General features: G+C 61.5%; 51 protein-coding genes and 1 other RNA gene (1 of these 52 cut by a window edge). 33 read left to right on the forward strand and 19 right to left on the reverse strand.

Going from position 1 to position 50,229, the window contains the following annotated elements:
- The 7 genes from ybgF to ybgC form a co-directional block, all read right to left on the reverse strand.
- Positions 1–946, reverse strand: the 5' portion of a protein-coding gene (gene ybgF / locus CO667_RS26095; RefSeq protein ID WP_097621183.1) for a tol-pal system protein YbgF. 44 nt of this gene lie to the left of the window's left edge; only the first 946 of its 990 coding nucleotides appear in the window; its start codon is at positions 944–946; its stop codon lies beyond the left edge, outside the window.
- 160 nt (positions 947–1,106) lie between these two features.
- Entirely contained in the window at positions 1,107–1,643 is a 537-nt protein-coding gene (gene pal, locus CO667_RS26100) for a peptidoglycan-associated lipoprotein Pal (RefSeq protein WP_097621184.1), read from the reverse strand.
- A 151-nt stretch (positions 1,644–1,794) separates the two neighbouring features.
- Positions 1,795–3,105 carry a Tol-Pal system beta propeller repeat protein TolB gene (gene tolB / locus CO667_RS26105; RefSeq protein WP_097621229.1) on the reverse strand — a complete coding sequence of 437 codons (1,311 nt, stop codon included), beginning with the start codon at positions 3,103–3,105 and terminating at the stop codon, positions 1,795–1,797.
- Positions 3,106–3,255: 150 nt separating this feature from the next.
- The gene (locus CO667_RS26110; RefSeq protein ID WP_097621185.1) at positions 3,256–4,398 is read right to left on the reverse strand and encodes a hypothetical protein; all 1,143 of its coding nucleotides are present in this window, start codon (positions 4,396–4,398) and stop codon (positions 3,256–3,258) included.
- A gap of 8 nt (positions 4,399–4,406) precedes the next feature.
- A complete protein-coding gene (gene tolR, locus CO667_RS26115) occupies positions 4,407–4,862 on the reverse strand; it encodes a protein TolR (protein ID WP_097621186.1) in 456 nt (151 codons plus the stop codon).
- A gap of 18 nt (positions 4,863–4,880) precedes the next feature.
- Positions 4,881–5,600 (reverse strand): protein TolQ, encoded by a 720-nt coding sequence (gene tolQ, locus CO667_RS26120; protein WP_003582115.1) that lies wholly within the window; start codon positions 5,598–5,600, stop codon positions 4,881–4,883.
- A 372-nt stretch (positions 5,601–5,972) separates the two neighbouring features.
- Positions 5,973–6,428, reverse strand: coding sequence for a tol-pal system-associated acyl-CoA thioesterase (gene ybgC, locus CO667_RS26125; RefSeq protein ID WP_012485098.1), 456 nt, complete (start codon positions 6,426–6,428; stop codon positions 5,973–5,975).
- Positions 6,429–6,584: 156 nt separating this feature from the next.
- Between ybgC and CO667_RS26130 the strand changes: the two genes are divergently transcribed.
- From CO667_RS26130 to CO667_RS26160, 7 genes are all read left to right on the forward strand, one after another.
- Complete coding sequence (locus tag CO667_RS26130; protein ID WP_097621187.1) at positions 6,585–7,805, forward strand: NAD-dependent epimerase/dehydratase family protein; 1,221 nt, start codon at positions 6,585–6,587, stop codon at positions 7,803–7,805.
- Between the two features lie 184 nt (positions 7,806–7,989).
- A complete protein-coding gene (locus CO667_RS26135; protein WP_097621188.1) occupies positions 7,990–8,814 on the forward strand; it encodes a glycosyltransferase in 825 nt (274 codons plus the stop codon).
- Positions 8,811–9,728 carry an NAD(P)-dependent oxidoreductase gene (locus CO667_RS26140; RefSeq protein ID WP_097621189.1) on the forward strand — a complete coding sequence of 306 codons (918 nt, stop codon included), beginning with the start codon at positions 8,811–8,813 and terminating at the stop codon, positions 9,726–9,728. The genes CO667_RS26135 and CO667_RS26140 overlap by 4 nt, the downstream gene beginning before the upstream one ends.
- A gap of 55 nt (positions 9,729–9,783) precedes the next feature.
- A complete protein-coding gene (locus CO667_RS26145) occupies positions 9,784–10,491 on the forward strand; it encodes a hypothetical protein (protein WP_097621190.1) in 708 nt (235 codons plus the stop codon).
- A gap of 119 nt (positions 10,492–10,610) precedes the next feature.
- Entirely contained in the window at positions 10,611–11,198 is a 588-nt protein-coding gene (locus CO667_RS26150) for a 5-formyltetrahydrofolate cyclo-ligase (RefSeq protein WP_097621191.1), read from the forward strand.
- 3 nt (positions 11,199–11,201) lie between these two features.
- The gene (locus CO667_RS26155; RefSeq protein ID WP_097621192.1) at positions 11,202–12,026 is read left to right on the forward strand and encodes a TIGR00282 family metallophosphoesterase; all 825 of its coding nucleotides are present in this window, start codon (positions 11,202–11,204) and stop codon (positions 12,024–12,026) included.
- Between the two features lie 105 nt (positions 12,027–12,131).
- The gene (locus CO667_RS26160; RefSeq protein ID WP_097621193.1) at positions 12,132–12,977 is read left to right on the forward strand and encodes an MBL fold metallo-hydrolase; all 846 of its coding nucleotides are present in this window, start codon (positions 12,132–12,134) and stop codon (positions 12,975–12,977) included.
- A gap of 32 nt (positions 12,978–13,009) precedes the next feature.
- Here CO667_RS26160 and CO667_RS26165 read toward each other — a convergent pair whose 3' ends face one another.
- Positions 13,010–13,513: a pyridoxamine 5'-phosphate oxidase family protein gene (locus CO667_RS26165; RefSeq protein WP_097621194.1), complete on the reverse strand. Its 504-nt coding sequence runs from the start codon at positions 13,511–13,513 to the stop codon at positions 13,010–13,012.
- Positions 13,514–13,650: 137 nt separating this feature from the next.
- On the opposite strand from CO667_RS26165, the gene CO667_RS35985 reads away from it, so the two are divergent.
- The 3 genes from CO667_RS35985 to CO667_RS26175 all read left to right on the forward strand — a co-directional run bounded on the left by CO667_RS35985 (position 13,651) and on the right by CO667_RS26175 (position 14,948).
- Complete coding sequence (locus tag CO667_RS35985) at positions 13,651–13,920, forward strand: hypothetical protein (RefSeq protein WP_245433295.1); 270 nt, start codon at positions 13,651–13,653, stop codon at positions 13,918–13,920.
- Entirely contained in the window at positions 13,921–14,085 is a 165-nt protein-coding gene (locus tag CO667_RS36390) for a DUF6636 domain-containing protein (protein ID WP_348627815.1), read from the forward strand.
- Positions 14,086–14,201: 116 nt separating this feature from the next.
- A complete protein-coding gene (locus CO667_RS26175) occupies positions 14,202–14,948 on the forward strand; it encodes a YebC/PmpR family DNA-binding transcriptional regulator (protein WP_097621195.1) in 747 nt (248 codons plus the stop codon).
- Between the two features lie 95 nt (positions 14,949–15,043).
- Here the strand turns inward: CO667_RS26175 and CO667_RS26180 are convergent, their stop codons facing one another.
- Positions 15,044–16,045 (reverse strand): LLM class flavin-dependent oxidoreductase, encoded by a 1,002-nt coding sequence (locus CO667_RS26180; RefSeq protein WP_097621196.1) that lies wholly within the window; start codon positions 16,043–16,045, stop codon positions 15,044–15,046.
- 126 nt (positions 16,046–16,171) lie between these two features.
- Positions 16,172–18,487 (reverse strand): methyl-accepting chemotaxis protein, encoded by a 2,316-nt coding sequence (locus CO667_RS26185; RefSeq protein WP_097621197.1) that lies wholly within the window; start codon positions 18,485–18,487, stop codon positions 16,172–16,174.
- 240 nt (positions 18,488–18,727) lie between these two features.
- On the opposite strand from CO667_RS26185, the gene ruvC reads away from it, so the two are divergent.
- The 8 genes from ruvC to CO667_RS26225 all read left to right on the forward strand — a co-directional run bounded on the left by ruvC (position 18,728) and on the right by CO667_RS26225 (position 23,724).
- On the forward strand, positions 18,728–19,237 hold the full coding sequence (gene ruvC / locus CO667_RS26190) for a crossover junction endodeoxyribonuclease RuvC (RefSeq protein ID WP_097615001.1): 510 nt from the start codon (positions 18,728–18,730) through the stop codon (positions 19,235–19,237).
- 54 nt (positions 19,238–19,291) lie between these two features.
- Positions 19,292–19,555: an AbrB/MazE/SpoVT family DNA-binding domain-containing protein gene (locus CO667_RS26195; RefSeq protein WP_097621198.1), complete on the forward strand. Its 264-nt coding sequence runs from the start codon at positions 19,292–19,294 to the stop codon at positions 19,553–19,555.
- Positions 19,536–19,952, forward strand: a complete 417-nt coding sequence (locus CO667_RS26200) for a type II toxin-antitoxin system VapC family toxin (protein ID WP_097621199.1) — start codon at positions 19,536–19,538, stop codon at positions 19,950–19,952. The genes CO667_RS26195 and CO667_RS26200 overlap by 20 nt, the downstream gene beginning before the upstream one ends.
- A 13-nt stretch (positions 19,953–19,965) precedes the next feature.
- On the forward strand, positions 19,966–20,580 hold the full coding sequence (gene ruvA, locus CO667_RS26205) for a Holliday junction branch migration protein RuvA (RefSeq protein WP_097621200.1): 615 nt from the start codon (positions 19,966–19,968) through the stop codon (positions 20,578–20,580).
- 83 nt (positions 20,581–20,663) lie between these two features.
- Complete coding sequence (ruvB, locus tag CO667_RS26210; protein ID WP_097621201.1) at positions 20,664–21,704, forward strand: Holliday junction branch migration DNA helicase RuvB; 1,041 nt, start codon at positions 20,664–20,666, stop codon at positions 21,702–21,704.
- Positions 21,705–22,607, forward strand: coding sequence for a metallophosphoesterase (locus CO667_RS26215; protein ID WP_097621202.1), 903 nt, complete (start codon positions 21,705–21,707; stop codon positions 22,605–22,607). It abuts the gene before it with no gap.
- A 7-nt stretch (positions 22,608–22,614) separates the two neighbouring features.
- On the forward strand, positions 22,615–23,127 hold the full coding sequence (locus tag CO667_RS26220; protein ID WP_097621203.1) for an NUDIX hydrolase: 513 nt from the start codon (positions 22,615–22,617) through the stop codon (positions 23,125–23,127).
- Positions 23,128–23,160: 33 nt separating this feature from the next.
- Positions 23,161–23,724, forward strand: coding sequence for a DinB family protein (locus CO667_RS26225; protein ID WP_097621204.1), 564 nt, complete (start codon positions 23,161–23,163; stop codon positions 23,722–23,724).
- 16 nt (positions 23,725–23,740) lie between these two features.
- Here the strand turns inward: CO667_RS26225 and CO667_RS26230 are convergent, their stop codons facing one another.
- The gene (locus CO667_RS26230) at positions 23,741–25,123 is read right to left on the reverse strand and encodes an AcvB/VirJ family lysyl-phosphatidylglycerol hydrolase (protein ID WP_097621205.1); all 1,383 of its coding nucleotides are present in this window, start codon (positions 25,121–25,123) and stop codon (positions 23,741–23,743) included.
- The gene (gene mprF, locus CO667_RS26235; RefSeq protein ID WP_097621206.1) at positions 25,120–27,723 is read right to left on the reverse strand and encodes a bifunctional lysylphosphatidylglycerol flippase/synthetase MprF; all 2,604 of its coding nucleotides are present in this window, start codon (positions 27,721–27,723) and stop codon (positions 25,120–25,122) included. Before mprF ends, CO667_RS26230 begins: the two co-directional genes overlap by 4 nt.
- Before the next feature lie 237 nt (positions 27,724–27,960).
- Here mprF and CO667_RS26240 point away from each other — a divergent pair, with 237 nt between their 5' ends.
- Positions 27,961–28,338, forward strand: a complete 378-nt coding sequence (locus CO667_RS26240) for a DoxX family protein (protein ID WP_097621207.1) — start codon at positions 27,961–27,963, stop codon at positions 28,336–28,338.
- Positions 28,339–28,342: 4 nt separating this feature from the next.
- Here CO667_RS26240 and CO667_RS26245 read toward each other — a convergent pair whose 3' ends face one another.
- The 3 genes from CO667_RS26245 to CO667_RS26255 all read right to left on the reverse strand — a co-directional run bounded on the left by CO667_RS26245 (position 28,343) and on the right by CO667_RS26255 (position 32,315).
- Positions 28,343–30,457 carry a mechanosensitive ion channel family protein gene (locus CO667_RS26245; RefSeq protein WP_097621208.1) on the reverse strand — a complete coding sequence of 705 codons (2,115 nt, stop codon included), beginning with the start codon at positions 30,455–30,457 and terminating at the stop codon, positions 28,343–28,345.
- Between the two features lie 208 nt (positions 30,458–30,665).
- The gene (gene gnd, locus CO667_RS26250) at positions 30,666–31,697 is read right to left on the reverse strand and encodes a phosphogluconate dehydrogenase (NAD(+)-dependent, decarboxylating) (RefSeq protein WP_097621209.1); all 1,032 of its coding nucleotides are present in this window, start codon (positions 31,695–31,697) and stop codon (positions 30,666–30,668) included.
- A 135-nt stretch (positions 31,698–31,832) separates the two neighbouring features.
- The gene (locus CO667_RS26255) at positions 31,833–32,315 is read right to left on the reverse strand and encodes an SRPBCC domain-containing protein (RefSeq protein WP_097621210.1); all 483 of its coding nucleotides are present in this window, start codon (positions 32,313–32,315) and stop codon (positions 31,833–31,835) included.
- A gap of 71 nt (positions 32,316–32,386) precedes the next feature.
- Here CO667_RS26255 and CO667_RS26260 point away from each other — a divergent pair, with 71 nt between their 5' ends.
- From CO667_RS26260 to CO667_RS26270, 3 genes are all read left to right on the forward strand, one after another.
- Positions 32,387–32,719 carry a metalloregulator ArsR/SmtB family transcription factor gene (locus CO667_RS26260; RefSeq protein WP_097621211.1) on the forward strand — a complete coding sequence of 111 codons (333 nt, stop codon included), beginning with the start codon at positions 32,387–32,389 and terminating at the stop codon, positions 32,717–32,719.
- A 155-nt stretch (positions 32,720–32,874) separates the two neighbouring features.
- A complete protein-coding gene (locus tag CO667_RS26265; RefSeq protein ID WP_097621212.1) occupies positions 32,875–33,858 on the forward strand; it encodes an NAD(P)-dependent oxidoreductase in 984 nt (327 codons plus the stop codon).
- Between the two features lie 240 nt (positions 33,859–34,098).
- Positions 34,099–35,583, forward strand: a complete 1,485-nt coding sequence (locus tag CO667_RS26270) for an esterase-like activity of phytase family protein (RefSeq protein ID WP_097621213.1) — start codon at positions 34,099–34,101, stop codon at positions 35,581–35,583.
- Positions 35,584–35,765: 182 nt separating this feature from the next.
- Here the strand turns inward: CO667_RS26270 and ssrS are convergent.
- The 3 genes from ssrS to CO667_RS26285 form a co-directional block, all read right to left on the reverse strand.
- Positions 35,766–35,924, reverse strand: a non-coding RNA gene (ssrS, locus tag CO667_RS26275) — 6S RNA.
- A 69-nt stretch (positions 35,925–35,993) separates the two neighbouring features.
- The gene (locus CO667_RS26280) at positions 35,994–36,371 is read right to left on the reverse strand and encodes a cell division protein ZapA (RefSeq protein ID WP_097621214.1); all 378 of its coding nucleotides are present in this window, start codon (positions 36,369–36,371) and stop codon (positions 35,994–35,996) included.
- A 124-nt stretch (positions 36,372–36,495) separates the two neighbouring features.
- Positions 36,496–36,771, reverse strand: a complete 276-nt coding sequence (locus CO667_RS26285) for a DUF4164 domain-containing protein (protein ID WP_012758879.1) — start codon at positions 36,769–36,771, stop codon at positions 36,496–36,498.
- A gap of 334 nt (positions 36,772–37,105) precedes the next feature.
- Between CO667_RS26285 and tkt the strand changes: the two genes are divergently transcribed.
- From tkt to CO667_RS26325, 8 genes are all read left to right on the forward strand, one after another.
- Positions 37,106–39,079, forward strand: coding sequence for a transketolase (tkt, locus tag CO667_RS26290; protein ID WP_097621215.1), 1,974 nt, complete (start codon positions 37,106–37,108; stop codon positions 39,077–39,079).
- An 81-nt stretch (positions 39,080–39,160) separates the two neighbouring features.
- Positions 39,161–40,171 (forward strand): type I glyceraldehyde-3-phosphate dehydrogenase, encoded by a 1,011-nt coding sequence (gap, locus tag CO667_RS26295; RefSeq protein WP_047616479.1) that lies wholly within the window; start codon positions 39,161–39,163, stop codon positions 40,169–40,171.
- 227 nt (positions 40,172–40,398) lie between these two features.
- A complete protein-coding gene (locus CO667_RS26300; protein WP_097621216.1) occupies positions 40,399–40,713 on the forward strand; it encodes a hypothetical protein in 315 nt (104 codons plus the stop codon).
- A 177-nt stretch (positions 40,714–40,890) separates the two neighbouring features.
- Positions 40,891–41,070, forward strand: a complete 180-nt coding sequence (locus CO667_RS26305) for a hypothetical protein (protein WP_097621217.1) — start codon at positions 40,891–40,893, stop codon at positions 41,068–41,070.
- A gap of 474 nt (positions 41,071–41,544) precedes the next feature.
- Positions 41,545–43,419, forward strand: a complete 1,875-nt coding sequence (locus tag CO667_RS26310; protein WP_097621218.1) for a potassium/proton antiporter — start codon at positions 41,545–41,547, stop codon at positions 43,417–43,419.
- A gap of 70 nt (positions 43,420–43,489) precedes the next feature.
- The gene (locus tag CO667_RS26315; protein WP_179874221.1) at positions 43,490–44,692 is read left to right on the forward strand and encodes a phosphoglycerate kinase; all 1,203 of its coding nucleotides are present in this window, start codon (positions 43,490–43,492) and stop codon (positions 44,690–44,692) included.
- Between the two features lie 226 nt (positions 44,693–44,918).
- Positions 44,919–45,944 carry a class I fructose-bisphosphate aldolase gene (locus CO667_RS26320; protein ID WP_097621220.1) on the forward strand — a complete coding sequence of 342 codons (1,026 nt, stop codon included), beginning with the start codon at positions 44,919–44,921 and terminating at the stop codon, positions 45,942–45,944.
- A gap of 352 nt (positions 45,945–46,296) precedes the next feature.
- Positions 46,297–47,220 (forward strand): PhzF family phenazine biosynthesis protein, encoded by a 924-nt coding sequence (locus tag CO667_RS26325; protein WP_097621221.1) that lies wholly within the window; start codon positions 46,297–46,299, stop codon positions 47,218–47,220.
- A gap of 28 nt (positions 47,221–47,248) precedes the next feature.
- Here CO667_RS26325 and CO667_RS35490 read toward each other — a convergent pair whose 3' ends face one another.
- On the reverse strand, positions 47,249–47,413 hold the full coding sequence (locus tag CO667_RS35490) for a hypothetical protein (protein ID WP_097621222.1): 165 nt from the start codon (positions 47,411–47,413) through the stop codon (positions 47,249–47,251).
- 174 nt (positions 47,414–47,587) lie between these two features.
- On the opposite strand from CO667_RS35490, the gene CO667_RS26335 reads away from it, so the two are divergent.
- The 3 genes from CO667_RS26335 (at position 47,588) to CO667_RS26345 (ending at position 50,063) form a co-directional block, all read left to right on the forward strand.
- Positions 47,588–48,886, forward strand: coding sequence for an MFS transporter (locus tag CO667_RS26335; RefSeq protein ID WP_097621223.1), 1,299 nt, complete (start codon positions 47,588–47,590; stop codon positions 48,884–48,886).
- Between the two features lie 77 nt (positions 48,887–48,963).
- A complete protein-coding gene (locus CO667_RS26340) occupies positions 48,964–49,155 on the forward strand; it encodes a DUF1192 domain-containing protein (protein WP_097621224.1) in 192 nt (63 codons plus the stop codon).
- Positions 49,156–49,547: 392 nt separating this feature from the next.
- Positions 49,548–50,063, forward strand: a complete 516-nt coding sequence (locus tag CO667_RS26345) for a DUF1465 family protein (protein WP_097621225.1) — start codon at positions 49,548–49,550, stop codon at positions 50,061–50,063.
- Positions 50,064–50,229 lie beyond the last annotated feature (166 nt).

Consider the following 50,229-nt stretch of genomic DNA (forward strand, 5'->3'; position numbering starts at 1 on the left):
CGGCACGCGAAGCCTTCGGATAACGCTTCGAGACTTCGCGCAACGTCGCGCAGGCCGTCTCCTTGTTGTCGAGAGCGGCAAGCGACATGCCAAGCTTCAACAGCATTTCCGGCGCCTTTTCGGAGGTACCGTATTTCTGGTGCGCATTGAGGAAGGTTTTGGCCGCCTCATTATACTTGCCCTGCGAATAGAGCGCTTCGCCAAGCCAGAAATTGGCGTCCGCCGCCCGCGCGCTGCTCGGGTAGCGGGTGATGTACTGCGTGAATTCCTGTTCGGCCGTGCTGTAATCGCCGGACAAGACGTGGCCATAGGCGGCCTTGTACTGGTCCGCCTCACCGCCGAGCGAGGCGGTCTGCTGCGGCGCTTTGGGGTTGGCATCGGGAATCGGCCCGGAACCGATTGTGGCATTATCGTCGACAGTTCCGCCGATCGGATTGCCGTTCTGATCGAAATCGATCGAGCCGAGCTCTTTCGGCGGCTGGCCGAGGCCGCTATTCTCAGCCACGCCGGCGGAGGGACCCGTTTCGGCTCCCTGCGGCGCTTGGATCACCTTGGCGATATCGTCGCCGCCCGAAGCTGCCGGAGCGGGATCGGTCTCGCTCTTCTTGACGGGAGCCTTGGCACCGCCGCCGCCGGAACCCGTCTTTTCAAGCTGCTGGAAGCGGAATTCATTGTCTTCCTGCTGCTTGCGGATCGTCTCCTGCATCTGCAGCAGCTGAAAGCTCATCTCCTCGATCCGCCCGTTCAGCTGTCGCAACTGCTCTTCGAGCTGCTGCACGCGGACCTCGGCGTCGCCGCTCTGCACTTTGACGACAGGCGGCGCCGCCTGGTTTTCCGTGGATCGCTCGCCGAGATGCAGCCCAAAGAACGAGGCGGAATAGGCCGCCCGTTCGCTCCCGGTCACAGCCGCGAGGCACAGCATGCCTGCCACGACAAGTTTCTTCATATGTATCGTCCTGTCCCAGTGATTCTTCGCACCTCGATGGCACGAACAGGAGATTTTTCCAATTGCTTTCAAAAAGCAACGGAGTCTGGCCAAAGTGTGGTCAAAAAGAAAAGGCGGCCCCTGCAGGGACCGCCTTCCGAAAGCGAACTGTATCGGCAAATTACATGCCGGCGCCGCCGAGAACCGTGACCGCGCGGCGGTTCTGCGACCAGCAGGAAATATCGTCGCAGACGGCGACCGGACGTTCCTTGCCGTAGGAAATCGTCTTCAGGCGCTGCGCCGGAACGCCGCGCGAAGCGAGATAATCCTTGGCGGCAGCCGCACGGCGGGCGCCGAGCGCGAGGTTGTATTCACGCGTACCGCGTTCGTCGGCATGGCCTTCGACGGTGATCTGGTAGTTCGGGTAGCGGGCGAGCCACTGGGCCTGACGGTCGAGCGTCTGCGAGGCATCGGCACGGATCGACGAGGAGTCGGTATCGAAGAAGATGCGGTCGCCGACATTGACCGTGAAGTCCTGGGCCGAGCCCGGCGTAGCGGCACCACCTGCACCGGCGCCGCCGAGGCCGAGATCACCGGCGCTGTTCGGCGGCTTCTTGGCGCAGCTCGCGAGAGCGAGACCGGCGATCAGCGCGATCATGACGGGGTTGCGGGCGAAATTCTGCATGCGGCTCATTGCCGGGGTGTGAATTCGGCTCATGGCCGGGTCTCCTTGCGATTTCAGGGTTTCCAGACAGTAACCGCACTCGGTTAACCGCCCCTCAATGACTATGGTTAACAATTTACTGATTTGTCCCGTAGTCGCCCGGTTTTCATGACTTTGGGGCGACATGAAGGCATTGCCGCGCCTGCTATTCCATCAGCGGCGACCAAGCCGGGTCGGAACCATAGCTCGGCGTCTTCACGAGCTGCTCGTTGTAACCGGTCAGATCGATCGAATAGAGCTGCGGACCGCCCGACCCCGCCGCCTGGCGGAAGAACATCAGCACGCGGCCGTTCGGCGCCCAGGTCGGGCCCTCATTGTGGAAGCCGGTCGTCAGGATGCGCTCGCCCGAACCATCCGGCTTCATCACGCCGATCGAGAACTTGCCGCCGGCCTGCTTGGTGAAGGCGATGAGATCGCCGCGCGGCGACCAGACCGGCGTCGAATAGGAGCCGTCGCCGAAGGAAATACGCGTCTGGCCGGAACCATCGGCGTTCATCACGTAGATCTGCGGCTTTCCGCCGCGGTCGCTTTCGAAGCTGACACGCGCGCCGTCGGGGGAATAGGAAGGCGAAGTGTCGATCGCCGCCGTCGAGGTCAGGCGTGTTGTCGTGCGCGAGCGCAGGTCCATCGTATAGATGTTGGAATTGGCATCCTGCTGCAGGCTCATGATCACCTTCTGCCCATCCGGCGAAAAGCGCGGCGAGAAGGTCATTCCAGGAAAATTGCCGACGACCTCGCGCTGCCCGGTTTCGAGCTGCAGCAGATAGACCCGCGGCTGTTGGTTGGCAAAGGACATGTAGGTGACTTCCTGCCGGCTCGGAGAGAAGCGCGGCGTCAGCACGAGATCGCTGCCGTCAGTCAGCATGCGCACGTTAAAGCCGTCCTGATCCATGATCGCCAGCTGGCGCTTGCGCTGCTGCTTGGTGCCGGATTCGGAGACGAAAACGACACGGGTGTCGAAATAGCCTTCCTCACCAGTGATCTGCTTGTAGATCGCATCGGCGATGATGTGCGCCACACGCCGCCAGTTCTCCGGCTGCGTATAGAATTGCTGACCAGACATCTGCTGTCCGGCAAAGGTATCCCAGAGGCGGAATTCGGCGCGAAGTCGGCCATCAGCCTCCTGGGTAACGCGGCCAGTCACCAAAGCCTGAGCATTGATGACCTTCCAGTCTTCGAAGCGCGGTGCAGCGTCCGGATTGGAGATCTTCTCGATGAAGGCCGTCTTATTGATCGGTGCAAACAGACCGGATCGCTGCAGGTCGGCAGCAATGACCTGCGAGACCTGCGCGCCCATATCACCTTGCAGGAAGTCCGTCACCGCGATCGGCAGCGGCTGGATATTACCCTTGTTGATATTGAGCTCGACAAGAGCGTTCGCCGGAGTCGTAAAGGCTGCGGCCCCGACCAGGCCGGCGACGACCATCAGGGCGCGGATGAGGGAACACTTGACCATGTCAAACAAGCCTTTCAGCACTTTATAGGTTCAGTTGGCTGGCGTCGAAGTTCAAAATGACTTCCTTCCAGGCATCGTATTTGTCTTTTGGAAACATCGTGTAAGGGGCCGCATGGATAATTGCGCGCAAAAATGGCATAAGCTCAGCATCTAGATTCCAAAATCGCTTGCGTCGAAGGTAAGAAGCATTTCGTTCCAGCCGTTCTCGCCTTCATACTTATCTGCCGGCAAGTTCTTGAGAGGAGATGATTTCATGACAGCGCGATAAACGCTGCTCTTAAGAGCTTGACGTGTCGAATCCGGCCCACCTGTCGCAATGACCTCTGGATCGCCAACCACATTCCCAGCTTGATCGAGTTGAAAACGAACCTTAAGCTGCACTTCGCTAGCACCTGCTAGCCCTGAAACAACACTCCAGTTGCTGGAAATCTGGCCCTTTACAGCATCCTCCTCGCTCTGGCTGAGTTTGGTTCCGCTGTTGCTCTTCTTGTTCCCCAGCGAGGCCTCCTGCGTCGAGCGCTTGGCGCCGCCGGCGGAAGGATCGGTCTTGTTCAGCAGAGCCGAAATCTCATCGGCATTGAAATCGCTCTTCATCGTCGAGGCCGATTTCGCCACTTCCTGCTTCTTGTCGGCCTTCTTCTTGTCCGTCGGTTTTTCGGCAGCCTTGGGTTCGTCCGCAGGCTTCTCAGGCGGCTTCTCGACAGCTTTTTGGGGCTCCGGCGGCTTTACCTGCGGCTTGACGACCGGTGTCGGTACCTTGTCCGGCAGCGCCTCGGCGTCCGGCTTCGGCGGCTCTTCCGGCTTGGCCTGCTCTTCCGGCGGCTTTTCCTCCGGCTTCGGCGGCGTCACTTCGACGGGCTTCGGCGGCGGAATGGAAGCCACTTCCTTCGGCTGCTCGACCTCGGTCTCTTCCTTGTTGACTTCCTTGACGTCGTTCGGCTTGGGATCGATCGTCGGCAGCGGCTTATCGCTCGAATTCGCCGCCGCGGCTTCACTATTGCTCGGCTTGGCGTTCGGGACCGGCGGCGTCTTCAGGTCGACATTGTTGTCGCCGGCATTCTCGGCCGGTTGCGCGATCGGCGGCCGCGTCGTCGGCACCGGCGCAGAAGTCTCCTTCTTCGGAGCCTTCTTGTCGCCTTGCTGCATCTGGGTGATGGATTCCACCGGCACCAGATCGACCGGCATCGCCTCGAAATCCTCCACCTTGAAGGATTCCGGCGCGCTCAGAGACACCATCGCCCAGGTGAGCACCAGGCAATGCAGAACAGCAGATGTGACGACGCTGGTCTTCATCTTGAACGCTATTGGTCCTTTTTCTGCTGCGTCACGAGGCCGATATTCTTGAAGCCTGCACCCTGGATACGGGCCATGACGTCGGCGATGACGCCGTAAGGCGCCGTTGCGTCGCCGCGCACGAATATCCGTTCGTTATAGCCGGTCGTGGCGATCGCCTCGAGCTTAGCGGCGATCTCAGCGGCCGGGATCGGCGTCTCCTGCAGGAACACTTCGCCGTCGTGCTTGACGGAGATGGTGATCGGCTGCGTCTCGGAATTCAGCGCCTTGGCCTGCGTTTCCGGCAGGTCGATCGGCACGCCGACGGTCATCATCGGTGCTGCGACCATGAAGATGATCAACAGCACCAGCATGACGTCGACCAGCGGCGTCACGTTGATTTCGGAAATCACAGCCCTGTTCCGACCGCCGCGACGGCGGCGTCCGCCGCCCCCGCCGCCATTGCCTCCAACAGCCATACCCATGTCAGAATACTCCGTTGGTTACTGAGCGGCAGCGCGCGGCTGCAGTTTCTCGTCGATCTGGCGCGAAAGTATGGCGGAGAATTCGTCCGCGAAGCCTTCCATGCGGCCCGAGAGCTTGCCGGCATCGGCAGAGAACTTGTTGTAGGCGATAACCGCCGGGATAGCGGCAACAAGGCCGATCGCGGTGGCAAGCAGCGCTTCGGCGATACCGGGCGCGACAACCGCAAGGTTGGTCGACTTCGAACCGGCGATCGCCTGGAACGAGGTCATGATGCCGACGACCGTGCCGAAAAGACCGATGAACGGGCCGGCCGAACCGATCGTTGCCAGTGACCCGAGCCGAGCGCCGAGAAATTCCGATTCACGTGACAGCGTCACGTCCATCGCCCGGTCGATACGCATCTGCAGGCCGATCGGCGAGCGGGCGCCGCGCTCGAAGGATTTCTTCCACTCGCGCATGGCGGCCACGAAGATCGCCGCCAGCCCGGTATTGTTGCGCTCCGACAGCGAGCGGTAAAGCTCTTCCAGCGACTGGCCCGACCAGAAGACCTGCTCGAACTTGTCGAACTGGCGCCGTGCTCGGCCATAGGCCAGGTATTTGTCGATGACGATCGCCCAGGTCCACACCGAGGCTGCGATGAGCCCGAGCATCACGAGCTTGACGACGATGCCGGCCTGCATGAAAAGCGACCAGAGGCTGACGTCCGTCGTTGCTGCTGCCAATCCTACTTGTTCCATTGATCCAAAATCCCCGAATCCAAACGCCCGGTGCTGGACCGGGCGGCACAAAATGATCTCGCAAGAAGTGTCCGGCGACCGCCGCCTAAAGCCCTGGTCAAGCTTCCAAGCTCATCTTCCGCCTTCTTGCCGTCAAATTTGGTCAAAGGAAGGCGTGCACCGCACAAACTCCGACTTTCCCAGTAAGACACTATTATGGTTAATAGATCGTTAGTGCTGGATTGTGACAGTAAGCCTGTATTTGGAAGGTTTCGTTCCATGGATTACTTGACCGGAGCAAGATCCGGCTGCCCGAGCGCTCATCCTGCGGCGCGGGAATTCCTTCACATATAACTCAAGTTTTGACAAGCCTGAACTCCAGGCTATTCGCCGCTATAGCGGCGTGCTGCCTTCCAGGAATTTCGCCGCCAGAGTTTCCGGCAGCCGCCGCGGCCGCCCCCGGGCGTTGATGACGGCGATGATCACCTTGGCGGCGATCAGCAGCGTCTCGCCCGAACGGATCTGCTGATTGAGCACCATCTTGGCGCCGCCAGCCTTCTCCGTATGCGTCAGGATCGTCAGCACATCGTCCATGCGCGCCGGGCTCTTAAAGTCGATCTCCATGCGGTGGACGACGAAGACCAGGCCTTCCTCATCGGCGCTGACGAGCTCGCGCTGTTCGACGCCGAGGCAGCGCAGATAGTCGGTGCGGCCGCGCTCGAGGAAATGCAGGTAGCGGGCGTGATAGACCAGGCCGGAGAAATCCGTGTCTTCATAATAGACCCGCTGGACGAGGCGGTGTCCGGCCTCCGTCAGCTCTCCCGAAATGGAAAAAGGGCGTTCCGTCATAATTTTCTCCAAACTTCGGTGCCCTCTTTGGCGCAACGCTTCCCGGCAGGCAAGCATTGAATGCCCGGCAGGCAGGCCCCGGCAGACAGGCATTGAATGATTGTCATAATTCCTAACTATTCCCGATAACGAACGAACCGATCAGGAGACGATGCGATGAAGATTGCGGTTATGGGCGGAGACGGTTTCATTGGTTGGCCGACATCGCTGCATCTCTCCGATGCCGGTCACGACGTCCATATCCTCGACAATCTCTCGCGCCGCTGGATCGACACCGAACTCGGCGTTCAGTCGCTGACGCCGATGGATTCGATCCAGGAGCGCACCCGCATCTGGCATGCCGAAACCGGACGCCGCATCCACTTCAATCTGATCGATCTCGCCAGGGACTACGAACTCTTGAAGAACTGGCTTTCCGAACACCGCCCGGATGCTGTCATCCATTTCGCCGAGCAGCGGGCCGCGCCCTATTCGATGAAAAGCGACCGCCACAAGAACTACACCGTCAACAACAATGTCAGCGCCACGCACAACCTCTTGAACGCGTTGACCGAGCTCAATCTCGACGCCCATCTCATCCATCTCGGCACCATGGGCGTCTACGGCTATTCCACGGTCGGCGCGGCCATCCCCGAAGGCTACCTGCCGGTCGGCATCGAAACGCCAGCCGGCGAGACGGTCAGCCAGGAGATCCTCTATCCCTCCAATCCCGGCTCGATCTACCACATGACCAAGTGCCTGGATCAGCTTCTCTTCCAGTTCTACGCCAAGAACGACGGGCTCAGGATCACCGACCTGCACCAGGGCATCGTCTGGGGCACGCATACCGAGCAGACGCGCCGCCACGCGCAGCTCATCAACCGTTTCGATTACGACGGCGATTACGGCACGGTGCTGAACCGTTTCCTCATCCAGGCGGCAATCGGCTATCCGCTGACGGTGCACGGCACCGGCGGCCAGACCCGCGCCTTCATCCATATCCAGGATTCGGTGCGCTGCATCGAGCTGGCGCTGAAAAACCCGCCGGCCCGCGGCGCGCGCGTCGAGATCTTCAACCAGATGACGGAAACCCACCGGGTGCGCGACCTCGCCCAGATGATCGCCAGGATGAGCGGCGCCGACATCGCCTGGCTGCCCAACCCGCGCAAGGAAGCCGCCGAGAACGAGTTGATCGTCCAGAACGAAAAGTTCCGCAATCTCGGCCTCGAACCGATCACGCTGGAAACAGGCCTGCTCGGCGAGATCGTCGACGTCGCGAAAAAATTCGCCTATCGCGTCGACCGCTCGCGCGTTCCAGCCGTCTCCGCCTGGACCAAGGACATCGCCGCGACGATCAATCACGATCCGGAAGGCAAGCGGCTGAAGTCGGTTTCGTGAACGGTGTCTTATTGTTGAAACCCTGCCAGTCCAACGATCTCCCCCTCATTCCTGTGCTTGTCACAGGAATCCAGCGCGCCCAAGTCTTTGGGCGCAGGAGAGTTATTCACGGCGCCGACGCGCCGTGGCTGGATTCCTGTGACAAGCACAGGAATGAGGGATGGCGAGGAGGTGGTCGGCTACGATGACCTCTACCTCAAACCTTGCCTACGTCACCCTCGTCACCAATGCCGACTACGCCATGGGCGCCACCGCCCTCGCCCACTCCCTGCGCCGCACCGGCACCAGCGCCGACATCGTCATCCTCCACACCGGCGGCGTCGATGCGGCCGCCCTCGCCCCGCTCAAGATCCTCGCCTGCCGCCTGATCGAGGTCGAGCACCTGCCGCTGTCTGCCGCCTTCAACGAGCGCCATGCCCGCGGCCAGCTTCACTCGGCCGCCCCCTTCACCAAGGGCCGCAAGCCGGATTTCCATTCGCCGCTCGACAATTTCTGCAAGCTCAGGCTGTGGCAGCTCGTCGAATACGAGCGCTGCGTCTTCATCGACGCCGACGCCCTCGTGCTGAAGAATGTCGATAGGCTGTTCCTCTATCCGGAATTTTCCGCCGCCCCCAATGTCTATGAAAGTCTCGCCGACTTCCGCCGCATGAATTCCGGCGTCTTCGTCGCCACGCCTTCGCATGACACATTCCGGCACATGCTCGAAAGGCTCGACAGAGGAGACATTTTCTGGCGGCGCACCGATCAGACCTTTCTCGAGACGTTCTTCCCGGATTGGCACGGCCTGCCTGTTTATTTCAACATGCTGCAATATGTATGGTTCACCATGCCGGAGCTTTGGGACTGGAAGAGCATTTCGATCCTGCATTACCAGTATGAAAAACCGTGGGAAAAAGATCATCCCAAGGCAGCGCGACTACAACCCTTGATCGATTTATGGCACCGTCTCCACGATGGCGGCGACGTGCCCGAGATCGCGGCGCTGAACAATCCGGAAGGGGCAGCATGAAGGTACTGGTATCTGGCGGAACGGGTCTCGTCGGCCGGTATGTCGTCGAAGAACTGCTGGCCGCCGGCTATCAGGTGATCGTCGGCGGACGCCGTGCGCCGCATCCGCGCCTCTTCTCCCGCCCGGTCGAGTTCGCAGCCCTTTCGCTTGATCCCGACAAGGATCAGATCGACATTTTCGACGACGCGTATTTTTTCGTCCACGCCGCCTTCAGCCATATCCCGGGCAAATACCGCGGCGGCGAGGGCGACGATCCCAAAACCTTCCAGAGGCTGAATCTCGACGGCACCGTCCGGCTTTTCGAAGCTGCCAAACGCGCCGGCACGCGCCGCTGCGTCTTCCTGTCCAGCCGCGCCGCCTACGGCGAACATCCCGGGGGAAGCGAGCTGACGGAGACGATGCTGGCCAAGCCCGAAACACTCTACGGCCAGGTCAAGCTCGATGCCGAGCGAGCGCTTGCCCACCTCTCCACGCCGGGTTTTGCCGGCGTGAGCCTGCGGGCGACCGGCATCTATGGCGATCTCTCGCCCAACAAATGGGACGGCCTGATCGCCGATTACCTCGCCGGCCGGCCGATTGCGTCACGTGTGGGAACGGAAGTTCACGGCCGCGACCTCGGGCGGGCGGTACGGCTGATGCTGGAGACGGAAAGCAACCGCATCTCCGGCGAGATTTTCAACGTCTCAGACATCGCGGTCGACACGAGTGATATCCTTTCAGCCATCCGCCGCGAAACGGGCTGTCGACACGCGCCGCCGCCGCCCGGCGATAGGATGGCGCTCAATCCCATGAGCACAGCGAAAATCCGCGTGCTCGGCTGGGAGCCGGGCGGAACCCCGCTATTCCAAGAGACGATGCGGCGGCTGGCCGCGGCACTGCCGGCATCCCCGAGACACAGGTCCACGCAAGTCTGATTTTGCAGGATGCACCTGAATTGCAATCGGGGCCCGAGCTGTCGGGATATTGTCCATGCAGATCGCAACCACGTCTGCCTCCATCATCTTGCGCGGCGCGTCTTCGGCAACGGCCATATCCGCCACGAGAGACGAGACCGATCAGGATGTGCTGAAACTGCAGCGCACTGCCCAGGCGCTGCAACAGATGCGGCAGACGCTGGCGAGCTCGGAAGACGAGGACAAGACGAAGGCGCAACGCAAGCTCGAAGAGGCACAGCAGCAGTTGGAGATGCTGCGCAGTTCCAACATGCCGCCTGAAGTGGTTGCCCGGCTGGCCGCAGAACTGGCACGCAAGGTCGGCACCGCCGCCTCCGAGTTCGCATCATCGGTGGCGACCGGGAGCTCGGCAGCCGTCGCCCCGGCAGATGCGACCTCGGATGCAACGGCGACCGCAACGAGCGGGGCCGATGCTGCGCTGACGGATACTTCAGGAGAAACCGGAACCACTGCAACCGGCTCGCAGGAACCGGACGCCGCCACCAGCGCCCGCAACGCCTATCAGAGCGTCGCCGAGGACGCCTCGAAATTCTCGAACATCTCGGCTGATGATCGAGAAACGATGGAGGAGTTCAAGGCGGTCGTGCGCGAACTCAAGCAACTGCTCGAAAAGGCGATGCACGACCTGCGGCAGCAGAACCGGCAGGCGGGAGCCAACGCCGTTCCTGATATGGCGGGTTTCTTCAGCGCCACCGCGACAATTCCGACAAGTATCGTCGTCTGACCTTCAGCCACATCTGGCGAAAAGGGCGTGAAACACGCGCGGCACTGTCGCATCCGGCATTTGCATCGCGCATCCGGCCGTCTATGCTCGGTCGAACTTTCCCATATCCGGCAGATCGAATGACCGCTAAAGAATTGAAAGCGCAGCTGCGCAACGAACGCCTGTCCGCACGCGACGCCATCCCGGCCGAGAAACGCGCCGCCAAAAGTCTAGCGATGGCTGATCATGCCGGCGAAGCCGTCGGTTTTACGCTGGGCACGATCGTCTCCGGCTTCCTGCCGATCCGTTCAGAGGCCGATCTCAGGCCGCTGATGGCGCGTTTTGCCGTGCGCGGTGCGCGGCTTTGCGTACCGGCGATCCTCGACCGGCAGACCATCGTCTTTCGCGAACTGGCGGAGGGTGCGCCGCTTGTCGATACCGGTTTCGGCACGGTCGGCCCCGGCGCGAATGCCGCCATTCTCGATCCCGAGATCATGCTGGTGCCGCTTTCGGCCTTCGATATCAGCGGCCACCGCATCGGCTACGGCGCCGGCCATTATGACCGCGCCATCAGCCGGCTAAGGCAAAAAGGCCTGCATCCGAAGCTGATCGGCATTGCATTCGACTGCCAGGAAGTGGCACATGTGCCCGCTGAGCCGCACGACATAAGCCTGGATGCCATCCTGACAGAAAGCGGCCTTCGCTTTTTTGCCTCTTGGATTGGATAGGGAATGCGGCTGCTTTTTCTGGGTGACATGGTCGGCAAGACGGGACGCACGGCGGTCTGGGATCGCCTCCCCGGCCTGATCTCCGACCTCAGGCTCGATTTCGTCGTCGTCAACGGCGAGAATGCCGCCGGCGGCTTCGGCATCACCGAAGACATTTTTCTGGAGACGATTAATGCCGGCGCCGACGTAGTGACGACGGGCAATCACGTCTGGGACCAGAAGGAAGCGGTCGCTTTTGCCGGGCGGCACGATCAATTCCTGAGGCCGGCCAACTATCCGCAAGGCACGCCCGGCCGCGGCTCCGGCCTGTTCTATGCCCGGAACGGCGCGCGTGTGCTCGTCGCCAACGTCATGGGCCGGGTCTTCATGCATCCCGAACTCGACGACCCCTTCAAATCGGCGGAAGTGATCCTCGCCGCCTGCCCGCTCAAGGAGCAGGCCGATGCGATCATCTTCGATTTCCATGCAGAGGCGACCAGCGAGAAGCAGTGCTTCGGCCATTTCGTCGACGGCCGCGCCAGTTTCGTCGTCGGTACCCACACGCATGTGCCGACGGCCGATGCACAGATCCTGAATGGCGGCACCGCCTATATGTCGGATGCCGGCATGTGCGGCGATTACGACTCTTCACTCGGCATGGACAAGGAAGAGCCGCTCAATCGCTTCATCTCCAAAATGCCGAAGGGCCGCATGGAAGCAGCAAACGGCCCCGCTACGATCTGCGGCGTCGGCGTCGAGATTTCCGATAGAACGGGATTGGCTGAAAGGATCGCTCCGCTCCGTCTCGGACCGCGGCTTGCCGAAACGGTGCCGGAGTTCTGGCGGTAATCCACGCGCAACACACAATTGTGAGCACCCCTGGCCTGGACCACTGCGACCTCATGCCGCATCCTCCCGCCGCCAATTCGAAGTGATGGAGCGCCGGAGGGTGGCATGAAGCCGCAATATCTTGTTCTCGCTATCGCATGCCTTGCGGCCTTCGCCGCGCCAGCTCCTGCCGGAGCGGAGGAACATCGAACACCCGTCAGCCAGTGCCAGGCGATCGCGCAGAATGTCCCGAAGGTAACCTTCGCAAGCTTTTCCGGCACGGCACCGTTGACGCCGGCCGTCTCGGAAGGCGAAGACGTCAAACTCACCTTCCTCGGCCATTCCACCTTCGAGATCGAAACCCCCGGCGGCATCGTCATCGCGACAGACTATAACGGCTGGTACAGGCCGGCAACGATGCCCGACGTCGTGACCATGAACAAGGCGCATACGAGCCATTTCACCTTGGCGCCCGATCCTGAAATCAAGCATGTCCTTCATGGCTGGAGCGATGTTCCAGGCGAGAAGGCCGAGATCAAACTCGTCATTGGCGATGCCTATATCCGCAACGTCCCGACAGATATCCGCTTCAGCTATGGCCTCGGCGGTTCGCAGGAGAACGGCAATTCCATCTTCATTTTCGAAATCGCCGGCCTCTGCATCGGCCATCTCGGTCACTTGCACTATGAGCTGACGGATGCCCATTACACCGAGATCGGCCGCCTCGATGTCGTGATGGTCCCGGTCGATGGCGGCCTGACCATGGGCGCCGACAGCATGAGCCGCGTCATCAAGCGGCTACGCTCGTCGTTGATCTTGCCGATGCACCGGCGCGGCCCGCCGGTCGACGCCTTCGTTTCGATGTTCGGCAAGGATTTCGATATCGCCAATGCGCCCGATGACAGCATCACCGTCTCCATGCGCACGCTGCCGAAAAAGCCGCTGATCTATGTGCTGAAGGGTGTGCAATAGAAAGGCCGGCTGCTTTTTCCGGCCTTTGCTCGTCAGGCGAACTGCAGGTGACGCTTGATGCCGACATCCGGCATCTTGTCGTCATCGAGATTGGCCTTGGCGATCTCCCAGCCGAATTTCAGTGCGTTGCCTGTGGAAACCCAGATCTCGGCATCGTCGACATGCAGGGAAAGCATGGTGAGCTTAGGATCCTTCTTGCCGCCGTCATACCAGGCAGCAATGATTGAACTCCAATACTCCTCGATCTTAGAAGGGTCAGGACGCACGTCGATCACACCGGCAAGGCAGGCGTGATAGTCGTGATCCTTGCCGATGACGCAGAAATGCGCGCGGCTGCCGGGCTTGATGGCGCGCACGATATCGGCATCGGTCTTGGTATAGAACCAGATCGTGTTGGTGGTGGGATCGGCATGCGGCGCCATCGGCTGCATGTGCATGTCCAGCCCGGAAATCCCAAGCATGCCGGCATGAACATCGTTGACCTGATCCCAGAGCTGACGTGCTGGCTGTTCCTGCGCATCGCTGAGACTTGCCATGACCGTTCCTTTCCATTGGATGGGGTTCGGTTGAAACGCCATCCCCTCGCCTTTGTTCCCCGCAGAAGCAGCGGGCGACGTCGTCTTTTCAGCGTGCGGGAATATGCGATAGTGCGCCTGACCGAGAAAGGATCACCATGCGGCCAAAACATGCGATTCTGACTTTGATTTTTTGTGCAGCCTTTGCGCCGACAGACCTTGCGGCAGAAAAGACCTTCAAGCCCGACCAGAATGGCCAGGTCGTCTTCGTCGCGCCCACAAGGAATATCGGCTGTGTCTATACGCCAAAGGGCGGCGTCGAAATGTACGTTCCCGAAGACGGCGGTCCGGAGCTTGCCTGCGAGCGAAAAGAGCCGCTCTACGTCCGCCTCATCCTGTCGGCGAGCGGCAAGGCCACTATCTTCTAGATGGTCGGCGATACCGCCTGCTGCAGCGAGGAACATATTCTCGACTATGGCGAGACCTGGAGGGGTGGCCCCTATTCCTGCACCTCCGGCACTGAGGGGCTGCGTTGCCGACGCCGGGACGGACATGGTTTCTTCGCCAGCCGTAGGCGGTTGACGGTTGACTGAGACGGGCGGCAGGCCCGCGCATCGTGTGGCAAATCCACCGCTTTTTCCTTGAACGGGTGCCGTTTCGCTCTTATAAGGCGGCCCATTCCGAACAATGAGACGTGAACAGGGGTGCCATGGCTGGCCATTCACAGTTTAAAAACATCATGCACCGCAAAGGCCGTCAGGATGCCGTGCGGTCGAAAATGTTCTCCAAGCTTGCGCGCGAAATCACCGTTGCCGCCAAGGCCGGCCTGCCCGACCCGACGATGAACGCCCGCCTTCGCCTGGCGATTCAGAATGCCAAGGCCCAGTCCATGCCGAAGGATAATATCGATCGCGCCATCAAGAAGGCAGCCGGCGCCGACGGCGAAAACTACGATGAAGTCCGCTACGAGGGTTATGGCCCGGGCGGCACGGCGATCATCGTCGAGGCCCTGACCGACAACCGCAATCGCACCGCCTCCAACGTCCGCTCGATCTTCACCAAGGCCGGCGGCGCGCTTGGCGAAACCGGTTCCGTGTCCTTCTCCTTCGACCATGTCGGCGAAATTACCTACAAGCTTTCAGCCGGCGACGCCGACAAAATGATGGAAGCCGCAATCGAAGCCGGCGCCGACGATGTCGAGACCGACGAGGACGGCCACTACATCACCTGCGGCTTCGAAACCCTCGGCGAAGTATCGAAAGCCCTGGAATCAAGCCTCGGCGAAGCCGAAACCGTCAAGGCAGTCTGGCGCGCCCAGAACAACGTTCCGGTGGACGAGGAAAAGGCGCAGTCGCTGATGAAGCTCATCGATAGCCTGGAAGACGATGACGACGTGCAGAACGTCTATTCGAACTTCGAGGTTTCGGAAGAAGTGCTGGCGAAGCTCTCGGCCTGATAGTTCAGGCAATCATCAATCGAAAACCCGGCTGTGACGCCGGGTTTTTTGTCTGTGGAAGATGAATCTTCGGCCGGAGTACCGGCTGCGAAACCCTATGCGGCGGCCCGCATGAAATTTCCCAGCCCCGCGAACAGTTCCACCGACCTCAGCCGCGCCTCGATGTCGTGGATCGGCATCGAGATGATCACCTCGTCGGCCTGCGTTTCCTTCAGAAACGCCGTCAATTTCGCCTCCGCCGTCTGCGGCGACCCCACCACGGCGTAACGCAGCGTGTGTTCGACATTCATCTTCTCCATCGGCGACCAGAAATTTTCCATATCGGCCACCGGGCGGGGGAACGGGCCACGGACATTACGGCGCAGGTTGACGAACTGCTGCTCGGCGGAGGTAAAATGGTAGCGCGCTTCCTCGTCCGTTGTCGCCACCGCGCCCATGACGCCGACCATGACATAGGGCTTGTCGAGCGTCGCCGAGGGCTGGAAGCGGTCGCGGTAGATCGCGATCGCATCGAGCAGCATGTCGGGCGCGAAATGTGAGGCGAAGGCATAGGGAAGCCCGAGCATGGCGGCAAGCTGGGCGCTGTACAGGCTGGAGCCGAGCAGCCAGATCGGAATATGCGAGCCATTGCCTGGAACCGCGAGGATCGCCTGGTTCTCGACCGGCGTGCCGAGCAGCTGCTGCAATTCCACCACATCGTTCGGGAAGCTATTGGCGCCGGCTTCGAGGTTGCGCCGCAGCGCCTGTGCCGTGCGCATATCGGTTCCCGGCGCCCGCCCGAGGCCGAGATCGACACGGCCGGGGAAGAGCGCCTCCAGCGTGCCGAACTGCTCGGCGATGACGAGCGGCGAATGATTGGGCAGCATGATGCCGCCGGAGCCGATGCGGATGCGTGTTGTCGCGGCCCCGACATGACCGATGACCACTGATGTCGCGGCGCTGGCGATCCCCGGCATGCCGTGATGCTCGGCGAGCCAGAAGCGCTTGTAGCCGAATTCCTCGGCCTTCCCAGCCATCCGTGCCGAGCTATCGAGAGACTGCCGGACACTGCTGCCTTCGGCAATGGGGGAGAGGTCGAGTATGGAGAAGGGAACCATGGGAAACCTGCCGGGCGGTTTGAAGGATGCCGTCTATGTAGGTTGCCGCCGCTGCCATTCCAAACCATGGACGCAACAAAAAGGGCCGCGCGAACGCGACCCTTGCCAAAGGTCAGAAGCCACGGCTTAGCGGTGACGGCGCAGCACATGCACCTCGGCGCTCGGCTGGTGGAGGCCCTGCGGCAGTGTGAAATTGCCGAGCTGGCGGTCCATTTCCAAAGCTTCCGTCGCCAGCCGGTGGATCGCTTCCGTCGTCTCCTCGACCATCGAGGCGTTCTGCTGCGTCATCGCATCGAGTTCGGCGACGGCGCTGTTGATCTCACGCAGCGTATTCGCCTCCTCGCGGGTCGCACCCATGATCTCGGTGATCTGTCCGTTGATCGCCTCGACATGGGCGCCGATGCCGGTCAGCGCAACGCCGGCCTTTTCCACAAGCGCCACGCCGCTTTCGACCTCATGCGTCGATTTCTGCAGCAGGCTGGAAATCTCCTTGGCGGCACTCGACGAGCGCTGGGCCAGTTCGCGCACTTCCATGGCGACGACGGCAAAACCCTTGCCCGATTCACCGGCGCGCGCCGCCTCGACGCCGGCATTGAGCGCCAGCAGGTTGGTCTGGAAAGCGATGTCGTCGATAACCGAGATGATCGTGTTGATCTGGCGCGAAGAGGTCTGGATCGCCTCCATCGCGGCGATCGTCTCCTGCATGATCTGGCCGGAGCCGGTCGTCTCCTTCTTGGCGTCGCGGGCGATGCGCTCGGCCTGTTCGGCCCGCTCGATCTGCCGGCGGACGGACTGGGTGATGGCGCTGATCGCATTCGCCGTCTCGGTGATGGAGCCCGCCTGGCGCTCGGTGCGCCCGGCAAGTTCGTCGGCGCCGGTCCGCATCTCCTCGGAGCCGGCGCGCACCGCCATCGAGTTGCCGCCGATTGCAGTCATGGTTTCGCTCAGCGTCGCGAGTGCCTCGTTGAAATTGATGCGCAGGCTTTCGAGTTCGTTGGGGAAGCGGGTATCGATCTGATAGGCGAGATCGCCGCTCGCAAGATGATGCAGGCCCTCATCGATCGCCTCGACCACCTGCTGCAGCGTCTTCGCCTCGGCCTCGCGCTCGGCCAGATTCTGCTGGCGGTCGTGCTCGGCCTGCAGGCGCGTCTGTTCGCTGGCCGTTTCGAGCTCTCGGCTTTCGATCAGCGACTGCCGGAAGCGGGCGAGCGCGTTGGCCATCGTGCCGATCTCGTCCTTGCGGTTCAGGCTGCCGATCTCGCTGTCGAGCTTGCCGTCGGCAACATCACGGGTGACGCCGGCAAGCCGTGCGAGCGGCGAAAACAGGAAATTGGTGACAAGCCCGGTCGCGACCGCCATGACGACGAGCACGCCGATGCCGATCATCGTCAGCAGCGTGGCGATCTCGATCGAGCCGGCATTGAGTTCGCTGAGGAGCACGCTCTCGACCACGAGGAAGCGGTCGCCGCGATAATCGATGCCGCGGACATAGGCGCGGGCCGCGCCGTCTGCCCGGCTGAAATCGGCAACCGTCATCGCCGAACTGGCAAGCGCGCTCTGGATGAAGGTGAAAGGCGTCGCATCGAGCATCGCAAGCTTACCGGCCGCATCGAGACCGATAGCGGACCCATCGCCGGAGACGATCGCCGCCCGCGCCGTGCTGCCCTGGACAATGCCCTTGGCGAGGATGCCGGTGACGATCTCGTCGCGCACCTTGAAAAGGATGATGCCCTTGGCCGCCCCGAGCTTGATGATCGGCACGGCATAGAAGATCGCCGGCTTGCTGCTGCCAACATCGACGCGAAGGCCGGAAAAACCTGTCGGCGCGGCATCATCGGTCGCCTTGGCGGTATTCTCGATCGCCTTGGCAAAAGCGATGCCGGCGCCGGTCGCCTTCCAGGCGTCCGACTTCAGGTTCTCGGCGAAGTCGTCCTCCTTCTTGTAGGAATAGAGGACCGTACCGTCGAGATCGGCGATCAGCAGGTCGCTGAAGGCGGTATCCTCGAGGTCGCGGGCGACTTCGCCCTGTGTCTTCTCGTGGTTCGAATAATAAAAGCCGCTCGGCCCTTCCGGCTTCATCAGTTTCTCGCGCTGGTCGGCCGGGTTGGGATTGCCCGATATGAAAACCTTCTTCAGTTCGGCGCGGGCATCGCCCGAGGTCTTCTCGATGGTCTTCCAGCCGCTTTTCAGGCTGGTGATCGACATTTGCAGCGCTTCGATGCGCGCGATGGAATTCGCCTGGTTTTCGAGCTGCGTCAGCTGGTCCTGCAGCATGTCGCCGCGAAAGATCAGCACGCTTTCCTTGGCCTTCAGCGCCTGCTCGTCGGAGATCCGGCTGCTGGCGAAATAGCCAAGCACGTCGATCACCGCGATCGACAGCATGGTCAGCAGAATGAATGTGGCAATGACCTTGAAGGACAGGGATTGAAATCTCTGTGCCATGTACTACGAACCCCTCTGAACGCGTCTGCCAGCCTCGGCACACAGCGCATGCCTGATCACTGACCTGTAAACAGAACATCGGGGGCTTAATCTTTGCGAAAAGAAGCCCCTCTCGTATTGACGACTAGATTTCAGGCATCTGTTTTAATTCGCGGTAAATGGCGCGGCCTAAATCCATGAGTGTTTTTGTTTTGTTCACATATCGGTGGCAGTTATTTCGCAAGCGCTATAGGTTGAACCATGCAAAATACGATTCGCATCGTCGGCATCGATCCCGGACTGCGCCGCACCGGCTGGGGAATTATCGACACGCTGGGCAATTCCCTCCGATTTGTCGCCTCCGGAACGGTGACCTCCGATGGAGACATGGACCTCGCCTCCCGCCTCTGCCAGCTGCATGACGGATTGGCGGAGGTCGTTCACAGCTATAAGCCGGATGAAGCCGCCGTCGAACAGACTTTCGTCAACAAGGATGCAGTGGCGACGCTGAAGCTCGGCCAGGCCCGCGGTATCGCCATGCTGGTGCCGGCCCGCGCCGGCTTGCCGGTCTCCGAATATGCCCCGAACGCCGTGAAGAAGGCCGTCATCGGCGTCGGCCACGGCGAAAAACACCAGATCCACATGATGTTGAAGATCCTGATGCCGAAAGTCGAATTCAAGGGTGACGACGCCGCCGACGCCCTGGCGATCGCCATCTGCCATGCGCATAATCGCGGCAGCAACCGGATGCGCCAGGCGCTGGCCGGCTAATCTGTTCTTGACTTGTTCCCATTCGATGATAAGTAATACCTCAGAGGTATTACCATGCGCGTGACGGAAAAAGGCCAGGTGACGATTCCCAAGGACATCCGGGACCGCTTGAAGATCGGACCGGGATCCGAGGTGGATTTCGTTGCCGATGAAAGGGGTGCACGCCTGGTTGTTCTATCCAGCAGGATAGAGCCGTCGCAGGACGATTTTGAATCCTGGCTCGGCAGCATGAGCGGGACCCTCGACACCAGCGGCATGACGACCGATGAATTCATGGAATGGTTGAGGGGACCACGTGATGACCTCGGTCCTCGTTGATACGAACATTTTCATCGATGTCTTCGGGCCGGATAATCCTTTCAGGGAATGGTCCGCGCGGGCGTTGAGTGCATTGCGTGCGGATTCGCAATTCATCATGACACCTGTCGTTTGGGCGGAGCTGGCAAGCATGACCCCGCGCGAGGAAACCCTTACATTTGTGCTGTCGCGGTTAAACTTGATCCGCGAGGCCCTGCCGTTTTCCGCCGCCTACCGGGCCGGCATGGCGCATGCGCAGTACCGGAGGAGCGGTGGCTTGCGCGAGCGCACCCTGCCGGATTTTTTTATCGGTGCGCACGCCCTCGTTCGATCGCACCGCCTTCTGACGCGCGATGGCGCGCGCTACCGCTCTTATTTCCCGGAATTGGACATCATTTCTCCCGAAACGCACTCTTGAGAGACCGCGCCCCATGATCGGCAAGCTGAAAGGCACCATAGACGAGATCGGCGAAGACTATGTGCTCGTCGATGTGCACGGCGTCTGCTACGTCGCCCATTGCTCGGCCCGCACCCTGTCCAAGCTCGGCTCGGCCGGCGAGGCCTGCGTGCTGTTCATCGAGACTTATGTGCGCGAGGATCAGCTCAAGCTCTTCGGCTTCATGACCGCCTTGGAGCGGGAATGGTTCAACCTGCTCCAGAGCGTCCAGGGCGTCGGCGCCAAGGTGGCGCTTGCCGTGCTCTCGACATTGACGCCGGGCGAACTCGCCAATGCGATCGCCCTGCAGGACCGCGCCGCCGTCTCCCGCGCGCCGGGCGTCGGCCCGAAAGTGGCAATGCGCCTCGTCACCGAGCTTAAGAACCGGGCGCCGGCCTTTGCTGGGGAAGCGATCAATATCGGCCTCAAACAGGAACTTGGCGAAGGTGTCGCGGCCGCACCAGTTGCCGACGCGGTTTCCGCACTGACAAACCTCGGCTACACCAGAGACCAGGCGGCGAATGCCGTTGCCGCGGCGATGAAGACGGCCGGCGATGGCGCGGATAGCGCCAAGCTGATCCGGCTAGGGTTGAAGGAACTGGCACGTTGAAGGGCTGAAAAACCGATGATTGGATGTCGAGACGGCCGTCTTTTGGTGTATTGGTGTGACAGGTTTCAAAACGGAATGAGAGCATGAGCGAACCCGCCCGCCTGATATCACCGGAAAAGCGGGGCGAAGATCTCGATCTCACATTGCGCCCGCAATCGCTGGACGAATTCACCGGCCAGGCGGAAGCGCGCGCCAATCTCAAGGTCTTCATCGAGGCGGCGAAAAACCGCGGCGAGGCGCTGGACCATGTGCTTTTCGTCGGCCCGCCCGGCCTCGGCAAGACGACGCTGGCGCAAATCATGGCGAAGGAGCTCGGCGTCAACTTCCGCTCGACATCAGGCCCTGTCATTGCCAAGGCCGGCGATCTTGCCGCCCTGCTCACCAATCTCGAGGAGCGTGACGTGCTCTTCATCGACGAGATCCATCGCCTCAATCCGGCTGTCGAGGAAATCCTCTATCCGGCCATGGAAGATTTCCAGCTCGACCTGATCATCGGCGAAGGCCCCGCCGCGCGCTCGGTGAAGATCGACCTGTCGAAATTCACCCTGGTGGCGGCCACCACCCGCCTCGGCCTGTTGACGACGCCGCTGCGCGACCGCTTCGGCATCCCGGTGCGCCTGAGCTTCTACACTGTCGAGGAGCTGGAGCTGATCGTGCGCCGCGGCGCGCGGCTGATGAACCTTGCGATGACCGAGGAAGGCGCCCGCGAGATTGCAAGGCGCGCCCGCGGCACCCCGCGCATCGCCGGCCGGCTGTTGCGGCGCGTGCGCGACTTCGCCGAGGTGGCAAGGGCCGAAGCCGTCACCCGCGAGATTGCCGACGAGGCGTTGACCCGCCTGCTGGTCGACAATGTCGGTTTCGACCAGCTCGACAAACGCTACCTCAACATGATCGCCGTCAATTTCGGCGGCGGCCCGGTTGGCATCGAGACCATTGCCGCCGGCCTTTCCGAACCGCGCGACGCGATCGAAGACATCATCGAGCCCTACATGATCCAGCAGGGTTTCATTCAGCGCACGCCACGCGGCCGTGTTCTGACCGCAATCGCGTGGAAACATCTGGGAATGCAACCGCCTAAGGATATGGAGGCTGCGCAGTTCCGGCTGTTCCAGGAGGACAACTGAGTGATCACCCGCCGCGGATTTTTCAAGGTTCTTGGCGGCGGTATCACCGGCGTCATGGCGCTCGGCGGTTACGCCTTCGCCTATGAGCCGCTGGCGCGTCTTGCCGTCGCTCGCTACCGGCTGACGCCGCCGGGATGGACACCGGGGCTGAAGCTCCGCGTTGTCGCGCTCGCTGATCTCCATGCCTGCGAACCGTGGATGTCGGCAAGCCGCATTGCCGCGATCTGCCACCGGGCCAACGAACTCGAAGGCGATGTCACCGTCCTGCTCGGCGATTATGCCGCCGGCATGAACATGGTCACGCAATATGTGCATTCGAGCCAATGGTCGAAAGCGCTCGCCACCCTGCAAGCCCCGCTCGGCGTCCATGCGATCATGGGCAACCACGATTGGTGGGAGGATCGGACTGCACAGAAGAACGGCGGAATGGAAACCTTCGGACACCGGGCCCTCGCCGACGTCGGAATCCCGGTCTATGGCAACCGCGCCGTTCGGCTTGAAAAGGACGGCCGCGGCTTCTGGCTCGCAGGCCTTGAAGATCAGCTGGCGCTGCTGCCGGGCCGGAAGTGGGGTCGCACGCAGATGCTCGGCCTCGACGATCTCGATGGAACCATGGCCCAAGTGACAGACGATGCGCCGGTCATCCTGCTCGCCCATGAGCCCGATATCTTTCCGCGCGTGCCCGAGCGCGTGTCGCTGACGCTGTCGGGCCACACGCATGGCGGACAAATCCGCTTCCTCGGCCGTTCGCCGATCGTCCCCTCGCGGTACGGCAACCGCTACGCCTATGGCCATATTGTCGAGGAGGGGCGTAATATCATCGTGTCCGGCGGGCTCGGCTGCTCCATTGCACCGGTGCGCTTCGGCGTACCGCCGGAAATCGTCGTGATCGATCTTGAATAGGAATGCCATGGCCAAGCGCACTCTCATCCGCCTGACTGCCGGCGCTGAGCGTTTCAACTATCGCATCGCCGGCCTCGGTTTTCGCGATGGCCACGTGCTCGTTCACCGCGCCGTGCACGAGCCCTTCTGGACCTTTCCGGGCGGCAGGGCCGAAATCGGCGAGACGTCGGAAGAGACGCTAGAACGGGAGATGGTGGAGGAACTGGGCGTCGAGGTCACCGTCTCCCGCCTGCTCTGGGTCGTCGAGAATTTTTTCCACTATGAGCAGCGCGACTGGCATGAACTCGGCCTCTATTATCTGATGGACATCCCGCCGGAATTCCCCTTCGAGCCACACGAAATCATCCATCGCGTCGAGGACGGCGACAACCATCTCGAATTCAAATGGGTGCCGGCAACGCGCCAGGCCCTGACCGCACTCGACATCCCGCCCTATTTCATCGCCGATGAAATCGAGGCCCTTCCCGTTGCGCCACGTCATCTCGTCTGGCGGGATGGCAACCTCGATGGCAAGAACTGACCCACCAGAAACGCTGGAAGAGGAGATGCGCCGATGCCGACCTTCGACCCCGTCAGGCCATTCCGCAAACTTGCCTATAACAACGCCCTTTCCAACCATCGTCTGCTTCAAGCCTGCACGGCATTGAAGCCCGGCGAATTCGAAGCGCCGCGCGTGAGCTTCTTCCCCTCGATCAAGGAAACCTTGAACCACATCATCACGGTCGACTGGTTCTATGTCGATGGCTTGGAAGGCGGCACGCTCGGCTTCCAGGCTTTTGAGGTCGACGAACCGTTCGACGACGTTTTATCCCTTGCGCAAGCGCAGGCGAAGGTCGATCAGCGCCTGGTGGCGCTTTGCGAGGCCCTGACGCCGGAGAGGCTCGCCTCGACCGTCAGCCTCCATCGCGGCGCCCGCATCCAGGAGGAGCGGATGGAAGACGTGCTCACTCACCTCTTTCAGCATCAGACCCATCATCGTGGCCAGGTGCATGCGATGCTCTCCGGCACCAGCGTCGTGCCGCCACAGCTCGATGAATTCATCGTCGCCGACGATGCGCGATTTCGCGGCGGGGAACTCGCCGACCTCGGCTGGAGCGAAGAGAGGCTAATGCGCTGATCGGACGCGCGGCGCTTTAGTTCTGCAGCCGCCTCTTCAGCCCGTCGATGATCGTCTTGGTAAGGAGGTCGTAATTCTCGTCGAAATGATGGTCGCCGGGCAGTTCGATGACCTCGGCGCCGCTCTCCTTCACCGCCGGACAGGCGACATCGTCATCGTCGTCCTTGCCGTAGATGCATTGCACGAGCTTCGGATCGATGTTCTTCAGATCGCTGACGGGATCGCCTCCAGCCCCATCCGTTTTCTGGCCGAGCCAACCGAGTACGGAGATGACGTAGTCGACTTCGTGCGAGAGCGACAGCAGCGACAATTGCGCCACCGCCGACTTTTCGGCTGGTTTGAGGAGCTGATAGGTGGCCGGCACGACATCGGCGCCGAAGGAATATCCGACGAGCAGCACGTGCTTCACCTTCCACTGCTTTCGGTAGAAATCGATGATCTTCGAAAGATCGGCGGCGGTCTCCCCCGGCTTGCGCTCCGACCAGAAATAATGAAGCGAATCGACGCCGACGACCGGAATGCCTTCCTTCTGCAGCGTGGCGCCGACCTCCTTGTCGATGTCGCGCCAGCCGCCGTCGCCGGAATAGATTACCGCCATCGTATCGAGGGCGGGGGTCGCCTCGAGGATCGCCAGCGGCAGGCCGAGCGGATTGCCGAAGGCGCCCGAGGCGGTGACGAGATCGTCGAGCGTATCGCCAAACACCGTCTGCGCATCGTCGGTGGAATCACGGATCTCGATCGCAGCATGGATCTTCTTCAGCGCTTCGGCATGCGTCCGGCCATCCTTGTCGGCATTGGGCGTGAAGACGGTGACGATCGGATCCGGCAAAGCGCCGTCGCTGAGGCCATACACGGTGCGTTGGCCGACGACCTGCTTGGAAGCCGGCGTGCAAAGCCCCTGGGCGAGCGGAATGCCGGCCTTCGGATCGACGGCGAGCGTCTGGCCGATCGTCGCATCCGGCGTCTGCGCGGCGATCGCCAGCGCCAGGGCCCCGCCTTCGCCGATGCCGGCGACGATCGGCAGGTGATAGGCACTGTTGCCGGTCGCGCGCTGCACCTGCTGGCTCAGCGACTCGATGTCCGAAACCATGTAGACGCAGCCGTCGTTGAGGCTGACGTCGTATCGGCTGAGCGCCTTCATATAGGAGGGAAAGTCGACGCCGATGACGACGGCGCCTTCGGCGACCAGCCTGTCGGCCTCGGCCTTCTCAAAGTCGCCCCAGCCGGCGGCATCCGAAATCAGCATCACCGTACCCTTCACCTCCCCTTCCGGCAGGAAGATGTGCGGCGACGGGATGAGCCCGGCTTCGAAGCTCTGTGTGGTCTTTTCGGCGGCATCAGCCGGTGCGGCCGCGAGCATGCAGGCGCATGCCGTGGCAAGAAGGATTGTCCTGATCATTTTCTCACTACCCCTTTCAATCCGCCCCCGATCAGAAATGTCGCGTCCATCAACGCGATCATCGGATTGCCCCCTCCGGATACCGCAAGATAGCGCGGTTGCCAGTGCGGATGAAACTTGGATTTGAATGCCCGAAGGCCTTTGAAGTTGTAGAAGCGCTCGCCGTGTTCGAAGACGGTGCTGCCGATGCGGTCCCAGACGGGCGCCGCCTCACGTTTCGACATGCCGGAGAGGGGCGCCATGCCGAGATTGAAGTGGGTGAAACCCTGACCGCGCAGATATTCCATGATCTGCACGAAGAGAAAGTCCATCGAGCCCTTCGGCGCGTCCGGCGAGAAGCGCATGAGATCGATCGTGCCCTCCTCCCTGGATTCGGTGACGAGGATATTGGCGAAGGCGACGATCCTGCCGTCCTTTTTCAGGATGCCGACCGGCTGCGAGGAGACGTAATCGGCATCGAAGGCGCCGAGAGAAAAGCCTTTTTCCTTGGCGTTGTGATGCTCGAGCCAGGCCGTGGAAACGGCGGAGAGATCATCGATGACCGAGCGCACGTTCTCAGGTTCGACGACGGCGAATTCCAGCCCGTCGCGCTGGGCGCGGCTAGCCGTCTGGCGAAGGTTCGCCCATTTGCCGCCCTTCATTTCGAATGTCCTGAGATCGGCCACCGCCAGTTCGCCGAGTTTGAAGGCGCGAAGGCCGGCATCGGCGCAATGGGAAAGCAGCGCCGGCGAGATCTGATAGAAGACGGCCCGGCAGCCGGCGGCGCGCGCCGCTTCGACGAAACGCCAGACGAGTTCCTGCACGGCGCGATGCTCGCCGACCGGGTCGAACAGCGCAATCCAGGAGCGGCCCTGCCGGCCGTACATGATGAAGGCGTCACCTTTTTCCGAGAACATGATGCTCTTGTCGCCCATGCGCACCAGATTGGCGTCGGCGTTGCCCTGCTTCATGACGATATCGACGGCACGCGACAGCGCCTCGTTCGTCGCCGGTTCCGGCCGGAAGGTCGCCGGCCGAAGCAGGCTGAAGATGGCGATCGCCGACGAGATGATGGTGATGCCGAGCACGGCGCGTAAGCCCCGTGGCGCCTCGGCGGTGAATTCGAACTGCCACCAGAGCTGGTTGCTGTATTCGACATCGCGATAGACGAAGAGCAGGATGACGACGGCGCCGACGACGATGACGGCGATCGCCATCAGCCAGGACGCCGTCAGCGCCTGGTTAAGCAGCGAGGCATGGCGGGTAAAGAGCCTACGGCTGACGAAGAGCCCGAAAATGAGGAAGGCGAGAAAAGCGGCTTCGACGAGCGCAATCGCCTTCAGGAGTGACAAGGTCAGTGCGGCAACAGCCGAGAACACGGCCACCCACCAGGCACCGTCGAGTCGCTGGCCAAGGCCGCGCGCGGCGACGACGAGCGCGAGTCCCAGCAGGCTGGAGAGGAAATGCGCCCCTTCGACCAGCGGCAGCGGCAGATAGTTGGAGAGGAATTCGAGGTTCTGGTCCGGCGTCGGCGTGACGCTCGAAAATACCAGCATGACGCCGAGCAGCAGCGCGAGGGCCGACAGCAGCTGCGGCATCAGCCGTCCGCCGATGCGCCGCACGCTGGAGGCGGCCGGATGGTCGACGAAACGACGCAACTCGGCGGCCGAGACCGCGAGCACGGCGATCAGCAGCGGCAGCACATGGTAGACCAGCCGGTAGAGCACCAGCGATCCGAGCACGGCATCGATGTTCACCGCGCTGCCGAGCGACGCGATGATCACGGTCTCGAACACGCCGAGCCCGGCCGGAACGTGGCTGAGCACGCCGAGACCGACGGCGATCGCATAGACGGCGAGGAAGACCGGCCAGCCGATTGCCGTCTGCGGCAGCAGCACGTAGAGCACGGACGCCGAGGCGGCAATATCGAAGGCGGTAACGAGGAACTGCCGCGACCAGGTGCGCGAATCCGGCAGACGAACTGCCACAGGGCCGAGATTGAGCACGCGCCCGTCACGGCCGATGATCATCACAGCGCCGAGAATGGCGACGATCGAACCGGCGATCAATCGCAGGAGGAAGGCGCTGACGCCGATGAGCGGGCCGATCTCGTCGGCGATGATGATGAGGGCGATCGCCGCAACGCCCGCCAGCCCGAGGCCGAAGGACAGCGTCACGAAGGCGATGATGCGACCGATATCCTCCGGCGAAAGCCCGAGGCGCGTATAGGCGCGGTAGCGGATCGCACCGCCCGAAAGCGCCCCGAAGCCGGCGGTATTGCCGACCGCATAGGCGCTGAACGCCGTCAGCGCCACATGCGGAAAGGGCAGCCTCTTGCCGATATATTCGATAGCGTTGAGATCGTAGAAGATCAGCGAAAGGAAACTGAGTGCCGTGAAGAAGAGCGCAAGCAGGATCGCGCTCGGCTTGGTCGCCGCCAGCGCATCGACGACGTCGTCATAGCGCACCTCGTTGGTGAGCTGCATGATCGCATAACCGACGAGACAGAAGACCACGAGTGTCGCGGCTGCCATCAACGGCGTCCTGTAACGCCTGAAAAGCCCGCGAAAAGAAAAATCGTCCGTTTCTTCCATCTCTTCCAACTTGCCGTAACCCGACATCTCGTACCTGCCGCAATTGGCAGCATGGCGGGAATCATTTTCGAAAGACGTAACATGAGAGGCGCATAAGCTCTATGAAACCATGCCGCCGCTACTCCAAGCCCCGCCGCCTGCGCCTCAATCATCCCCAATTGGGGCGAATTTGCGCAGGTCGACGTAACGCTCCATTGCATTTTCGTAAGCTTGGGCCGAGCTTTGCCCGGCAACGGGATTCGAGGCAAGGGAGAACGGTTTGATATGCAGGACGGTCCAGCCTTCATGATGCTTGTCCTCGGCCGTCTGTTGCTGGGCGGCCTCTATGTCGCTGGAGGCATTCATCATTTTTTCGTTATCGTGCCGCTGACCGACGCGATCGAAGCCCGCGGCATTCCTTTTGCGAAATGGGTGCTGCTCTCCGGCAGCATGTTCCAGATCGTCGCCGGCATCCTGTTGATACTGGGACTTTTCGTCACGGCGGCGGCATTCGGCCTCATCGTCTTCACCCTTGCCGCCACGATCATGCTGCTGAATTTCTGGGATATGCAGGGAACGGCTCGCCAAAGCGCGATCAACACCTGGAAAACCAATATGGCGATCATCGGCGGCCTGCTGATTGCAGCCGCCGGGGCGATGTGAGGGTTTACGTCGCCGGCTCGCTGCCGGCCCGCGCATGCGCGGCATAGCGCGCCACGGCGGCATCGACCTCCGCATCGCGATCGCCCGCCACCTGCACCGTCGGCACGGCGAATTCGATGCCGTTTTCGTTGAAGGCATTGCGGATCATCGCCAGCGCATTGCGGCGGATGACGAATTGCTCGCCGGGTTTGGTCATAATCGACAGCCGGATTTCGATCGCGAATTCGCCGAACTGTTCGACACCCTTCATCTTCAGCGTCTCGATGATATGAGGCCCGAATTCCGGATTTTCGAGCAGCGTCTGGCCGATCTGCTTGATCACTTTCTTCGCCTTGACAAGATCGGTGTCGTATTTGACGTTGAGGCTGATCTTGTCGATCGTCCAGTCGCGGTTGAGGTTCTTCACCGCGCCGAGTTCGCCGAACGGCACCGTCGTCAGCGGCCCGCGATGATGCCTGAGCTTCACCGAACGCAGACTGAAAGCTTCGACCACGCCCTTGTGGCTGCCGCTTTCGATATATTCGCCGATACGGAAGGCATCGTCCCAGAGATAGAACATGCCGCTGATCACGTCCTTGACGATCGTCTGGGCGCCGAAGCCGACCGCGACGCCGACAACACCGGCGCCGGCGATCAGCGGCCCGATCTCGATGCCGAGGCCCGAGAGCACCATCAGAACGGCGATGACGGCGATCACGACGGCAAGGATATTGCGGAAGATCGGCAACAGCGTGTGTATCCGCGCGCGTTTGGCCTTCTCCTCGTCGGTTGCTCCGCCATCCATGGATGAATCGAGCAGCTTGCCGTTGATATAGGCCTTGATGACATGCCAGAGCAGGTCGGCGGCCAGCAGGATGACGATGCCGCCGATGATACCGCGCGCGATCTTGTCGGCCATCGTATCGCCGGCGGCCATCGTATCGGCACCGACGCCGAGCATATGCCCGAGCCAGATGGCGGCAACGGCAATAATCAGCGCCCGCACGCCGCGGTCGAGCAGCACCGTCGCGATCCGGCGCGTGGCAAGGAAGCTTGCTTCGGTCTGCTGCAGCGATTTCACCGCAAGCGTCGAGACGGCAAGCACGCGCGGCAGCAGCAACACGTAGATGCCGAGCCAAAGCAGCCAGTTGAAGCCCGCCACCCAGATGCTCCACAGCAGCAGGAAATAGACGGTGAACGACCAGGAGACCCCGTGACCGCGCTTCTCGTCCTTGTGGGGCCGCGACCAGACCGCCTCGATCGCGATCAACAACAGGCCGATACCGAGGAAATAGCCGATCAGGAGCCGGGCGCTCGGGGAGTAGCCGAGCGGCTCCATCGACTGGATCAGCGCCCAGCCGAAAATGAAATAGATGACGAAAATCGCGCAACGGCGATACCAGAAGAGCGCGATGGCGCGCCCCGGCATGATCGGAGCGGTGATGCCTTGCCGCTCTTCCTCGGCCCGTGCCAGCCCGATGAGATCGACCAGCACGCCGCCGAGGCAGATCGTAAAGCGCTGGACGATGAGTGCAACGACGCAGACGATCGCGATGCTCTGGCTGAGCGGTGGCCAGCTGAGGCTGAGAAGCGTGAGCACCGTTGCCGCAGCGAAGATCAATGCCGGAATGACGCGCGGCGCCAGATGCATACCCGCCATCTCAACCAGCCGGCGACGCCGGCGGCGGAAGGCATAACGGGCAATGCTTTCGACGATCCCGCCGAACAGGAAGATCGCCAGGAACTGCGCCACCATGCGCGGCCAGCCGGTGGCGGTGATTTCACCGAGGAACAGCGAGGACGCATTGCCGATCTGCGAGGGCAATGCCATTGCCGCATCGGAGATCATCGAAACATGCCGGCGGGCGTGCTGCAGCAGACCCGACAGGATCGACATCTGATTTTCAGACGCTGCATCGGCCGCAGGCGTCGCAGCCATCTGCGTCGACATCCACTGTTTGACCTCGGGCGTCTGCATGAGCTGCATCATCTCACGCACCTGGGCCGGTGGGGCCGCCGCGGCCGGCACTTGCGCCGGCGGCGTTTGGGAAAAGCCAGGCGAAACCGCCGAGAAAAGCGCAAGCAATGCCAGTATGCCGAATAGGACGGCCTTCAAGCCCCCTGCCATGCCACGCTCCATGACCGCCTCCAACGAAATGTCGGCCGCTTGTACAAAGCAGCGCCGACATTGTGCAATGGATACTCGCGACCGTTGCCGCCAGCAAGCAGTAGGAAAACCATACCGATGGCTAGGAAAGGCCAACGTCGCCGCCACCTCGAAACGAAGCGCTGCGCTCACCATTTCGGGAGGACGGCTTTGTCGGAATGGTGCGGAAAGTCGCCTGCCTTCAGGATTTCGGAGCCGGCTTTTCCACATGGCCGCCGAAGCCCGCGCGCATCGCCGACAGCACCTTGTTGGCGAATTCGTCATTGTCGCGCGAGGAGAAGCGGCCGTAGAGAGCGGCACTCAGCACCGGCGTCGGCACGCTTTCGTCGATTGCCGCCATGATCGTCCAGCGGCCTTCGCCGCTATCGGAGACGCGGCCGGCATATTTCGCCAGCGCCGGATCGGCATGCAGCGCATCGGCCGTGAGATCGAGCAGCCAGGAGGTGATGACGCTGCCGCGGCGCCAGACTTCGGCGACATCCTGCAGGTTCAGGTCGTACTGGAAGTGCTCCGGATGGGCGAGCGGCGCGGTTTCCGCATCGACTTCATGCGAGGCGGCGCCGATATTGGCGTGCTTCAGGATATTGAGGCCTTCGGCATAGGCGGCCATCAGTCCATATTCGATGCCGTTATGCACCATCTTGACGAAATGGCCGGCGCCATGCGGGCCGCAATGCAGGTAGCCTTGTTCGGCGGTGCTCGCCGCAGCCGCTTCGGCGCTCCGGTTCGGCGAAGCTTCCGTCGTGCCGGCGCCGGGCGCCAGCGTCGCGAAAATTGGCGAAAGATGCTGAACGGTGCCCTTCTCGCCGCCGATCATCAGGCAATAGCCGCGCTCGAGGCCGAAGACGCCACCGCTGGTGCCGACATCGACATAATGGATGCCCTTGGTGATAAGTTCGGCGCCGCGGCGGATATCGTCGTGATAATAGGAATTGCCGCCGTCGATGACGATATCGCCATTCTCAAGCAGCGGCGCCAGGCTCGCCAGCACCTTGTCGACGATCGCCGCCGGCAGCATCAGCCAGATCGCCCTGGGGTGGGTGAGCTTCGAGACGAATTCCTCGAGCGAAGCACTGCCGGTCGCACCGAGGCCCGCGAGCTCGGCAACGCTTTCCGGCCTGGCGTCGTAGACGACGCATTCGTGACCGCCTCGCATCAAGCGCTGGACCATGTAATTGCCCATGCGGCCCAAACCAACCATGCCAAGCTGCATAATGAATCTCCTGAAATCCGAGACGAAGTATCGAATCCGGAAATTAGCACCCGCAGTGTGACAGGCAAGCGAAGTCTCGGCCTTATCGGCGAATGCGACGATTGCGCCGCCGATCTCCTGCGGCCGATGCGCTCGTCAAGCGTCAGGCGCGCTGGCCGGCTCGCCCTTCATTTCGCTGAGGAACATGCCCTCGCGCAGATTGATACCGTATTCGACGAAAGCCTTCATGCAGCACAGCATCTGCGTCCAGCCTTCACAGTTTAGATAGGTGCCGCGCCGGCCGGCATCGTCTTCACGCCAGCCGGTTTCGGCGATGGTCACCAGCGTGCCGCCATCCTCCAGCGGCTTGAAGTTCATCTCCACCATCGTCTTATAGGTCGCCTTATCTTCGCCGGTGCCGCCGTCCCAACGGAGCACGATGCGGCTTCCGGGCACGAGTTCGACCACCTCAACCGCCGCATCCTTCCACCAGGTTACCGTCCTGCCCTGGACGAGTGGCGCGCTCGCCCCGCCGATCGTGGTGAAATAGCTGCTGAGCTTCTTCGGGTTGACGACGGCGTCGAACACCTCTGCGACGGGACGGCCGATGCGGCCGGAAACACGGATTCCGAGAGACATGGCACTTCTCCTCTTCTCCATTGCACCTGTTTGTCATTGTACCCGGCATCATTATGTTATAAAAACATAACATGTCAAGCGAATCAGAAGACGATCCGGTTTTCAAGGCGCTGGCCCACCATCGCCGCCGCGAAATCCTCGACCTGCTCAAGGATGGTCCTCGGACCACAGGGACGCTTTGCGAGATGTTTCCGCAGATGGACCGCTGCACGGTAATGCAGCATCTGAAAGTGCTGGAGGAGGCAGACTTGGTCATCGCCAGGAAGGAGGGCCGCGAGCGCTGGAACCACTTAAACAGCCTGCCGATCAAGCACATCTACGACCGTTGGATCAGCGCCTATGCCGGTCACGCCCTGTCGATCCTCGACCGGTTGAAAGGCGATCTTGAGGGCCAGCCGGAATAATGATCCCGCTGGCAGGTCGGGCGCCGCCCGAACTGCCGACGCTCCGACCATCTCGGAGCCTGCAGCTTTCCTGCATTCCCATGCATAATTTATGCGTTGTCCGGGAATGCCCGTCTTTATAGCCTCCGCCTCCTGAATGGTCGGGAGGCGATGCGATGACGATACTGGTGACGGGAAGTGCGGGCCATCTCGGCGAGGCGCTGATGCGCACTTTGAGGGCCGAAAGCCGGCGGGTGCGCGGCATCGATATCAAGCCCTCGGCTTTCACCGATATGGTCGGCTCGATCGGTGATCGCGCTTTCATCCGGCAAGCGGTGTCAGGAATCAGCTGCGTCATCCATGCCGCGACGCTGCACAAGCCGCATGTGGCGACCCATGACAATCGCGATTTCCTCGACACCAATATCGCCGGCACGCTGAACCTGCTTGAAGAAGCCGTCGCCGCAGACGTCGCAAGCTTCGTCTTCACCAGCACCACCAGCACCTTCGGTGCGGCATTAACGCCGGCTGCCGGCGCACCGGCAGCATGGGTGACCGAGGACGTGCTGCCGGTCGCAAAAAACATCTACGGGGTCACGAAGCTCGCCGCCGAAGGTCTGTGCGAACTCGTCGCCCGCAAGTCCGGCCTGCCGGTGGTCATTCTCAGGACATCACGTTTCTTTCCCGAAAACGACGACAATCCAGACATTCGCAGCCGCTATCCGGCGGAAAATGCGCAGGCCAACGAGCTTCTTCACCGCCGCGTCGATATCGCCGATGCGGTCGGCGCCCATCTGCTGGCGCTCGAAAAAGCGCCGGCAATCGGCTTCGGCCGCTATATCGTCTCCGCCACGACGCCGTTTTCGGTAAGCGATCTTGCTGCGATCAGGCACGACGCGCCTGATGTCGTCGAACGGCTGTTCCCGGGTGCAGGCGCCCTCTATGCATCACGCGGCTGGAAGATCTTTCCAACGCTCGACCGTGTCTATGTCAACGCACGTGCAAGGCGGGAACTCGGCTGGCAGCCGCGATATGATTTCCGTTTCGTGCTCGATTGCCTGCGAGACAACAGGGAATGGCGCAGCCCTTTGGCGCTTGATGTCGGCTCGAAAGGTTACCACGACGTGGTCTTTGCCGAAGGGCCTTATCCCGTGGGATAGGGCAGCAAGCTGAACTGCGGAAAGGCGAAAGCCCGACATTCTCTCGGCATGGCCTTTTCGCTGCAAAGCGTCATCCAGATATCATGAACTCGTCATAGACCGTCTGACGGGGATATGGGGCGGCGAAATCCAGGGCGTGTTCTGCCATCGGGAAATCGAATCCAGGGCCGGGGTGTCATTTGAAGCGGTGTCCAGCCTGGGCGGGCCGCTGCAGGAACGCTTTGACCGAGAGGGTATTTCATGAAGAACATCAGATCATACGCGCGGCTGTTCGCCGCGATTCTTGCGGCATCCGCCGCCATTCCGGCCGTCGCCAGTGCCGAGAATTCCGCCACTGTCGGCGGCCTCACCTTCGTCAACAAGGGTCTGGTTGGCATCGGCCGCATCCCGGCCAACCAGCGCGACAAATTCGGCGAGACCTTCGGTTCCGGCTCCGGCATGGCGATCGATTCCGCCGCCTGGAGCCGCGACGGCGCCGGCTACAAGGGCACGCTCTATCTGCTGCCAGACCGGGGCTATAACGCCGTCGGCACCGTCGACTATCGCCCGCGCTTGAACACCATCTCGATCGGCTTGACGCCGACCGCTCCAGGTGCGGCACCCGAGGCCGGCAAGGAACAGTCGGGCGTCGACGCAAAGCTCGTCGATTCCACGCTCTTTGTCGACGACAAGGGTGGCGACATGACCGGTCTCGACCCGGAATTCGGCGTGCGCGCCGCTGCCGGCGATTTTCCGCCGCTGCCGCAGGCGATAAACGGCAAGATCGCCCTCGACAATGAAGCCATCATCCGCATGGCCGACGGCACCATGTTCGTCAGCGACGAATACGGGCCCTATATCTACCGCTTCTCGGCCGACGGCCATCTGCTCTCGGCCACCCAGCCGCCGAAGGCGCTTTTGCCGATGCGCAAGGGCGCGTTGAGCTTCGCCTCCAACAATCCCGGTCCCGGCGCATCCGCTCCGGACCCGAAGAATCCGGAGACCGGCCGCCAGAACAACCAGGGCCTCGAAGGCATGGCGATGACGCCGGACGGCAAGTTCATTGTAGCAGTGCTGCAGTCGGCCGCCCGCCAGGACGGCGGCGATTCCAGCTCCACCCGTCAGAATACCCGCGCCATGATCTATGACGCCGCCGATCCCGATCACCTGAAACTGGTGCACGAATGTGTCGTCCCCCTGCCGGTCTTCAAGGACACCAAGGACAAGACGACGATCGCCGCAGAGAGCGAAATCGTTGCTCTTTCCGACAGGACCTTCCTGATGATCGCCCGTGACAGCGGCAACGGTCAGGGCCTGAAGGGCGATACCTCGCTTTACCGCAAGATCGACATCGCAGACCTTTCCAATGCGACCGATATTGCCGGCAGCGATTTCGATGCCGGCAAGCCGATCGCGCCGAAGGGCATCGTCGACCCGTCACTGAAGCCGGCGACGCTGACACCACTCATCGACCTCAACGACAAGGCCGACCTTGCCCGCTTCGGCCTGCACAACGGCGCACCGAACGACAAGAACAACCTGTCGGAAAAATGGGAAGCCATGGGCCTTGCAAGCGTTCTCGACCCGAACCTGCCGGACGACTACTTCCTGTTCGTCGCCAATGACAACGACTTCCTCACGCAGGACGGTTTCCAGGTGGGCGCCGCCTACAAGGCGGAAGGCGGTGCCGACGTCGACACCATGTTCCAGGTCTTCCAGGTCACGCTTCCCGGCCTGAAGAAGTAACCGATGTGCTGAAAGAAGGCGGACGCGTTCTGCATAATTCCTTAATTCGATTCCGATTTAAGGATAAAATTATGCAGCCGTTCAAAGTGCTACAGCGTCCTTTGCGCGTCTGAAAAGACCCGCGGCGCTGTAGCCGCGCCCGCCTCCACAGCCGTTGTCTTCGTCAACGAAAAAAGGGAAAGGTGCGATCCACGACCACCGATGGATGTTTACGATCCTGGGTGCCTACAAACGTAGGTGGGCGCCGTGTGTCCAGGCCCACGGGCCTGGCCAGGGACAGCTCCCTTTGGATCGAGTATGGCCCCAGGGATTGTGGTTCCTGTCGAGAGGCGCAGACCGCACCGCGTTATATAAGGTCGTTTGCGCTGGCGCGCCAGTGGCGGCGGCAAGTCGTCTCTATTTAATTAAGATCAATTGAGTTCGGGGGCGGGCCGGCCGTTCAGCTTGTCGGTGATGCCGCGAATGCGGGTTGAAACCTCGCTGAGTGCTGCCGCAAGATTTTCTTCGGTGCGAGCGGTGGCCGCAAGCACCGTGTCGCGGTTGCCGCGCAGTGACTCGAGTTCGGATTCCAGCCCGGCGACGCGGCGTGTCAGCTCGGCAATCTCGTCCATGATCATGATACCGGCCATGACGGTGATCCTGAGATCGCCGATTTCCCCGAACTGCCCCTTGAGATGGCCGACATAGTGGTCGAAGCGGGTGGCGAGATCGGTCAGGTGATCCTCCTGCCCTTCCTCGCAGGCCATGCGATAGGCCTTGCCGTCGATCGTTACCGTCACCTGCGCCATGCCAAACTCTTTCTATAAGAGCATGATGTCGAAAAGTGTGAGCGGTTTTCGGACGACATCATGCTCTAACTTTTTAAATTAGAACAGGATTCAGATTTTGGGCCTGGCCTAAAATCATCCTGTTCTAGCGATCCAGAACCGCGCGGATCGTTTCCATGGCCGTCACCAGCCGCCGCGACACCTCGCGATTGACCTCTTCCAGCCGGTTGGCGCGGAATTCGGCCTGGTCGAGCTCCTGCGCCAGCCGGGAGCGGTCGGCGTGCACGCGCCGCACCTCGCCTTCGATCTCACCCTGCTCGCGCTGCCGCTCGACGCGCATGTCGACGGCGTTTTCGAGGCTCGAAATCGCCTGCCTCAATTCGTTGAGCGCTGCTTCCATGGTTTTGCCTGTGGGCATCATGCCTTCTCGATTCCCGCGCAGGACCCGCGAATCGACACGCCGCGCCGATCCTGTGATTTCAAAAGGATATGCCGCTCGCAAACGGCCCGTCAATAAATCCTGTCACTTGCCCACCGGCCTATCCTGTGGATGAGCACTTTACACATGATCGCCGCACGAGATTCGTCATTTGTACAATCGCGCGATCAAATGTCAAAAATCGCTGCTGCCTGCCCGGATTTGGCGTCCCATTTATTGACTTGCCAGCGCCAACTGCTATGTGTCTGCCGCTTTCACTCGATGGTCTTGGAGGCTCGAGGCCATCCCCCCGACACCCGGAACTTGCGGAAAAGCCATGACCTCTCCCGAACAACATGACCGGATGGCGAATGCGATCCGTTTTCTCGCCATGGACGCCGTCGAAAAGGCGAACTCCGGTCACCCGGGCATGCCGATGGGCATGGCCGACGTGGCGACGGTCCTGTTCACCAAATATCTGAAGTTTGATCCGAAGAAGCCGCACTGGCCGAACCGCGATCGCTTCGTGCTGTCGGCCGGCCATGGTTCGATGCTGCTCTATTCGCTGCTCTATTTGACCGGCTATCCCGATATGACGGTCGAGGATCTGAAGCAGTTCCGTCAGCTCGGCTCGAAGACCGCCGGCCATCCGGAATATGGGCACGCCACCGGCATCGAAACGACGACCGGCCCGCTCGGCCAGGGCATTGCCAATTCCGTCGGCATGGCGATTGCCGAACGCAAGCTGCGCGAGGAGTTCGGCTCCGAGCTTCAGGATCACTATACCTATGCGATCTGCGGCGACGGTTGCCTGATGGAGGGCATCAGCCATGAAGCCATCGCGCTCGCCGGCCACCTGAAGCTCAACAAGCTGATCCTGTTCTGGGACAACAACTCGATCACCATCGACGGCGCCGTGTCTCTTTCGGATTCCACCGATCAGATCGCCCGTTTCAAAGCCGTTCATTGGAACACGATCGAGATCGACGGTCACGATCAGGCTGCCATTGCCGCCGCAATCGAAGCCGCCCACAACTCCGATCGCCCGACCTTCATCGCCTGCAAGACGATCATCGGCTTCGGCGCCCCGAACAAGCAGGGCACCCATAAGGTCCATGGCAACCCGCTCGGCGCCGAGGAAATCGCAGCCACCCGCAAGGCGCTGAACTGGGAATCCGAAGCCTTCGTCATCCCGTCGGACGTGTTGGACAGCTGGCGTGCAGCCGGCGCCCGCTCCGCCGATCTCGTCACGGCATGGGAAGACGGCCTCGCCAAGGCTCCGGCCAAGGCCGAATTCAGCCGCCGCATGGCGGGCGAACTGCCGGAAGGTTTCGACGCCGCGATCAGCGCCTACAAGAGAAAGCTCGCCGAGACCAAGCCGACGCTTGCCACCCGCAAGGCTTCGGAAGACGCACTCGAGGTGATCAACGGTTTCCTGCCGGAAACGCTCGGCGGCTCGGCCGACCTGACGCCGTCGAACAACACCAAGACCAGCCAGATGCACTCGATCACGCCGACGGATTTCGCCGGTCGCTACATGCATTGGGGCATCCGCGAGCACGGCATGGCATCTGCCATGAACGGCATCGCGCTGCATGGCGGCCTCATCCCCTATAGCGGCGGCTTCCTGATCTTCTCGGATTATTGCCGCCCGCCGATTCGCCTTGCTTCGCTGATGGGCATCCGCGTCATCCACGTCCTGACGCATGACTCGATCGGCGTCGGCGAAGACGGCCCGACGCACCAGCCCGTCGAACAACTCGCCGGTCTGCGCGCCATCCCGAACCTGATGGTCTTCCGTCCCGCCGACGCCACGGAAACGGCGGAATGCTGGCAGATCGCCGTCAAGACGCACAACCGTCCTTCCGGCCTTGCTCTGACACGCCAGAACCTGCTCGCCGCCCGCACCGAATACAGCGAAAAGAACCTCTGCGAACAGGGCGCTTATACGCTGGCCGGCAATGCCGACGCCAAGGTGACGATCTTCGCCTCCGGCTCCGAAGTCGAAATCGCCGTTGCTGCCCGTACCGCACTCGAAGCCAAGGGCGTCACCGTCCGCGTCGTATCGGTTCCCTGCACGGAACTGTTCTTCGAGCAGCCGGACGCCTATCGCAGGGAAATCCTCGGCAACTCACCGGTCAAGATCGCCGTCGAAGCCGCCGTTCGCGAAGGCTGGGATGCGTTCATCGGACCGGAAGGCACCTTCATCGGCATGAAGAGCTTCGGCGCTTCCGGTCCGGTCAAGGACGTCTACAAGCATTTCGGCATCACTGCCGACGCCGTCGTTGCAGCCGCAGAAGCAAAGCTTTAATGAGGGCGCCTTGAGGCGCTCTCCATCTCCTCAATTCCAGGCCCTTTCTATCGGGCCCTACTCTATCGGGAGTGAATGAACATGACAGTCAAGGTTGCCATCAACGGCTTCGGCCGCATCGGCCGCAACGTCCTGCGCGCGATCGTCGAATCCGGCCGCACCGACATCGAAGTCGTCGCCATCAACGACCTCGGCCCGGTCGAAACCAACGCCCACCTGCTGCGCTACGACTCGATCCACGGCCGTTTCCCGGCAACCGTGAAGGTCGAAGGTGACACGATCATCGTCGGCAACGGCAAGCCGATCAAGGTTACGGCGATCAAGGATCCGGCAACGCTGCCGCACCGCGAACTCGGCGTCGACATCGCGATGGAATGCACCGGCATCTTCACCGCCCGCGACAAGGCCGCCGCCCACCTGACGGCCGGCGCCAAGCGCGTCATCGTCTCGGCTCCTGCCGATGGCGCTGACCTCACCGTCGTCTTCGGCGTCAACCATGACCAGCTCACCAAGGAGCACCTGGTCATCTCCAACGCATCCTGCACCACCAACTGCCTGGTGCCGGTCGTAAAGGTTCTCGACGACGCCGTCGGCATCGACCACGGCTTCATGACCACCATCCACTCCTACACCGGCGACCAGCCGACGCTCGACACGATGCACAAGGACCTGTATCGCGCCCGCGCCGCCGCTCTTTCGATGATCCCGACCTCGACAGGTGCAGCCAAGGCCGTCGGCCTCGTTCTGCCGCACCTCAAGGGCAAGCTCGACGGCACCTCGATCCGCGTTCCGACCCCGAACGTTTCCGTCGTCGACTTCAAGTTCGTCGCCAAGAAGGCGACCAGCGTCGGCGAAATCAACGAAGCCATCAAGGCTGCGGCAGACGGCAAGCTGAAGGGCATCCTCGGCTACACCGACGAGCCGCTGGTCTCCCGTGACTTCAACCACGACAGCCACTCCTCGATCTTCGCAACCGACCAGACGAAGGTCATGGAAGGCAACTTCGTGCGCGTCCTGTCCTGGTACGACAACGAGTGGGGCTTCTCCAGCCGCATGTCCGACACCGCCGTCGCCTTTGCCAAGCTCATCTAAGAGCCTGACGATCGACGATCGCAAGCGGCCCGGGAAACCGGGCCGTTTTGTTATCCACGCTCATGCCGCATCATTTCCCATTTCCAGCACCGGATTTGGTAGGATAGGCGACCTTGAGCATTCGACATGCACAGACCGCCGTGACCTGCTCGGTTCCGAAGTCGGCGACGGCGTCATCGATAACCCCTGCAGCCGCATCGTCGTCTGGGGGAGATAAAGAGAGATGGATGGATTACTTTACCGTTGAAATCGCCGGCCGTGCCGTTGCCAGCTTTCGCTCGGAAAATGCCGAGGAAGCGACGCATTTCTTCGAGGCGGAAGACTTTCGCGACGATCTGACCATTCTGGAATCCGAAGGCAAGCCCCTCTGGGACCGCAAGGCGACCCTGAGTTTGCGCAAGGCGACCGCCGAGGAAGCAAGCGAAGTCGAGCACGCCTATGAATTCGACGACGATCCCGAACGGACGATCGAGGACGAATTCGTCGTTTTCCTGGTCCCGGTCGCGGATCTGACCGACGAGGGCGACGACACGGAAGACTGACCGGCGATCCGCATCTTTTTCCGGTTTTCGCCACATCGAAGCGACGCGTTCGATGTGGCGTTGCCGCTTGCAGAATAGGATGTTGCCTCATGGATTGGCCATCCGCTGGCCAGGCGTGATAGATTGAGGAAATGAGCAGCACGGCACAATGGCTGACATGATCCAAGGAGGTGATAAATGGCAGAGGCACAAAAACGCTTGTCCCACACCACCCTCAAGCGGCGGCAGCGGTTTCACCCCAAGCGGGACGTCAGACCTGCCGTTCTGGCAAAGGCTAATCGTCTGGTCATCTGGGTTGCCGCGTTCATCAGCCTCTCGTTTCTCGCCATCGTCATACTTCAGGCCGTGTTGAGATAGCAGAGCAACAGCCGGCCGCTTCTGAAAATCTACAGCTGGTTGCGCGCGGCGGCCGGATTTCCTACCCGAGAAAAATCTCGGCGTTCATTTCAGCGCTCCTGCATCCCGCCCTCCAATCCATTCCTAGTCATTGGACAGGGCAAACGGGCCGCGTGAACGCAGGAGCCTGTCTTATCCTGCTGCCGTTTGCAGATGTCGGCAGGAAAAATTCGTGCCTATCTCTTTTGCCCTGCTCTCGCCTGATTTTCCTATACATTCTTTATAGAGAGTTTCTCCCGTAGCATTCCACGTCGGCTGGCCGTCCGGCAGCCGTTCAGCAGCATGATGCAGCATCGCGACGAGGTTAAGCCGCAAGGCCTACCCTTCTCTGGCGTTTTGCCGTTTACTGATGGACCGCCGCGGGTGAGGGAGAGTTTGGAAGTAAGGCGGATCGGCCCGGGGTGGCCGCCAAGCAGTCGTTGGAAAGGGGTGGGCATGGAAGCGTTCTATATCGTGGTGCTGGTTTCGACGGCGCTCGTGCTTCTTGCCGCTTTTTCGAGCCTGCTCGCCTTCCGCTTCGGCGCCCCCCTGCTACTGCTCTTCCTGATGATCGGCCTTGCCGCCGGTGTCGACGGCCTCGGCATCGAGTTCAGCAACAATTACCTCGCCTATATTCTCGGCTCCATCGCGCTGGCCGTCATCCTGTTTGATTCCGGCTTCGGCACGCCGATGCAGGCCTTTCGGCTGGCGGCCGTACCCTCGCTGGCGCTCGCCTCGGTCGGCGTGCTGATCACCGCCTCGCTCTTTGCCTTCGCCGCCATGTGGCTTTTGAATTTCACCTGGCTGGAAGGCCTGCTGCTCGGCTCGATCGTCGCATCGACGGATGCCGCCGCCGTCTTCTTCCTGCTGCGCATCGGCGGCATCAACATCCGCGACAAGGTGCGCTCGACGCTGGAGGTCGAATCCGGCACCAACGATCCGATGGCGATCTTCCTCACCATCGCTCTTGTCGAGGTGCTGGCGAGCGGCGAGCGGTATGCCGGCATCAATATCGGTATGCTCGCCATGTTCGTGCAGCAGATGGGCCTCGGCGTCATTCTCGGCCTGCTCGGCGGCATGATGATCGTGCTGATCGTCAGCAAGCTCGATACCGATCGCGGCCTGACGCCGATCTTCGTGCTGGCGCTTGCCCTTCTCGTCTTCTCTTTCACCGGTGCTGTCGGCGGCAGCGGCTTCCTTGCCGTCTATGTCGCCGGTATCTACGCCGGAAACCGCAAGATGCAGGCGATCGGCACCATCAAGCGCTTCCAGGACGGCATGACCTGGCTCGCGCAGATCATCATGTTCCTGGTGCTTGGCCTGCTCGCCACGCCGTCGCAATTCCCGGCTATCATCGTCCCGGCCATTCTGCTTGCCCTCTTTCTGATCTTCATCGCCCGACCCTTGGCAGTCTGGCTGTCGCTGCTTCCCTTCGATTACACGCAGCAGGAGATCGGCTTCGTCGCCTGGGTCGGTCTGCGCGGCGCCGTCTCCATCCTGCTTGCCATCATGCCGATCCTCGGCGGGCTCCCGAACGGCCAGATCTATTTCAACACCGCTTTCATCATCGTGCTGGTCTCCCTGCTCCTCCAGGGTTGGACCATCAAGCCCGTCGCCAAGAAGCTCGGCCTGATCATTCCGCCGCGCATTGGCGCCGTCGACAAGGTCGAGGTCGACCTGCCGGGTGCGGCCAACCACGAGCTGCTCTCCTACCGCGTCATCAAGGATAGCCCGGTGCTGCGCGGCGAGCGCATTCCGCGCTGGGCGACACCCTCGCTCGTCATCCGCGACGGCAAATCGATGCGCTACCAATATGCCGGGCGGCTGCGCGAGCACGATCTCGTCTATCTCTTCATCGTCCCGAGTTACTCTCGCCTGCTCGACCGACTCTTCGCCAGCCGTGCGCCGGTCGATGACGACGATGCCGAATTCTTCGGGGCCTTCGCGCTCTCCCCCGCCCGCCCCGCCGCCGATCTCGACGCCGCCTATGGCCCCGGCCTGCTCAATGAATCCGAAAGGGGCCTGACGATCGCCGAGCTGATGCGGCAGCGCCTTGGCGGCAAGGCCGATTATGCCGACCGCGTCCGCCTCGGATCGATCATCCTCATCGTTCGCGATCTCGACGAGCACGACCACATCACCTCCGTCGGCATGTCGCTCGAAGCAGTCGAACCGGCAATTACGCTGCCGATCTTCCTCAATCTCAAGGACATCATCCAGCGCATCCGCGACCGGCTGAACGGGCGTCGGAACCGCGAAACCAAAGCCTCCGAAGCCGCCCCGAAAGCCCCGGCCGGACACGAGGAAGGCACACGCGAAAACGGCCGCTGAACGCCTTGCGTCTCGAATGATCCTTGCTATGGTCGGCGCAACTTCCGCCAACCAAGACTGGATCTGCCCCATGCCTTCTTTCAAAACCCTCGACGATCTCACCGACATCCGCGGCAAGCGCGTTCTCGTCCGCGTCGACCTCAACGTGCCCGTGAAGGACGGCAAGGTCACCGATACGACGCGCATCGAGCGTGTGGCGCCGACGATCCTCGAATTGTCCAATAAGGGCGCCAAGGTCATCCTGCTGGCCCATTTCGGCCGGCCGAAGGACGGCCCCTCGCCCGATCTGTCGCTGTCGCTGATCGCCCCTGATGTCGAGAAAGTGCTTGACCATGCCGTGCTGACGGCCTCCGATAGCATCGGCGAGGCCGCCGCCTCCGCCGTCGCGGCGATGAAGGACGGCGATATCCTGCTCCTGGAAAACACCCGCTTCCACAAAGGCGAGGAAAAGAACGACCCCGACTTCACCAAGGCGCTTGCCGCCAACGGCGATATCTATGTCAACGACGCCTTCTCCGCCGCCCACCGCGCCCATGCCTCGACCGAGGGCCTTGCCCACCACCTGCCGGCCTATGCCGGCCGCACCATGCAGGCCGAGCTGGAGGCGCTGGAAAAGGGCCTCGGCGATCCCGCCCGCCCTGTTGTCGCGATCGTCGGCGGCGCCAAGGTCTCGACCAAGATCGACCTCCTGATGAACCTCGTGAAGAAGGTCGATGCGCTCGTCATCGGCGGCGGCATGGCCAATACCTTCATCGCCGCCCGCGGCACCAATGTCGGCAAGTCGCTCTGCGAGCATGATCTCGCCGAAACCGCCAAGCAGATCATGATCGAGGCCGCGACATCAGGCTGCGCCATCATCCTGCCGGAAGACGGCGTGATTGCCCGCGAATTCAAGGCGGGTGCCGCCAACGAGACGGTCGATATCAACGCCATTCCGGCCGATGCCATGGTGCTCGACGTCGGCACGAAATCCGTCGAAGCCATCAACACCTGGATCGAACGCGCGGCAACCCTCGTCTGGAACGGCCCGCTTGGCGCCTTCGAGATCGAGCCCTTCGATGCCGCAACCGTCGCTGCCGCGAAATACGCCGCCGGACGCACCACGGCCGGCAAGCTCACCTCCGTTGCGGGTGGCGGCGACACCGTCTCTGCCCTGAACCATGCCGGCGTCGCCGACGATTTCACCTATGTCTCCACAGCCGGCGGCGCCTTCCTCGAATGGATGGAAGGCAAGGAGCTTCCCGGCGTCGCCGTTCTCAATGCAAGCAGATAATCGCTAGAGCCTGATTTGACAGGTTTTACATGTGGATAGACCGCGGAGGCCAAGCGCTTTTCGCGGTCTTTTGCTCAAGAGCCGGAAAAAATCCCACATTTTCAAACGATTGAATTGATTTCAATCGTTTCAATGACTTAGGCTTCCATTTTCCTCTCTATAAACTTCTGTTATCGCCGTCCTATATTCTTAAATCGCCGATGTTTAATGCAGTGGAGAGAACGAGATGAGTGAACGACTGGAAGACATTGCAGTGCAGATGGTTACGGGCGGCCGGGGACTGCTTGCAGCCGATGAATCGACCTCCACCATCAAGAAGCGTTTCGACACGATCAATCTCGAATCGACCGAAGCGAGCCGTCGCGATTATCGCGAAATGCTCTTCCGCTCCGACGAGGCGATGAAGAAATATATCTCCGGCGTCATCCTCTATGAAGAGACCCTGTTCCAAAAGGCCGCGGACGGCACGCCTTTCGTCGATATCATCCGCGCCGCCGGCTCCATTCCCGGCATCAAGGTCGATACCGGTGCCAAGCCGATGGCCAAATACCCCGGCGAAACCATCACCGAAGGCCTCGATGGTCTCGCCGAGCGCCTCGCCCGCTATTATGAAGCCGGCGCCCGCTTCGCCAAGTGGCGCGGCGTCATCGCCATCTCCTCGTCGCTGCCGACCCGCGGTTCCGTCCGCGCCAACGCTCAGGCGCTGGCCCGTTATGCCGCACTCTGCCAGGAGGCCAAGATCGTTCCGATCGTCGAGCCGGAATGCCTGATGGACGGCAAGCCGGGCGACCACAATATCGACCGCTGCGCCGAAGTCACCGAATCCACGCTGCGCATCGTTTTTGAAGAACTCGCCGATGCCCGCGTCAGCCTCGAAGGCATGATTCTGAAGCCGAACATGGTCATCGACGGCAAGAACGCCCGCAAGGCCTCGGTCGGCGAAGTCGCCGAACGCACCGTGCAGGTGCTAAAGCGCACGGTTCCGTCGGCGGTTCCCGGCATCGCCTTCCTCTCCGGCGGCCAGTCGACCGAAGAGGCGAGTGCGCATCTTTCCGCCATCAATGCCACAGCCGACCTGCCCTGGTTCGTTACCTTCTCCTACGGCCGCGCCCTGCAGGACAGCGCGCTCAAGGCCTGGAACGGCAAACCGGAAAACGTCGCCGCCGGCCAGCGCGAATTCACCCACCGCGCCGAGATGAACAGCCTCGCCGCCAAAGGCAGCTGGAAGAAGGACCTGGAAAAGGCAGCTTGAGTTACCTCTGAGCATCAGCCCGGGCCGTAACCACAGCGTTGCGGCCCCTAGCCAATCCCTTTGCCTCCCTCATTCCTGTGCTCGTCACAGGAATCCAGTGCGCCCAAGTCCTTGGGCGCGGAAAACTTTTCCCCTTGAGATATGACTCATTCACGGCGCAGACGCGCCGTGGCTGGATTCCTGTGACAAGCACAGGAATGAGGGAGTTCGAACCAATGCGCTCCTCCTCCAACGAACCGGTTGAGAACGTCTCGCAGAGACCGCTCCCCATCATTGTCACGGCGACAAGAAACCGCTTCGTCCCGTCAAAGTCCGTGATTATTCATAGCGGCCCGCCACAACAGGAGCCGCGATGAACACCCTCTCCTACGTCACCGTTGATGTCTTCACCTCCACCCGCTTCGAGGGCAACCCGCTTGCCGTCATTTCCGATGCGCGCGGTCTCAGCGATGAGGCGATGCAGAAGATCGCCACCGAATTCAACTATTCCGAAGTCACCTTCGTCCTGCCGCCTGATGACCCGGAGAACTCCGCCCGTGTGCGTATCTTCACCCCGACGATGGAAATCCCCTTCGCCGGCCATCCGAATGTCGGCACCGCCTATGTGCTCGGCCAGCAGGCGGAAATCTTCGGCAAGCCGGTCGGCGATACGCTGCGCTTCGAAGAAGAAGCCGGCATCGTCGAAGTCGACCTGAGACGCAGCGGCGGAAAGATCGCGGCCACGGCCATCCGCGCGCCGCAGCGGCTGACGATCGGTGAGACCATTGGCGAGGAAACCATCGCCGGCTGCATCACGCTCGAACCCGGCGCCATCGTCGCAACCAGCCATGCCCCGGTCTTTGCCTCCGTCGGTCTGAACTTCGCCATTGCCGAATTGAGCGGGCTTGAAGCGCTGGCCGCCGCCCGTCCGAACCTTGCCGGGTTCCAGGCGGCTGCCGGCCACCAGACGACGAGCGGCCACGACTTCTCGCTCTTCGTTTATGCCAGAACAGCTGAAAATCCATGGACCATCCGCGCCCGCATGTTCGCGCCGCTCGACAACGTACCCGAGGATCCGGCAACCGGCAGCGCTTCGGCCGCTCTCGGCGCCTATCTCGTCTCGCTTGCACCAGACGCCGATATGAAGGTCCGCATCACCATTGAACAGGGCGTCGAAATGGGTCGCCGCAGTATCATCGCCCTCGATGTCGTGAAATCGGGCGGGATCGTTACCGATGTCGTCATCTCGGGAAGCTGCATTTCCGTCATGCGAGGCGAGATCATCCTGCGGGACTGACGGCCACATCGAGGCTTGAATCCGAGGCCTACATCAGGAAGTCGCGCAAGAGCAGGTCCAGTGCCCAGACACCAAAAGCGATCAGCGCGATCCTCCAGAAATCCATCCGCCGCCTGAGGCCGGGAAGCCCGAGCGGCTTGATCAGCTGTATCGCCATGGCAAGGATGAGCAGCAAGGCTATCAGCTTTGTCATGCTTTATTTTTTCCGTTTTTCGGAATGTCACAGGACGGACATTTTTCCGCGCGAACAAGAGAATCTCGACACGCCGTAAAGACATTCCGGGGCACAATCAATCATCTTGGGGCTGGGCTGACGCAGGTCGTGCCTTATGTCCATTGCAAATCGCTGAAGACCGAGTCTGGGGAAATGAAGAGAAATCTGCTGTCCGTCGCCGCGCTGCTGTTTGGCACGCTCTTCCTTTTCATGGGTAATGGCCTCCAGGGTATCCTGCTTCCCGTGCGCGGCAATCTCGAAGGTTACGCCACGACGACGCTCGGCCTGCTCGGCACGTCATGGGCCGGGGGCTTCGTCATCGGCTGCCTGGTGGCGCCGAAACTGGTGCGCCGCGTCGGCCATGTCAGAGCCTTTTCCGGCTTCATCTCGATCATCGCCATCATCGCGCTGGTCAGCGGTATCATCATCGATCCGATCTGGTGGGTGGTCCTGCGCGCCGTTACCGGTTTCTCCACCGCCGGCACCTCGATGATCATCGAAAGCTGGCTGAACGAGCGCGCCAGCAACGAGAGCCGCGGCATGATCTTCTCGCTCTATATCGGCATCACCCTGCTCGGCGTGGTCGGCGGCCAGATGATGATCCCGCTCGAGGATGTGCGCACGCCGGTGCTGTTTATGATCTGCGGCATCTTCTATTGCATCGCCATGCTGCCGACGACGCTGTCGACCGCCGCTTCGCCGCAGCCGCTGAAGGCGGTGCGCCTCGACCTGCCGGCGCTCTATCGCAACTCTCCGGTCTCCTGCCTCGGCATTCTGCTCGTCGGCATCGCCAACGGCGCCTATGGCACGCTCGCCCCTGTATTCGGCGCCGGCGCCGGCCTCTCCGACACCAGCATCGCCATCATGATGAGCTCCACCATTTTCGCCGGCGCCATGATGCAGCTGCCGGCCGGCCGCCTTTCCGATCGCATCGACCGGCGCTACGTGCTCGCCGCCATGTCCGGGGTCGCCGCCCTTGCCGGCCTGTTGATCTTTTTGCTGCACCCGACGTCGCCCGCCTTGCTGATCGGGCTCGTCGTCCTTTACGGCGCCGTGGCCAACACGCTCTATCCCATCGCCGTCGCCCACGCGAACGACTTCGCGGCATCGGAGGATTTCGTCAAGGTCTCCGGCGGCCTGCTGCTGCTCTACGGCATCGGCACGGTGATCGGCCCGACGATCGGCGGCCCCGTCATGTCGGTGATCACCCCGCATGCGCTTTTCCTCGTCACCGCCGTCGCCCACGTGCTGATCACGGGTTACGCTATCATCAGGAGCCGCATCCGCGCCGCCGTCCCGGCCAGCGACCGCGACGCCTATACGACGATCCCGACCGGCACCTCGCCGATGCTGACTCCGGAAAGCATGTCGCTTGCCGATCGCGGCACCGGCAAAACTCCTGAAACCGGGAAGTCTCCCGAAAGCGGTGATCCTGCTGTAAAGTTCGGCTGAGCAATTTCACGAAAATGCGCAGCGGTTTGCGTCCGGAATTGCTTTAAAGCGATAGAGCAGCAAACGGAGGACGAACCATGAGCTTCATCGACGACGACCGGCCGCAGAAAAAGGTCGCCCACGAGATCGGCGCCGATCTCTCCATGCTTTCGGTGGACGAGCTGAAGGCGCGAGTCGAATTGCTGAAGACGGAGATCGACCGTCTCGAAGCCGAGGCCGCTCGCAAGGCCTCCGGGCGGCAGGCGGCGGAAAACTTCTTCCGCTCGTGATCTGCGAAAAACTCCTGAAAACAAGGCTATAGGCTTGCAAAATGAGCCAGCCTCAAGTCTTAATCCGGCACAATGTTAATAGAATATTAAGCTTTATAAGATATTACTGTACTCATCCAGATTTTCTCTGGATTTCAGACAGTTTTCCAAGCGGTGAATTGGTCTGATTTTTCTCCCTGTTTTACCTTGAGAGCCGCTTTTGCGGCTCTTCTTTTTCCTATGGCCGGCGCACTTCCACGAAACTGTGGAGATTAACCCTTTCTTAAGAAACGGCTTGCGCATTTGGGCTAATGATACCATCTTAAAGTCATAGAGATCGGCACAGGAAACTTTTCCGTCTGCGCCGGCGTTACCTGAATATAAAGTAGCTGCGTGCAACAGGGACTATTGCGATGTCGGAAGTTGGATTGAACACGATCAGTTTTGCAGGCCGCGCTGCTGCATCCTCGCAGTTCAAGGCACTCTATGGCGAAGGCATGTCGCTGGTCGAAGAGACTGCCGCCTATCTCGATGGCCAGGGCCGCGCCGCCTCCAAGGTTCTGCCGCGCATGGCCTCGGTTCTCTACGCCGCAGAATCGATGCGTCTCACCACCCGCCTGATGCAGATGGCCTCCTGGCTGCTGCTGCAGCGCGCCGTCAACAATGGTGAAATGTCCCGCGACCAGGTACTGGCCGAGAAAAACAAGGTCCGCCTCGACGGCTTCAACGTCGATCGCGCCGCACCCGGCTGGGGCGACCTGCCGGAATCCTTCCGCGACCTCGTCGAGCGCTCGCTGCGTCTGCAGAACCGCATTGCTTTGCTCGACCGCGAGATCTACCGCCCGTCCGAAGCCGTGATCGTTCATGATAATCAGAACAGCGTCCAGGCCCAGCTTTCCCTGCTGCAGACCGCCTTCGGCAACAACTGACCGCATCGCGAGAATTCGATACAGACCGGCTGCTCCCCGCGCAGCCGGTTTTTTGTTGCTGCCAAACACTGACGTTCTCAGCCAGCATAGATCGGGTAGGAGGGAGCCTTACGGCGCCCCTCCTCCCACACCACCGTGCGTACGGTTCCGTACACGGCGGTTCATC

The sequence above is a fragment of the Rhizobium sp. L43 genome (assembly GCF_002531725.1).
Taxonomy (GTDB): Bacteria; Pseudomonadota; Alphaproteobacteria; order Rhizobiales; family Rhizobiaceae; genus Rhizobium.

Bases quoted from the DNA above. Each gene is read 5' to 3' on its own strand.
- pal (WP_097621184.1), bottom strand. From the start codon at position 1,643: ATGAGCCGAATTCACACCCCGGCAATGAGCCGCATGCAGAATTTCGCC.
- tolB (WP_097621229.1), bottom strand. From the start codon at position 3,105: ATGGTCAAGTGTTCCCTCATCCGCGCCCTGATGGTCGTCGCCGGCCTG.
- CO667_RS26110 (WP_097621185.1), bottom strand. From the start codon at position 4,398: ATGAAGACCAGCGTCGTCACATCTGCTGTTCTGCATTGCCTGGTGCTC.
- tolR (WP_097621186.1), bottom strand. From the start codon at position 4,862: ATGGGTATGGCTGTTGGAGGCAATGGCGGCGGGGGCGGCGGACGCCGC.
- tolQ (WP_003582115.1), bottom strand. From the start codon at position 5,600: ATGGAACAAGTAGGATTGGCAGCAGCAACGACGGACGTCAGCCTCTGG.
- ybgC (WP_012485098.1), bottom strand. From the start codon at position 6,428: ATGACGGAACGCCCTTTTTCCATTTCGGGAGAGCTGACGGAGGCCGGA.
- CO667_RS26130 (WP_097621187.1), top strand. From the start codon at position 6,585: ATGAAGATTGCGGTTATGGGCGGAGACGGTTTCATTGGTTGGCCGACA.
- CO667_RS26135 (WP_097621188.1), top strand. From the start codon at position 7,990: ATGACCTCTACCTCAAACCTTGCCTACGTCACCCTCGTCACCAATGCC.
- CO667_RS26140 (WP_097621189.1), top strand. From the start codon at position 8,811: ATGAAGGTACTGGTATCTGGCGGAACGGGTCTCGTCGGCCGGTATGTC.
- CO667_RS26145 (WP_097621190.1), top strand. From the start codon at position 9,784: ATGCAGATCGCAACCACGTCTGCCTCCATCATCTTGCGCGGCGCGTCT.
- CO667_RS26150 (WP_097621191.1), top strand. From the start codon at position 10,611: ATGACCGCTAAAGAATTGAAAGCGCAGCTGCGCAACGAACGCCTGTCC.
- CO667_RS26155 (WP_097621192.1), top strand. From the start codon at position 11,202: ATGCGGCTGCTTTTTCTGGGTGACATGGTCGGCAAGACGGGACGCACG.
- CO667_RS26160 (WP_097621193.1), top strand. From the start codon at position 12,132: ATGAAGCCGCAATATCTTGTTCTCGCTATCGCATGCCTTGCGGCCTTC.
- CO667_RS26165 (WP_097621194.1), bottom strand. From the start codon at position 13,513: ATGGCAAGTCTCAGCGATGCGCAGGAACAGCCAGCACGTCAGCTCTGG.
- CO667_RS35985 (WP_245433295.1), top strand. From the start codon at position 13,651: ATGCGGCCAAAACATGCGATTCTGACTTTGATTTTTTGTGCAGCCTTT.
- CO667_RS36390 (WP_348627815.1), top strand. From the start codon at position 13,921: ATGGTCGGCGATACCGCCTGCTGCAGCGAGGAACATATTCTCGACTAT.
- CO667_RS26175 (WP_097621195.1), top strand. From the start codon at position 14,202: ATGGCTGGCCATTCACAGTTTAAAAACATCATGCACCGCAAAGGCCGT.
- CO667_RS26180 (WP_097621196.1), bottom strand. From the start codon at position 16,045: ATGGTTCCCTTCTCCATACTCGACCTCTCCCCCATTGCCGAAGGCAGC.
- CO667_RS26185 (WP_097621197.1), bottom strand. From the start codon at position 18,487: ATGGCACAGAGATTTCAATCCCTGTCCTTCAAGGTCATTGCCACATTC.
- ruvC (WP_097615001.1), top strand. From the start codon at position 18,728: ATGCAAAATACGATTCGCATCGTCGGCATCGATCCCGGACTGCGCCGC.
- CO667_RS26195 (WP_097621198.1), top strand. From the start codon at position 19,292: ATGCGCGTGACGGAAAAAGGCCAGGTGACGATTCCCAAGGACATCCGG.
- CO667_RS26200 (WP_097621199.1), top strand. From the start codon at position 19,536: ATGACCTCGGTCCTCGTTGATACGAACATTTTCATCGATGTCTTCGGG.
- ruvA (WP_097621200.1), top strand. From the start codon at position 19,966: ATGATCGGCAAGCTGAAAGGCACCATAGACGAGATCGGCGAAGACTAT.
- ruvB (WP_097621201.1), top strand. From the start codon at position 20,664: ATGAGCGAACCCGCCCGCCTGATATCACCGGAAAAGCGGGGCGAAGAT.
- CO667_RS26220 (WP_097621203.1), top strand. From the start codon at position 22,615: ATGGCCAAGCGCACTCTCATCCGCCTGACTGCCGGCGCTGAGCGTTTC.
- CO667_RS26225 (WP_097621204.1), top strand. From the start codon at position 23,161: ATGCCGACCTTCGACCCCGTCAGGCCATTCCGCAAACTTGCCTATAAC.
- CO667_RS26230 (WP_097621205.1), bottom strand. From the start codon at position 25,123: ATGATCAGGACAATCCTTCTTGCCACGGCATGCGCCTGCATGCTCGCG.
- mprF (WP_097621206.1), bottom strand. From the start codon at position 27,723: ATGTCGGGTTACGGCAAGTTGGAAGAGATGGAAGAAACGGACGATTTT.
- CO667_RS26240 (WP_097621207.1), top strand. From the start codon at position 27,961: ATGCAGGACGGTCCAGCCTTCATGATGCTTGTCCTCGGCCGTCTGTTG.
- CO667_RS26245 (WP_097621208.1), bottom strand. From the start codon at position 30,457: ATGGAGCGTGGCATGGCAGGGGGCTTGAAGGCCGTCCTATTCGGCATA.
- gnd (WP_097621209.1), bottom strand. From the start codon at position 31,697: ATGCAGCTTGGCATGGTTGGTTTGGGCCGCATGGGCAATTACATGGTC.
- CO667_RS26255 (WP_097621210.1), bottom strand. From the start codon at position 32,315: ATGTCTCTCGGAATCCGTGTTTCCGGCCGCATCGGCCGTCCCGTCGCA.
- CO667_RS26260 (WP_097621211.1), top strand. From the start codon at position 32,387: ATGTCAAGCGAATCAGAAGACGATCCGGTTTTCAAGGCGCTGGCCCAC.
- CO667_RS26265 (WP_097621212.1), top strand. From the start codon at position 32,875: ATGACGATACTGGTGACGGGAAGTGCGGGCCATCTCGGCGAGGCGCTG.
- CO667_RS26270 (WP_097621213.1), top strand. From the start codon at position 34,099: ATGAAGAACATCAGATCATACGCGCGGCTGTTCGCCGCGATTCTTGCG.
- CO667_RS26280 (WP_097621214.1), bottom strand. From the start codon at position 36,371: ATGGCGCAGGTGACGGTAACGATCGACGGCAAGGCCTATCGCATGGCC.
- CO667_RS26285 (WP_012758879.1), bottom strand. From the start codon at position 36,771: ATGATGCCCACAGGCAAAACCATGGAAGCAGCGCTCAACGAATTGAGG.
- tkt (WP_097621215.1), top strand. From the start codon at position 37,106: ATGACCTCTCCCGAACAACATGACCGGATGGCGAATGCGATCCGTTTT.
- gap (WP_047616479.1), top strand. From the start codon at position 39,161: ATGACAGTCAAGGTTGCCATCAACGGCTTCGGCCGCATCGGCCGCAAC.
- CO667_RS26300 (WP_097621216.1), top strand. From the start codon at position 40,399: ATGGATTACTTTACCGTTGAAATCGCCGGCCGTGCCGTTGCCAGCTTT.
- CO667_RS26305 (WP_097621217.1), top strand. From the start codon at position 40,891: ATGGCAGAGGCACAAAAACGCTTGTCCCACACCACCCTCAAGCGGCGG.
- CO667_RS26310 (WP_097621218.1), top strand. From the start codon at position 41,545: ATGGAAGCGTTCTATATCGTGGTGCTGGTTTCGACGGCGCTCGTGCTT.
- CO667_RS26315 (WP_179874221.1), top strand. From the start codon at position 43,490: ATGCCTTCTTTCAAAACCCTCGACGATCTCACCGACATCCGCGGCAAG.
- CO667_RS26320 (WP_097621220.1), top strand. From the start codon at position 44,919: ATGAGTGAACGACTGGAAGACATTGCAGTGCAGATGGTTACGGGCGGC.
- CO667_RS26325 (WP_097621221.1), top strand. From the start codon at position 46,297: ATGAACACCCTCTCCTACGTCACCGTTGATGTCTTCACCTCCACCCGC.
- CO667_RS35490 (WP_097621222.1), bottom strand. From the start codon at position 47,413: ATGACAAAGCTGATAGCCTTGCTGCTCATCCTTGCCATGGCGATACAG.
- CO667_RS26335 (WP_097621223.1), top strand. From the start codon at position 47,588: ATGAAGAGAAATCTGCTGTCCGTCGCCGCGCTGCTGTTTGGCACGCTC.
- CO667_RS26340 (WP_097621224.1), top strand. From the start codon at position 48,964: ATGAGCTTCATCGACGACGACCGGCCGCAGAAAAAGGTCGCCCACGAG.
- CO667_RS26345 (WP_097621225.1), top strand. From the start codon at position 49,548: ATGTCGGAAGTTGGATTGAACACGATCAGTTTTGCAGGCCGCGCTGCT.